The organism is Geobacter psychrophilus, from assembly GCF_056821595.1.
On record NZ_JBXDTU010000004.1, the window covers coordinates 3,785,159 to 3,842,829 of the forward strand.

At 54.6% G+C, this 57,671-nt stretch carries 50 protein-coding genes and 1 tRNA gene (2 of these 51 running past the window's edge); 33 read left to right on the forward strand and 18 right to left on the reverse strand.

Annotated features, from left to right (window positions below; translation table 11 throughout):
* From ACOCF6_RS20150 to ACOCF6_RS20220, 15 genes are all read left to right on the forward strand, one after another.
* Nucleotides 1–386, forward strand: the 3' portion of a protein-coding gene (locus ACOCF6_RS20150; RefSeq protein WP_482462114.1) for a hypothetical protein. Its footprint begins 151 nt before the window's first position; the window shows 386 of its 537 coding nt (coding positions 152–537); the start codon falls outside the window, past its left edge; the stop codon is at nucleotides 384–386.
* 100 nt (nucleotides 387–486) lie between these two features.
* Entirely contained in the window at nucleotides 487–4,068 is a 3,582-nt protein-coding gene (locus tag ACOCF6_RS20155) for a S10 family serine carboxypeptidase-like protein (protein WP_482462115.1), read from the forward strand.
* Between the two features lie 73 nt (nucleotides 4,069–4,141).
* On the forward strand, nucleotides 4,142–4,759 hold the full coding sequence (locus tag ACOCF6_RS20160) for a hypothetical protein (RefSeq protein WP_482462116.1): 618 nt from the start codon (nucleotides 4,142–4,144) through the stop codon (nucleotides 4,757–4,759).
* Nucleotides 4,760–4,804: 45 nt separating this feature from the next.
* Nucleotides 4,805–5,275, forward strand: a complete 471-nt coding sequence (locus tag ACOCF6_RS20165; protein ID WP_482462117.1) for a hypothetical protein — start codon at nucleotides 4,805–4,807, stop codon at nucleotides 5,273–5,275.
* Complete coding sequence (locus tag ACOCF6_RS20170) at nucleotides 5,272–5,511, forward strand: hypothetical protein (RefSeq protein ID WP_482462118.1); 240 nt, start codon at nucleotides 5,272–5,274, stop codon at nucleotides 5,509–5,511. The genes ACOCF6_RS20165 and ACOCF6_RS20170 overlap by 4 nt, the downstream gene beginning before the upstream one ends.
* Nucleotides 5,512–6,021: 510 nt before the next feature.
* Nucleotides 6,022–7,278 carry a hypothetical protein gene (locus ACOCF6_RS20175; RefSeq protein WP_482462119.1) on the forward strand — a complete coding sequence of 419 codons (1,257 nt, stop codon included), beginning with the start codon at nucleotides 6,022–6,024 and terminating at the stop codon, nucleotides 7,276–7,278.
* 1,081 nt (nucleotides 7,279–8,359) lie between these two features.
* Nucleotides 8,360–9,400, forward strand: coding sequence for an Ig-like domain-containing protein (locus ACOCF6_RS20180; protein ID WP_482462120.1), 1,041 nt, complete (start codon nucleotides 8,360–8,362; stop codon nucleotides 9,398–9,400).
* An 85-nt stretch (nucleotides 9,401–9,485) separates the two neighbouring features.
* The gene (locus ACOCF6_RS20185; protein WP_482462121.1) at nucleotides 9,486–10,001 is read left to right on the forward strand and encodes a hypothetical protein; all 516 of its coding nucleotides are present in this window, start codon (nucleotides 9,486–9,488) and stop codon (nucleotides 9,999–10,001) included.
* Between the two features lie 191 nt (nucleotides 10,002–10,192).
* Nucleotides 10,193–11,572, forward strand: coding sequence for an FAD-dependent oxidoreductase (locus ACOCF6_RS20190; protein WP_482462122.1), 1,380 nt, complete (start codon nucleotides 10,193–10,195; stop codon nucleotides 11,570–11,572).
* 73 nt (nucleotides 11,573–11,645) lie between these two features.
* Nucleotides 11,646–12,233 (forward strand): PAAR domain-containing protein, encoded by a 588-nt coding sequence (locus ACOCF6_RS20195; protein WP_482462123.1) that lies wholly within the window; start codon nucleotides 11,646–11,648, stop codon nucleotides 12,231–12,233.
* On the forward strand, nucleotides 12,233–13,654 hold the full coding sequence (locus ACOCF6_RS20200) for a LysM peptidoglycan-binding domain-containing protein (RefSeq protein ID WP_482462124.1): 1,422 nt from the start codon (nucleotides 12,233–12,235) through the stop codon (nucleotides 13,652–13,654). The genes ACOCF6_RS20195 and ACOCF6_RS20200 overlap by 1 nt, the downstream gene beginning before the upstream one ends.
* Nucleotides 13,651–14,349 (forward strand): hypothetical protein, encoded by a 699-nt coding sequence (locus ACOCF6_RS20205; protein WP_482462125.1) that lies wholly within the window; start codon nucleotides 13,651–13,653, stop codon nucleotides 14,347–14,349. The genes ACOCF6_RS20200 and ACOCF6_RS20205 overlap by 4 nt, the downstream gene beginning before the upstream one ends.
* A gap of 95 nt (nucleotides 14,350–14,444) precedes the next feature.
* The gene (locus ACOCF6_RS20210; protein ID WP_482462126.1) at nucleotides 14,445–14,834 is read left to right on the forward strand and encodes a lysozyme inhibitor LprI family protein; all 390 of its coding nucleotides are present in this window, start codon (nucleotides 14,445–14,447) and stop codon (nucleotides 14,832–14,834) included.
* 11 nt (nucleotides 14,835–14,845) lie between these two features.
* The gene (locus ACOCF6_RS20215) at nucleotides 14,846–15,625 is read left to right on the forward strand and encodes an N-acetylmuramoyl-L-alanine amidase family protein (RefSeq protein WP_482462127.1); all 780 of its coding nucleotides are present in this window, start codon (nucleotides 14,846–14,848) and stop codon (nucleotides 15,623–15,625) included.
* 48 nt (nucleotides 15,626–15,673) lie between these two features.
* A complete protein-coding gene (locus tag ACOCF6_RS20220; protein ID WP_482462128.1) occupies nucleotides 15,674–16,246 on the forward strand; it encodes a L,D-transpeptidase in 573 nt (190 codons plus the stop codon).
* A 48-nt stretch (nucleotides 16,247–16,294) separates the two neighbouring features.
* Here ACOCF6_RS20220 and ACOCF6_RS20225 read toward each other — a convergent pair whose 3' ends face one another.
* Nucleotides 16,295–16,468, reverse strand: coding sequence for a hypothetical protein (locus tag ACOCF6_RS20225; protein WP_482462129.1), 174 nt, complete (start codon nucleotides 16,466–16,468; stop codon nucleotides 16,295–16,297).
* 124 nt (nucleotides 16,469–16,592) lie between these two features.
* Between ACOCF6_RS20225 and ACOCF6_RS20230 the strand changes: the two genes are divergently transcribed.
* Both ACOCF6_RS20230 and ACOCF6_RS20235 read left to right on the forward strand, forming a co-directional pair.
* The gene (locus ACOCF6_RS20230) at nucleotides 16,593–16,748 is read left to right on the forward strand and encodes a hypothetical protein (RefSeq protein WP_482462130.1); all 156 of its coding nucleotides are present in this window, start codon (nucleotides 16,593–16,595) and stop codon (nucleotides 16,746–16,748) included.
* A gap of 56 nt (nucleotides 16,749–16,804) precedes the next feature.
* Nucleotides 16,805–18,220, forward strand: a complete 1,416-nt coding sequence (locus tag ACOCF6_RS20235) for a sigma 54-interacting transcriptional regulator (RefSeq protein ID WP_482462131.1) — start codon at nucleotides 16,805–16,807, stop codon at nucleotides 18,218–18,220.
* Here ACOCF6_RS20235 and ACOCF6_RS20240 read toward each other — a convergent pair.
* The 7 genes from ACOCF6_RS20240 to ACOCF6_RS20270 form a co-directional block, all read right to left on the reverse strand.
* On the reverse strand, nucleotides 18,213–19,052 hold the full coding sequence (locus ACOCF6_RS20240) for an amidohydrolase family protein (protein WP_482462132.1): 840 nt from the start codon (nucleotides 19,050–19,052) through the stop codon (nucleotides 18,213–18,215). The two genes, ACOCF6_RS20235 and ACOCF6_RS20240, sit on opposite strands and share 8 nt — an antisense overlap.
* Nucleotides 19,049–20,218, reverse strand: a complete 1,170-nt coding sequence (locus tag ACOCF6_RS20245; protein ID WP_482462133.1) for an aminotransferase class I/II-fold pyridoxal phosphate-dependent enzyme — start codon at nucleotides 20,216–20,218, stop codon at nucleotides 19,049–19,051. The genes ACOCF6_RS20240 and ACOCF6_RS20245 overlap by 4 nt, the downstream gene beginning before the upstream one ends.
* Complete coding sequence (locus ACOCF6_RS20250) at nucleotides 20,215–21,687, reverse strand: hypothetical protein (protein ID WP_482462134.1); 1,473 nt, start codon at nucleotides 21,685–21,687, stop codon at nucleotides 20,215–20,217. The genes ACOCF6_RS20245 and ACOCF6_RS20250 overlap by 4 nt, the downstream gene beginning before the upstream one ends.
* Nucleotides 21,688–21,703: 16 nt before the next feature.
* A complete protein-coding gene (locus ACOCF6_RS20255; protein WP_482462135.1) occupies nucleotides 21,704–22,096 on the reverse strand; it encodes a hypothetical protein in 393 nt (130 codons plus the stop codon).
* Between the two features lie 17 nt (nucleotides 22,097–22,113).
* Nucleotides 22,114–23,457, reverse strand: coding sequence for a hypothetical protein (locus ACOCF6_RS20260; protein ID WP_482462136.1), 1,344 nt, complete (start codon nucleotides 23,455–23,457; stop codon nucleotides 22,114–22,116).
* A 2-nt stretch (nucleotides 23,458–23,459) separates the two neighbouring features.
* On the reverse strand, nucleotides 23,460–24,368 hold the full coding sequence (locus ACOCF6_RS20265; protein ID WP_482462137.1) for a hypothetical protein: 909 nt from the start codon (nucleotides 24,366–24,368) through the stop codon (nucleotides 23,460–23,462).
* A 61-nt stretch (nucleotides 24,369–24,429) separates the two neighbouring features.
* Nucleotides 24,430–25,104: a hypothetical protein gene (locus ACOCF6_RS20270; protein WP_482462138.1), complete on the reverse strand. Its 675-nt coding sequence runs from the start codon at nucleotides 25,102–25,104 to the stop codon at nucleotides 24,430–24,432.
* Between the two features lie 552 nt (nucleotides 25,105–25,656).
* Here ACOCF6_RS20270 and ACOCF6_RS20275 point away from each other — a divergent pair.
* Nucleotides 25,657–26,733 carry an IS110 family RNA-guided transposase gene (locus tag ACOCF6_RS20275; RefSeq protein WP_482460223.1) on the forward strand — a complete coding sequence of 359 codons (1,077 nt, stop codon included), beginning with the start codon at nucleotides 25,657–25,659 and terminating at the stop codon, nucleotides 26,731–26,733.
* A gap of 237 nt (nucleotides 26,734–26,970) precedes the next feature.
* On the opposite strand, the gene ACOCF6_RS20280 is transcribed toward ACOCF6_RS20275, so the two are convergent.
* The 3 genes from ACOCF6_RS20280 to ACOCF6_RS20290 all read right to left on the reverse strand — a co-directional run bounded on the left by ACOCF6_RS20280 (nucleotide 26,971) and on the right by ACOCF6_RS20290 (nucleotide 29,379).
* Nucleotides 26,971–27,046, reverse strand: a tRNA-Ala gene (locus ACOCF6_RS20280).
* A gap of 90 nt (nucleotides 27,047–27,136) precedes the next feature.
* The gene (locus ACOCF6_RS20285) at nucleotides 27,137–28,519 is read right to left on the reverse strand and encodes a TatD family hydrolase (RefSeq protein WP_482462139.1); all 1,383 of its coding nucleotides are present in this window, start codon (nucleotides 28,517–28,519) and stop codon (nucleotides 27,137–27,139) included.
* Between the two features lie 53 nt (nucleotides 28,520–28,572).
* A complete protein-coding gene (locus tag ACOCF6_RS20290; protein ID WP_482462140.1) occupies nucleotides 28,573–29,379 on the reverse strand; it encodes a tetratricopeptide repeat protein in 807 nt (268 codons plus the stop codon).
* A 157-nt stretch (nucleotides 29,380–29,536) separates the two neighbouring features.
* On the opposite strand from ACOCF6_RS20290, the gene ptsP reads away from it, so the two are divergent.
* Nucleotides 29,537–31,918, forward strand: a complete 2,382-nt coding sequence (ptsP, locus tag ACOCF6_RS20295) for a phosphoenolpyruvate--protein phosphotransferase (RefSeq protein WP_482462141.1) — start codon at nucleotides 29,537–29,539, stop codon at nucleotides 31,916–31,918.
* 58 nt (nucleotides 31,919–31,976) lie between these two features.
* Here ptsP and ACOCF6_RS20300 read toward each other — a convergent pair whose 3' ends face one another.
* Nucleotides 31,977–32,282 carry a hypothetical protein gene (locus tag ACOCF6_RS20300; RefSeq protein WP_482462142.1) on the reverse strand — a complete coding sequence of 102 codons (306 nt, stop codon included), beginning with the start codon at nucleotides 32,280–32,282 and terminating at the stop codon, nucleotides 31,977–31,979.
* A 125-nt stretch (nucleotides 32,283–32,407) separates the two neighbouring features.
* On the reverse strand, nucleotides 32,408–33,697 hold the full coding sequence (locus ACOCF6_RS20305; protein ID WP_482462143.1) for an OmpP1/FadL family transporter: 1,290 nt from the start codon (nucleotides 33,695–33,697) through the stop codon (nucleotides 32,408–32,410).
* A gap of 457 nt (nucleotides 33,698–34,154) precedes the next feature.
* Between ACOCF6_RS20305 and ACOCF6_RS20310 the strand changes: the two genes are divergently transcribed.
* The 10 genes from ACOCF6_RS20310 to ACOCF6_RS20355 all read left to right on the forward strand — a co-directional run bounded on the left by ACOCF6_RS20310 (nucleotide 34,155) and on the right by ACOCF6_RS20355 (nucleotide 47,878).
* A complete protein-coding gene (locus ACOCF6_RS20310) occupies nucleotides 34,155–35,969 on the forward strand; it encodes an AMP-dependent synthetase/ligase (protein ID WP_482462144.1) in 1,815 nt (604 codons plus the stop codon).
* Between the two features lie 46 nt (nucleotides 35,970–36,015).
* Nucleotides 36,016–38,403: a 3-hydroxyacyl-CoA dehydrogenase/enoyl-CoA hydratase family protein gene (locus ACOCF6_RS20315; RefSeq protein ID WP_482462145.1), complete on the forward strand. Its 2,388-nt coding sequence runs from the start codon at nucleotides 36,016–36,018 to the stop codon at nucleotides 38,401–38,403.
* Between the two features lie 145 nt (nucleotides 38,404–38,548).
* Nucleotides 38,549–39,721, forward strand: coding sequence for a thiolase family protein (locus tag ACOCF6_RS20320; protein ID WP_482462146.1), 1,173 nt, complete (start codon nucleotides 38,549–38,551; stop codon nucleotides 39,719–39,721).
* Nucleotides 39,722–39,794: 73 nt separating this feature from the next.
* Nucleotides 39,795–41,573, forward strand: coding sequence for an acyl-CoA dehydrogenase family protein (locus ACOCF6_RS20325; RefSeq protein ID WP_482462147.1), 1,779 nt, complete (start codon nucleotides 39,795–39,797; stop codon nucleotides 41,571–41,573).
* A gap of 146 nt (nucleotides 41,574–41,719) precedes the next feature.
* Nucleotides 41,720–42,682 (forward strand): MBL fold metallo-hydrolase, encoded by a 963-nt coding sequence (locus tag ACOCF6_RS20330; RefSeq protein WP_482462148.1) that lies wholly within the window; start codon nucleotides 41,720–41,722, stop codon nucleotides 42,680–42,682.
* A 130-nt stretch (nucleotides 42,683–42,812) separates the two neighbouring features.
* Nucleotides 42,813–44,816 carry an oxidoreductase gene (locus ACOCF6_RS20335; RefSeq protein ID WP_482462149.1) on the forward strand — a complete coding sequence of 668 codons (2,004 nt, stop codon included), beginning with the start codon at nucleotides 42,813–42,815 and terminating at the stop codon, nucleotides 44,814–44,816.
* 21 nt (nucleotides 44,817–44,837) lie between these two features.
* Nucleotides 44,838–45,395, forward strand: coding sequence for a chalcone isomerase family protein (locus tag ACOCF6_RS20340; RefSeq protein WP_482462150.1), 558 nt, complete (start codon nucleotides 44,838–44,840; stop codon nucleotides 45,393–45,395).
* A gap of 90 nt (nucleotides 45,396–45,485) precedes the next feature.
* Nucleotides 45,486–45,872 (forward strand): acyl-CoA thioesterase, encoded by a 387-nt coding sequence (locus ACOCF6_RS20345; protein WP_482462151.1) that lies wholly within the window; start codon nucleotides 45,486–45,488, stop codon nucleotides 45,870–45,872.
* Nucleotides 45,873–45,888: 16 nt separating this feature from the next.
* Nucleotides 45,889–46,653 (forward strand): enoyl-CoA hydratase, encoded by a 765-nt coding sequence (locus tag ACOCF6_RS20350; protein WP_482462152.1) that lies wholly within the window; start codon nucleotides 45,889–45,891, stop codon nucleotides 46,651–46,653.
* A gap of 16 nt (nucleotides 46,654–46,669) precedes the next feature.
* Entirely contained in the window at nucleotides 46,670–47,878 is a 1,209-nt protein-coding gene (locus tag ACOCF6_RS20355) for an ATP-binding protein (RefSeq protein ID WP_482462153.1), read from the forward strand.
* An 86-nt stretch (nucleotides 47,879–47,964) separates the two neighbouring features.
* Here the strand turns inward: ACOCF6_RS20355 and ACOCF6_RS20360 are convergent, their stop codons facing one another.
* On the reverse strand, nucleotides 47,965–48,363 hold the full coding sequence (locus ACOCF6_RS20360) for a MerR family transcriptional regulator (RefSeq protein ID WP_482462154.1): 399 nt from the start codon (nucleotides 48,361–48,363) through the stop codon (nucleotides 47,965–47,967).
* Between the two features lie 190 nt (nucleotides 48,364–48,553).
* Between ACOCF6_RS20360 and ACOCF6_RS20365 the strand changes: the two genes are divergently transcribed.
* A complete protein-coding gene (locus tag ACOCF6_RS20365) occupies nucleotides 48,554–49,339 on the forward strand; it encodes a glycerophosphodiester phosphodiesterase family protein (RefSeq protein ID WP_482462155.1) in 786 nt (261 codons plus the stop codon).
* Entirely contained in the window at nucleotides 49,336–51,498 is a 2,163-nt protein-coding gene (locus tag ACOCF6_RS20370; protein ID WP_482462156.1) for an alpha/beta fold hydrolase, read from the forward strand. Before ACOCF6_RS20365 ends, ACOCF6_RS20370 begins: the two co-directional genes overlap by 4 nt.
* Nucleotides 51,499–51,530: 32 nt before the next feature.
* Here the strand turns inward: ACOCF6_RS20370 and ACOCF6_RS20375 are convergent, their stop codons facing one another.
* The 4 genes from ACOCF6_RS20375 to ACOCF6_RS20390 form a co-directional block, all read right to left on the reverse strand.
* A complete protein-coding gene (locus ACOCF6_RS20375; protein ID WP_482462157.1) occupies nucleotides 51,531–52,223 on the reverse strand; it encodes an HAD family hydrolase in 693 nt (230 codons plus the stop codon).
* Nucleotides 52,217–53,029, reverse strand: a complete 813-nt coding sequence (locus ACOCF6_RS20380) for a phosphatase PAP2 family protein (protein ID WP_482462158.1) — start codon at nucleotides 53,027–53,029, stop codon at nucleotides 52,217–52,219. Before ACOCF6_RS20380 ends, ACOCF6_RS20375 begins: the two co-directional genes overlap by 7 nt.
* Nucleotides 53,030–53,241: 212 nt before the next feature.
* Nucleotides 53,242–53,649 carry a hypothetical protein gene (locus ACOCF6_RS20385; RefSeq protein ID WP_482462159.1) on the reverse strand — a complete coding sequence of 136 codons (408 nt, stop codon included), beginning with the start codon at nucleotides 53,647–53,649 and terminating at the stop codon, nucleotides 53,242–53,244.
* A 57-nt stretch (nucleotides 53,650–53,706) separates the two neighbouring features.
* Nucleotides 53,707–55,773 carry an ATP-binding protein gene (locus ACOCF6_RS20390; RefSeq protein ID WP_482462160.1) on the reverse strand — a complete coding sequence of 689 codons (2,067 nt, stop codon included), beginning with the start codon at nucleotides 55,771–55,773 and terminating at the stop codon, nucleotides 53,707–53,709.
* A gap of 230 nt (nucleotides 55,774–56,003) precedes the next feature.
* On the opposite strand from ACOCF6_RS20390, the gene gap reads away from it, so the two are divergent.
* Together gap and ACOCF6_RS20400 are read left to right on the forward strand one after the other, a co-directional pair.
* On the forward strand, nucleotides 56,004–57,008 hold the full coding sequence (gene gap, locus ACOCF6_RS20395; RefSeq protein WP_482462161.1) for a type I glyceraldehyde-3-phosphate dehydrogenase: 1,005 nt from the start codon (nucleotides 56,004–56,006) through the stop codon (nucleotides 57,006–57,008).
* An 84-nt stretch (nucleotides 57,009–57,092) separates the two neighbouring features.
* On the forward strand, nucleotides 57,093–57,671 hold the start of the coding sequence (locus tag ACOCF6_RS20400) for a phosphoglycerate kinase (RefSeq protein WP_482462162.1). Its footprint extends 621 nt past the window's final position; the window shows 579 of its 1,200 coding nt (coding positions 1–579); its start codon is at nucleotides 57,093–57,095; its stop codon lies off the right edge, out of view.

Genomic DNA, 57,671 nt, shown 5'->3' on the forward strand with positions numbered 1-57,671 from the left:
TCGGTGCAGCGACGGCCGGACCGGCGATTCTCCTGATCGAATGCAGTCCCTTAACCAGGATCGATTTTAGTGAACGAGCCCAGGGGATCGTCTTTCTGAGTTCCAGCGACCGGGACCGTCTGCCGGGGCAGGGGGGCGTTGTCGACCCGAACCTGATCTGCGGGCGGGTTGCCGACCATGCCCGGTTGACGGAGGTGAAAGCGGGGGCGCTGGCTGTTGCGATCCTCTGCGAGCCGATCCCGAATGATTTCGCCGTGGAGCCGCGCAATTACCCTGCTGCCCGTGCACAGCCCTATGTTTTCCCGATTGTCGAGAAGGTCAGGCGATGGAGGGTGCTTGGGGAGACTCTGGAAGGGCCTCCGGTTCCGGTGTGTCGGAGTCGTTAGATGTGTTGCATGGATTGGGGGGGAGAGGGCTGCTCAATAGGGGCAGCAGGGAACTCATCGACATCAAAGTTATAATCCTATCTGCAAGGAGAAAACGAAGATGACAGAAGAAAACAACAAACGGCACTCCATGTTTTCTATGGTGCACAATCAGACAAGCGAGACAGCCCGGGAAAGCTACAAGCGTGTTGGCGCCTGGTTTTTGGGGGCCTGCGGCGAAAATGCCGGACTGATGGAAACGTTGGTGAACGCCAGCCTCAGTGAACATGCCGAATTCCGGAAGAGCTACTATAACGATCCCCCCTATATCGATACGGAGATAACATCTTCGCCGGAGTACCAGGCAGCCTGCACAAACCTCGAAATGGCCCGCCGGGAGCTGTCGCTGAAGCTGCATGACAGCGTACCGTTCTTCAGCGAACGCTACCAGGCCCACATGAACTGGGATACGGTTCTGCCGGCCAATGTCGGCTACATTACCGCCATGATGTACAACCAGAATAATGTCGCCACCGAAGGCGGCCCCCAGACGTGTGCACTGGAAAAAGAGGTCGGCGAACAGCTCTGCAGCCTGATGGGATTTGCCGATGAGTTCGTGGTGGATACCAACAGCAATCCGGTCAGGGTCAATCCCTGGGGGCATATCACCGCTGACGGCACCATCGCCAATCTGGAATCCATGTGGATGGCCAGAAACCTGAAGTTCTACCCTTTGGCCGTAAAAGAGGCCCTGTACTGCTACCGGAAGAACGAGCTTGCCGAAGCCTATCAGAAACTGACCGTGACCGTGTATGAAGCGGAAGGTAATCCGGCGATGATGGTACTGAAAACCAAGCCCCTCGTTGAGTGTACGACCTGGCAGCTGCTGAATCTGTTGCCCGATGAAGTTTCCTGTCTGGCTGAAAATATCATTCACTACTGTCCCCAGTATAAAGAGACCGGCATCGATACATTTCTGACACCGTTTCTGATTCAGAACAAGGGACTGATGTACTACACCCAGAGGTACCCAGAAATACAGGGGATGCGGGTCTTCGTGCCGGCCACCAACCACTATTCATGGCCGAAATCGGGAACTGTTCTGGGGCTGGGACAGGACAGCGTGGTGGGTATCCCGGTAGACAACAACTGCCGCATGGATATCGGCATCTTGCGCGACCAGCTCCTGGCATGCGCCCAGAACAGGATCCCGGTGCTGATGGTGGTCGGTGTCATCGGCAGTACCGAAGAGGGGGTGGTGGATAACCTTGAGGGTATCCTTTCCCTGCGCCAGGAGACCATCAGCGGCAGCTACCAATTTAACGGCCTGAATTTCCTGGTCCACTGCGATGCAGCCTGGGGCGGCTACCTGCGCACCATGATGATCAAGCCTCAATGCGATACCGCAGCAGCGGTACCGTCCGAGTACGTGGCCACGGTGCCGCTGTCGGCACACGCCCAGAAACAGTATGCCCTGCTGCAGCTGGCCGACACGCTGACGGTTGATCCGCACAAGGCCGGTTTCATCCCGTACCCGGCCGGCTCGCTCTGCTATCGCAACGGCTTGATGCGCTACTTCATCACCTTCAACGCCGCCTACATCCATTCGGATAAGAACCTCAACATGGGTATATTCGGCCTGGAAGGCTCCAAGCCGGGTGCTGCCGCTGCTGCGGTCTGGATGGCCCATCGCACGATTCCACTGGACAACAGCGGCTACGGCTTGATCCTGGGCGAGTGCGCCTTCAGCGCCAAACTGTACTACTGCTACTGGCTGACCTTGGCCGGAGACAGCGATGTTTTCAGGATAGAATCACTGGTGCCGCTGCCGGAGAAGATTACCGGCTCCCAGGGGCAAACCCTGGCCAGCGGCAAGGCCGACATCATCCGCTACATCAGAAGCAATATCATCGGCAAGACCAACGAGCAGTTGTCCCAGAATTTGGACCTGATTGCCGTGCTGCAGCAGATCGGTTCGGATGTGCTGATCAACTCCTTCGTCGTCAACTTCAAGAACAAGGATGGCAGATGGAATACGGACCTTGCCCGGTTGAATACGCTCAACAACAATCTGCTGCAGAAATTTTCCATTACCACGCCTGAACAGGCCCATCAGAGAAATACCCCCTTTATCATTACCAGCTCCAATCTGACCAATCAAAACTACCGGGTACCCTTGACACGGATCGGCAAAGAGCTGGGCATCGCCATACCCGACGAACAGTCCATGACCTTTATCATCAACACGATTCTGCATCCCTGGCCGACAACCAACGGCTTTATCACTACGATCATGGACCTGTTCAAACAGGAGGTCCTGCATCAGATCCAAACCCTGCAGACAGCAGAACCCCTGCAGGCGCAAGTTATGGCAGCCGCCGCAGCTGACCGTGTTGCGGCGATCCCGAGCGACGCCACCGCCAGGCCCGCCCGCTGGTACAAGCTCAACAACTCCTATGCCGGCTATGCCAAAGCCGATAAAAACGGCAATGAGTTGTTCTACTGGTTCTTTGAAAGCCAGACAAAACCGAGCGAACAGACACCACTGGTACTGTGGCTCAATGGTGGGCCGGGCGCATCCTCCCTGGCCGGTCTGTTCCTGGAAAACGGACCATTTGCCCTGGGCAGTGACGGCATGCTGACACCGAACAGTTACAGCTGGAACAGTAAAACCCATCTGATCTACTGGGACCAGCCGGTCGGCACCGGTTTCAGCACCAAAAAGCCAAACACCTACGTGAAAACCGAGGCGGAACTGGCCGGGCAGTTTGTCAATGCCCTGCAGGATTTCTATGCCAAGCATCCGGAATACCGCACCAATCCGCTTTATCTGACGGGGGAAAGTTATGCCGGTAAATATCTGCCGTACATCGCCACAGAGATCACCACACGCAATAAAACCGGCAATGAGCTGAAGATCCAGCTGCAGGGCATAGCGATTGGTGACGGCTGGATGTACCCGGAAAAACAGACGTTTGATCAGATTCAGTATGCCTACATGCTTGGTCTGGTTGATACCAACCAAAAAAAAGTGGCCTTTAACCAATTTGAGCAGTTCACCGTGGATTTGAGAAAAGGGGACATGAAACAGGCCTTCACGGATGGAACAAAGGTCAGCTCCACGCTGACAGCCTGCGGCGGTGGTGAAAATATCTATGATGTCCGCAGTTGGTCGGATGCTTCATTGCAGCCCTTGCGCGACTACCTGGGCAGCCCGTTGGTAAAACAGGCTCTGCATGTACCGCCAGAGGTTGTCTGGAGTTTTGAAGATGCCGCGGGACCGGTTTCCGACAACCTGATCAATGACATGATGGCCTCGGTAACTCAGGTTCTCCCGCCCTTGGTTGACAAACAGATCAACGGACAGCCTGCCTACCAGCTGCTCTTTTATACCGGCAACTTTGACATGTCCTGCGGTTTTTCCGGCACGGAACAGATTCTGAGAAACATGGATTGGTCAGGCAAGGAATGCTGGGCCAAGCTGAAGCGCCAGGTCTGGTACACAATCGACAGCAACAACAAGAGAGTTACCCAGGGCTGCATGAAACGATATGCCAATCTGATGCAGATCGAGATCCCCATGTCCGGCCATCAGGTACCGTTGTATCAGCCGAAGATCTCCCTGGACATGCTGCATGCCTGGATTTTCAGCGAAGTGTTCAAGACCTATGATCCGTTATCTGAAAAGACAGAAACCAGATAGGTCCCGATTGATGGGGCAGTGCCGGAACTCGGGGCGGATTGATTGTCATTTATTTCAGCAACAGGGGAGTACCATGGATATTCGATTAAACTTCATCAACAGATCAAACGACGCAAACAACTCGGAGGTCGTGATCTTTCAAAAGAATGTGGCAACCGGTTTCGACGAACCGGCCGTGGCCTGGCTGGTCATCCGCTACTGCGGGCAGGGCGATAACCATCCCTTCACTCTCCCGATGTCCATGCAGGTGTGTGCCAGCGACAGCTATGGCAACTACACCCCCCAACTGGAAGCGCACTGCGGACAGCTGTTCCACATGGTCCTGACCCCCTCGGGGGACCAGCTGGTGCATGCGGGCAGCGGATCCAGTCCCAAAGAGGTGCAGGTGCGCAACGACCTGAACAGAGGTGCCATCAATGCCGGCATCTACAAGGTGGGCAAGCTGCTGGCAATCAAGACCTCGATCGCCCCGCAGCAGATGGGCGTGTTCGAGTTCAAGCCGACCCTCTGGATCGGTGTAACTTCGCACATCATCCAGGGCGAGATCATGAATTCGGCCATCCTCTCCACCATCGATACCGAGCTGAACTTGCTGGGCATTGCAAGTGCGGACATCGTCATGACCGGCGGCGGTCCGGGTGCCGACGCCACGCCTTTTGAGTTTTGTCTTGAAAATGTTGTGATGTGCTGAGGGGGGGACGCTCAGATGCCAATGAATGCAGAAGGAGGGCCGCTCATGAAAAAGGGGATAATCACGGAAGCAGAATATCTGGAACAACTGGGGGGGCTGTTTGAGAAGCTGAAGCTTGAGATGCCTCAGGCCTCGGATCAGGTAATTTATTCCATTTACCGGGAACGGGAATTTGATCTGATGATCGATTACCGTCTGGGCGATGATTTCCCGGATGTACGGCGTCAGATGCTGAAAAAGCTGCAGAGTCAGCTTATGTGCAGGATGGAGGAGCTAAAGTCCAAGTTGCTAGCGGGCGAGATGTCGGCAATTGATTATGCCGAAGTCATACAGGAGCTCATTAAGCTGAAGTTGACAGATCTGGCGGTACTACTTGATACGGAAGAGTTTGAGGTCTTTTGTGGTGATGGTTTTCCTGGGATTCCACTCGATCCGAGGTCTAAGTATGGTGTTCTTACAAATATTGCCGGTTACGATAAAGGAATCACAACGACAGCATCCGTGGAGAGAGAATGAGTGCGCGTGATCGACGTGCCAGCAAGGAAAAACGGCTGATGGCCACGCCCGGTGGCAACGCACCGTTGGTGATAATTGCCATGGTCGGGCTCCTGGCAGCTATTGTGATCCCCCGCTTCGAACAGAATCGCCACAAGGCGGACAAGCTGGCGTCCGATACGGTATCAAAAGAGATCCCGAGCACTACAGGCGGCTTTTACGACAGGAATGGCCGCTGGCAACGCACAGCTGCATAATTGAGCGACCCCAAGGCATTGTCGCTCAGCAATCATATGGAGACCAGTGGCAGCGACCTGGGCATTTTCGTTCTCTTTAATGAGCTGGGAAAGGAGAGTTTTCGTATGGTCAGCTTTCAAGACGGGGAGATCCAGGAAGGGGCGGGGAAATAGGGATTTGAACTGAGGTGAATTATGTATGGTGGCCCCGGTACTCTCGGGATTCATGTGCATGTTTCACTCTCGGTGTGGAAGGGTGGCTGTTGCCTGTGATCTTCTGCGAATCGATCCCGAATGATTGATGGCGCCACCGGAGGCGAAGAAGAAGCGGGTGATTGGGTTTGGGAGAGGAGAGGTTTCTTAGGTTTTTAGTTGTATGGGAGTTAAATATACTGTCACTGAAATTCGCTGTTTTGGAGGTTAATTGTTAAATAACAGTTAGTTAGGTTGTAAATTATGCCGGCAGAAGTGGAGGGCAGAGTTCTGAGCTGTTCAATAGACATCAACTAATTAAATATCTAGGAGGTCGTTATGAAAGGGCAGAAAATTACATTAGTTACGGTTTGTTTATGTGTAGTATTTTTAACTTTATTTTCAACTTGTGTTGCATTTGCATGGGGTGGAGATAAAGATGTTAGTACAAGCATAACTTTTAAAAACTCAACTGAATATCCTGTAACGGCAATTGTTCACGTTACAGACAAAGATGAAGCATCGGTATTTCATCAAGAATTTTCAGTGCCAGCAGGGACACCACTAGCTGATAAAGATGGCAAACAATTAAAAAACCCTGATGGCTCACCAAAACTCCAATTTGGAACATTTACCTTAGAAAAAGTCTTGACAGCAAAAAATAAAATAAAAAATAGCTATAAAGCTGGTGGTTCTAGCGCATTAGTCCCGGTGTTACAAGATACAGTGCCAGAAACGAAAGATAAATTTATAATAATGCCTGAAGTTACGAACATACAACAATACAATGAAGATTATTCATCCAGTCAACTCTCGCAATTAGCAACTCAAATTGGTGCAAACGGCGCAAAAAAGAAAAAACTAGTTGATGTTATTCCATTATTGGGTACACTATTCGTTGCATCAAAAGACGATAAATGTGAAATAAAAAATATTTATGATTATATTAAGCTTGCTGATATTAAATTAGAGGCAAGAGAAGCCGACGTTATAAAAAATACAATTGCAACAACTCAGGATGCTACTGCTAAATTTTCTGTAAGTGTTCCTATTTATGGTGGTATTTCTTCAAACATGATAACTGGAACAATGTATAACTTGATATGGGATATTAAGCACTACCTATACACAAATTCAACTTTTAGTCCAACAACATCTCTATATAAAGCCACCAATGAACAACTTAAAACATTAAAGGCTGCACTTGATAATAATAAAGATGCAGACATCTATTATATTCATGAAATGCATGTGATTCCTTCTGCAATTTTTTCTATAGCAAAAGGAACTAAAATAACAGGTGAAGTTAATGCAGCTATAGCATCTGTTTTTACAGCATCAGGTACTTACGCATTTAATCAAAAAGACGAAAGTTATTATTTTATGTCAGATGATGTTCTAGACATGAAACTTGCACCATATAGCGATAAAACTACGTTAATAAGCTTCTTAAATACAAAATTATATCCATCTGCTAAGCTAACAGACCAAGTTGCCCTCCCTTCTATTATTGACAAACCAACCTTTGTTTTTAGGGGAAATAGAGCAATTGATTCTCAATTAAGTAATTCTCAAAGAAGTACTTATGTCCAATAATATCGATTCGTAAACTTAAAATCAGGTTCATTCCCTTGATATAGAGCGCCATTCGGGTCAGGTCTCAACGATAAACAATATTCAAAATGTCTGCAGTTGAGACTTGACCCCACATGTTGCCCCAGCCGATTCTCTGGAAGTCAAAGGGGATTATGCAATCTGGAACCAGGATACTCTGCTAATCATACGTAATTTAGTTGACGGGTTAAATACGACCGTGGCGACCGCTGCCGGAAACTGGATGAATGACGTTGCCACCAACGGAGAGGTTGTGCACTGGACAGTCTCGCCATACCAGATTTATAGATACAATGGCGGAGTTACGACGCAACTGACTAATGATAGCGAGCTGAGTAATACCTATCCGTTGACTGATGGGGTAAATGTCATCTATCGGAAAAGTTCTCCATACGGTTCGCCACAGACATATCAACTGGCGATTTTTACGTCATCGGGTGAAAGGATACTATCCCCCTCAGTGTCCCAAGAACCAAATCCCAATTCAGACTATCAGTTGAGTGGCGGTTGGGCGGCATTTACAAAACCCGGGACAGATGGGGTCCTACAGGTCTGGCTCAGATCGCCGGTTGGTGCCTTGACTCAATTAAGCTTCTTCGGCACATCCAGTAGAATCAATACGTTGGCTTCAAACGGCGAGGTGACTTGGGTTTCGGGTAACCGTCTCTATATGAGTAAGCTAGGTGGGAATCCTGTTGATGTTGGGAGTTCTCTCGGTAAGAGCTATTTTCTGGGAGGGCAATGGTATGTAACCATAGGTCGGTCTCTTTTTAGCATTGCCCCGTAGATTACACTTACTTATATCACTGGTGAGAACGCCACCGGAGAGTTCTGGGGACACCATTTTAACTCAAAGGCAAGAGTATAATGGCACAGCGTTTCATATTAAAAGTTGGCGCGCTTAAGAAGATGCCTACAAAAAATCAGAACCCACAAGGAGATTCACACGGGCGTACTCATGAAGGCATTCTATTGGGATTGTCCGCGTTCTGGCTGACGCCCGCCGGCTGAGAAACACGAGGTCGAGCTTCCACGATGAAATGAACAATTGAAGGGGAATTAAATGACAATACGCATTCTCTACAGACTGGTTGCGCTGCTCTTGTTGCTCATCATGTCTGCGTGCGGTGGAGACGGAAGTACTTCATCGCAGACTGAGCCGAGCGCCTCTGTTACGCTTACGGCCGATAAGACCCAGATTATCGCCGATGGAACAGACGGTGTCACCCTGACAGCCACAGTCAAGGATGCCTCCGGTGCACCACTGGTATTTCAGGCAGTTTCTTTTGCCGTACCTCAGCCTTTCCTTTACCCACCAATCGTCCGACGTACCAATGAAAACGGCCAGCTTGTTTTGTTCCTGCGCCCGTCACTATTCCCGCAACTCGGGGTTCCAGCAGCAATTACACAGGCAGACATAACGGCAACAAGCCTGGGGATAACATCAACCCCGGTTACCATAACAATCACTCCGAAACCCGTTCCAGCAACAGCATTGGTAACACTTGTCGCGGATAAGGCGCAAGCCATCGCGGACGGCAGGGACACGATAACCTTTACCGCAGCAGTCCAGGATGCGACGGGTACGCCAATTCCATGGCAGGCCATCAGATTCCAGGTCCCACCTGGGCCCAACTCATTCTTATCGCCAACGCGAACAGATGGTAGTGGCAAAGCAGTGTTCCATTTGACCATGCCGCCAAACGCGCCCGGTCCGGATAATGTGCTCGACGTAACGGCAACCAGTGGAACTGTAATCTCCAATACGGTGACAGTTACATTTTCAAACCCGCCTCAGGTCCCTCCGGCGCTGGTGATTCTTACGTCGGACAAAACTTCACTCATAGCAGGTGGCTCTGACCATGTTGTTTTCACCATAACCGCTACTGATTCAAACGGCGATCCCTTGGCAGGACAGCTGTATTACCTGAATGTTCCGTCGCCCTACATGTGGTCAACCCAGATAATAACGGACTCAGCGGGTACTGCAACGGCCTCTCTATCCTATCGAACAGGGGGCGTTGTGCCCGCCGTTATTTTCGTCACAGCTACAATCAATGGGGTGATTTCGAATACGATTGATATTACGGTCAGTTCGCCATGAGAGAGGAACACGGACTTGTTTTCGAATAATGAAACCCCAAAGCCTTTTTGCCTCATGATTACTTTTAGATTGTCAGGAGATCACGATGCATCAGACCGATGAACTCACTCACTGCCGCTGTTACGAGATTTTCTCCCAATCCACCGGTGTCGAGATCCGCGAGGCGGTCAAGAGCCATGAGGACAACGGCCGGGTGGTGGAGCGGGCCGGGCGCATTCAACTGCGCTTTTTCAAGCTGACGCCCAAGACCAGGCCGGATGAGGTCACCCAGATCCGCTTTATCTGCGAACCGGATGAGGCCTTTGCCCTGGCGCTGATGATCGGCCAGGTGGCCGGTTCTTCCGTGCCGTGCAAGGAAAAGCTCTCGCCCCACAAGTTTGCTGGTGGTGAGCAGGGCGGTGAAACCGTCACCACCGTCTCGGTGGAAAAGTGGGAGCGGGGCGGCAAGAGCGGCTATGCCCTGACAATCGGGCGCGGCAAGGAATTCATCAGTGTCGCCATGCCGCTGACAAAGTTTCTCTTTGCCGGAGAATTCCTGCGGGTGTTTGCCACCGAGCAATGCTGGGTGGAGCGGGTCTCCAGAAAGGGACAACCGGCATAAAGCGGGCTGAGCTCTCATCCCGATCGGTTTTGTTGAGTGAATACCAATTCCATATCAAGGCCCTATCTTCGTTGGCTCGTCTTCGGCTGCTCAACGTACTGCCATGTACGCCTCGCAGCCTCAATCCTCGCCGCCTTGATATCATCCTTGATCTGGAATTTGAATATCATCCTGAGCTCAAGGAGGCAGCCATGGAGAATAACAACTTATTCGATGTTGTCGTGGTGGGCGGCGGTCCGGCCGGTCTGGCTATCGCCGCGGAACTCTCACGCCGGTTCCGGGTGCTGGTGCTGGAAAAGGGTTTTGCCGGGAAATCGGATCGCTTCTGGTTTGTACCCCCAGACGTACTGGACTCAAAGACCCGCCCCTTTGCCTACGGTGGGGTGACCCGTTTCCTGACCAAAACCTACAGCATGCGGGGCGATGACCTGGCCTGGCGAGCCAAGCTGTTCAACAGCTACCCCTACATCCGGGACCACCAGATCCTGGCCCACTGGAAGCAGGAAATCCTGGACAACGACTCGATGGTCCTGGATCTCTGCCGCTATCTGGACCACGAGACCGATGCCACCGGTGTCAGCATCAGCACCGATGGTACCGCGTTCCGGGCCCGGCTGCTGATTGATTGCTCCGGTTATGATTCGGCCATCGTGCAAAAATACGGCATCGACCGCAGCGATTTCTACTGGTGGTCGGTCTACGGCGCCATCGGGACCCACCCAGACGGCATGGGCGCGATGCAGGTGGGGGACTACATGATGTGGCAGACCTTTGCCGATGCCGACCCCGGTTCGCTGGCCGACGGCAAACCGGTCTTCGAATACGAGATCCTGGACAGGGAGAACTCCTTCTCGCTGGTCCTGTATCTGCGCAAGGTGCGGATGGATAAGGAGGCCATGCGGGCCGAGTATTACCGCATCATCAGGGATGAAGAGACCACCGGTGATTTCCACGATCTGCAGGTGACCAGCGAGCGCTGGGGCTGGTACCCCTCGGGCGGGCTCTCCCAGCAGATCGCCGAGGAGCGGGTGGCCTTTGCCGGCGACGCGGCCTGCTGGACGACCCCCTGCGGCTGGGGCATGACCTTTATCCTGGAAAACTACCGTTTCTTCTCCGCCAAGATCGCCGACTGCCTGGACAATGACACCCTGGACCGGGAGAGCCTGCTGGGCGCCAGCAGCTTCCGCCTGCACGACAAATACGAGATCACCACCAACATGCTGGCAACCCACTTTCTGGCCAATGCCTCGACCGACCAGCTGGATCGTTTCATTCGGCTGTTCAAGGACGCAATCGACCCGCTGTTGTGTGAAAAGGTCTTTACCCTCAAGATCAGCCAGACAGAACTGCTGGAGATGCTGGAGGCGGTCCTGAAGGAGTTCAGCATACTGGAGCTCTGCCGCCTGGTCCCGGCGCTGGGGTTGACCAACCTGCTCAACGAGCTGCGCTACTTTGCCGGGGATGTCATCCTGGATGTCCTCCGTAATCTCTTCGAGGCCCATCCCGACACGGACGGCGGATTTGCGTTCGACGACGAGGAGCGGGTTGAGGGGACGCTATCTGTTGAGTAAGTGTTGTCGAGACTGCGACAATAGCTGCACCGTTGACGTGAAATTCAGGAGATGTTTTGCCAGAGGAGTAAATATGGCTGTTTATTTGAATTGTAATGCGGATAACGGCAGGCCGGCTGCCAGGGTTGGAGATAGTGTTGAATGTTCAAAACATGGCACAGTTTCCATAGTATCCGGATCGCCTAATACACGACATAACGGCATATCAGCCGCACGTTTGGGAGACAAAACCTCGTGCGGTGCTACGATTATCGAGGGGAGCAACTCGGTTCGTATTAATGGGAAACCGGCTGCTTTTGTTGGTTGCGCCACAACACACGGTGGTAAGATTACCAGCGGATCGCCGACTGTTTTTGTCGGCAAGACTGATGTGGGAACTGGCCTTGACAAAGATATTAAGCCGTTCAGCATGAGTGTGGATTTAAACCTGATGCATGAGGCTGGCAACCATAATGATATTTCGTATGACCTGATAGCCGTAGAAATTACAAAACCGGACGGGACATATCTAACCACAACCAGCACAGATGAGCATGGTATCACCCACCGCTTTTACACACAAGAGCAGGAAGAGGTGATTGCTTGGGCAGATTTTGGGCATTGGGAGGTTAGCGAAGAATTTGAGGTGATTGATTTTGATGAAGGGGAGGAAACCGAGTAATGTCTACAATGTTTTATACCGTAAAAAGAGGGGACACGTTAAGTGGAATTGCCCGGCGTCATGGTACCTCCAGCCAGCAGCTGCAAAAGATCAATGGGATACAGAGCCCTGACAGAATAGAAGAAGGCCAGGTCATTGCATTGAATGCAAAGGCGGTCTGCAAGGTGGATGTTCAGTTGCTGGATCATGAACGCAACCCGATAAAAAATGCCAAAATGCGCCTGGATTACTGCGACAAAATCAAACAGTTCTCCAGCGGCATTAACGGCAGATTGCCAAGCATACTTACCAACTCCCCCGATGATGTGGTGAAAATTTTTATAGCGCGGCTGGATGGCACCTGGAAGCAGATCACCGAAATTACCTCGGATTGGGGCAACAAACTTGTCACGCTGGTTAGTCCCAAGGTCAAGATCGAAACCAGAACAATGCCGCATCCCAGAGAAGCAGATGGAAGCCTTAAACCCGATCCGGGAAGAGCTGATAAAGCGCCTGTCTCTCCACGTGACAAACCAGAAACCACCGAATCCAGGGGCAAACCGCTTGGGGACTATGGAGATGGCAAAGGGCCAAAATCGGAGCATCAACAAGACAAAAACGGTATGCCTGTTACAAAGGTTACAAACGATCAGGTGGAATTGGATTGTTTTGACTCATATACCGGAGAAGCAATTACCAATGAGGACTTTAAGTGGGCGGCAAAAGAACTTGGTGTCGAGGAGTCTGTTATGAGGGCAATTAACGAGATTGAGGCATCTGGTAAGGGTTTTGTCACATTCAATGGACGAAAGCTGCCAAAGTTTTGTTATGAGCGTCATTATTTCCACAGGATAACAGGAGGTAAATTTACTGCGGCAAACCCAGATATTTCATGGAAACAGGGTTATTATCAAAATGGCGTTAAGTATCTTCCAGCCACATTTACATGTGCTGACAAAGATGGCAATGCTCAAACATTTAATACTTGGCGTAAATATACAACAAAGGATAAAAAGGATAAACAACTATTAAAACAAGTCAAGACAGGCAAAGAACTTTTCAAGAACGGAAAAATCACAACTGAAAAAGATGCCTATAGTCTACTGTCAGAGAGTTACAAACGATTAGTAAAAGCATATGCACTTAATAAAGAAGCAGCTCTAAAAAGTTGTTCATGGGGTGCGTTCCAGATTATGGGCACTCATTACAAAAAAATGAAGTACGCAAGTGCAACGGAATTTGTAAAAACTATGTCTCGTTCTGAACGAGAGCATATTCGAGCATTTGTATTGTTTTGTAAATATGTTAATCCAGAAGTAATCGAAGCAATGAAAGTAAAAGACTTCGCTAAATTAGCTGCAGGCTATAATGGTCCTTCATACAAAGACAATAATTACGACGAAAAATTACTTAATTCTTACAATAAATGGAGAAATAAATGAAATCATCTGTTTTTGTGCCTTTTGCATTAAGTTTGTTTTTAATAACATCTGTTGGATATGCACAATCACCACAGAATCAATTAAGAACTGGGGCCTATGGTTATTCGCTACTTATTGCTGTTAATTCCAATGAACAGAATGTTACTGGCAAATTTGGCTCTTCTGGTGGTTATCTTACCTCTGAAGGATGGGACTGTAATTTTTATTTTTCTGGAAAAATACAACCAGATGGAAGTGCGAAGATTGTTGCTGTATCTGTTGGATTAAATGAAAACACAATTAGAACGTCAAGCAATGGAACTCTTATTTCTACTAAACAGAATGATGCAGTGATTATGAAATTATTCGATGAAGTATCCGGTTGTGTGCGTGGTGAAGATTTTATGGAAGAAGAACCTGCACCGAGGCAACTTGAAGAATTAAGTGCTTCGCTGGTGCCTCAAGAGATAAAAGAACAGAGAGATGGGGTTGAGTATCGAATCGTATCAGCCAATCGAAGTTATTTTTATGACACACCAATCAGCAAAGATCATAAAAAGGCATATTTAATCTGTGGCGATATTGTTATGGTTACAGCGAAAGATAAAGTAACAGATCGAGTCAAGGCGAAATTTGTTCGCAAGAAAAAAAACACGATAGGATGGTTGTCACAAAAAGATCTTCTGGGTATTGGTGAGGAGTTAAAGTGCCGTTAAGATATTCACCTGCTCATTGACGTAGGTGGCGTTCGGATAAGACAGACTAATTGATGGGGAACCATCAGCACCACTATAACTGAAAGGAGAAATGTATGAAAAAACAACTGGCAATTATGATTGGATTATTTCTGATGTCGTCTGGAGCAGCATTTGCGGAGGGAGAATGTGATAAATACACGACCTCGTATGACAAGACATACTGCTTTAGCAAATTATTTGTGGAATCTGACAAGGAATTAAATGTTGTCTATAATGATTTGAAGAACATGCTTAAACCCGACATGATGAAGAAACTTACCGAGACGCAAAGAAGCTGGATCGCCTTTCGCGATAATGTGTGCCAAGAACAACCGGGAACTATCAGTGTTGATTGTAACTTCAGTGTCAATAAAGAACGAACAGAATTTCTTCGCGACCGTCTCCGCGAATGTAAAACCGGCAATTTCCGTGGCGATATGATCGCTAAAAAGAGTTGGAAGTAGTAGTTCATAACATGAACCGATCAAATAAAAAGAGTTTACTGTACGTGGTAACTGGTGTTGTATTCATATGGTCAGGGTTGTCATCGTTTGACCATGCGATGGCAGATGCCACTTCAGCTGTAAAGCCTATTGTAATTATTGATCCTGGCCATACGAAAAAGATGCCAGGAGCCATAAGTATTACCGGTAAACATGAAGTTGAATATAACGACCACTTGGTTTCGAAACTATCACGTGCTCTTATAAAGGCCGACTTTGTTCCGATTCTGACGCGTAAGCCATGCCAGGAAATATCGCTTGCCGATAGAGCCGCTAGAGCCAATTCGCAAAAGGCACTAGTTATGCTCTCAATTCATCATGATTCTGCCCAGTTGGTACATCTGGAATCAAGTAACAAAAATAGAATCAGGACGTATAGGACACGTGAACCAATTTCGGGTTATTCACTATTTGTTTCCACAAAGAATCCTCAATTTGACAAATCCCTCGTTTTTGCCATGTTCCTGGGTGAGGAATTGATAAAACTTGGTCGGAAACCCACTCTGCATCATGCGGAAGCAATCCCTGGAGAAGGGCGAAAGTTGCTGGATGCCAATCTAGGCATTTATCAATTTAATGATTTGGTAGTGCTTAAAAAATCAAATATCCCTGTTGTATTGCTTGAGGTTGGCGTGATTGTTGACCAGGATGATGAAGCGTATGTGACAAAGGTTGAACATCAGGATTCCATTGTCAACGCTCTCGTGGAATCCCTTCGTAAATTCAATGCACTGAGAACAAGAGAAAAATGATGGTAACCACGTGTATTGATGACAATAAATGTCTGATATACTTCTCCTATGAATATCACTATCGCTCTCACCGTTATGATTGTTTGTTGCCTGCTGCCGCTGTGCGCCTGGTGTGCGGAATCCCTGCCAAATCAGTCGGCAACCCCGGAGACCGTCACTGCCGACGCTGCGCTCTCGTATTACGTGGAGATCAGCGTCAGTCGCAACCTGTTGACGCTGTACGAGAAAAAGGGGGAAGGGCTCACGCCTGTCGGCGAATATCCGGTGGGGACCGCGGTCAGGGGGCTTAAAACCTATCCGCTTGGGCTCGGCCGGGTGACCGGCATCTCATTCAACCCCTGGTGGTATCCCACTCCCTACTCGCGGCAGGTGTTCCGTGCACGGGGGATTGTGCTTCCCGCTGCCGTACCGCCCGGTCACCGGCTGAACTACATGGGACCGTTCAAGATCTCCCTGTCGCACCGGACGAGCAAGGGGGCCATTTACCGGATTCACGGCAACAACGATCCGAAGCGGGTCGGCCGGCGCGTGACGGGCGGCTGCTTTGTCATGAATAACCCGGAAGGGCTGGACCTGGCACGCAGGATCAGGGTCGGCACACAAGTGATGATCCTGCCGTAAGACAGCAACCTCTTTCCGCTAAAATAGTGATCCCTTCCCGACCATGTATTACAGCCCTGCAGCAGCAGACTCCCCCACCGCACATAATCCTGGAAAAAATCCTTCATTCTGGAAAGCTTCTTTACACATTTTGCAAATCACTTCTCCGCCTGCTTTTGCAGGCATAAAAACAGGGAGTGGAAAGATACCTTCACCTGGCGCATCCCGTTGCACCAGCCGCATGCAGGTGACTCCGTATCAAACAGGGCTGTAAGCGGCTTTAATACCTCAGAAATTAACAGATCGTTCCAGGGGGATGATTTTTGGCACTATCCATGTAACAGTATTCGATCGAAAGGATACATACATGGCGATCACCAAAGTCTTTACGGATATTTCTGACAGCAAGCTGGCCAGGCTGGTAATGGGATTCAGGGAGTATGGCTGCACCGTTACCAAAGAAAAGCAGGCGGATGGCAACTGGACTGTCAGGGTGAGTTTTTCCGAGGACAAAATCGAGTAGATCCGCTGCCTACGTAGAACTTTGTACACATAACAACCTTCCCAGGTGGTACTCCTATGAAACGAGTGTGGAGTCATTTTCACGGACGCAGTAATAGTGCGTCCTCGCGCGGTATTATCGATGCGCTCAGCTGTGCCGGCGTGAATATCGGCACGCTGGGTTCTGATCCGCCGCTGGGTCCGGGTGTGCTGATTTTTGAGGATTCAACACCCGCTCTCTGCAATTTCATCCGTGAAGCAAGCTGCAACGGTCGAGAACGGATTCTGGCTGTATCCCTTTCCACTGCTGCCTCAAACTCCGGCGTGTGGAACCTGCTGGAAGCCGGGGCCTCAGAGGTATTCGGCTGGAGCGGGTCGGACAAATGCGCCGGCTATATCGCCAAGCGCCTCGCCCGTTGGGAGGCCGTGGATCAACTGCTGGAATCGTCGCTCGTAACGGAGAATCTGATCGGGCAGAGTGCCGGCTGGCGGTCGATTCTCCGCCAGATTATCGAAGTCGCCTGGTTTACCGATGCCTCCATCCTGATCACCGGGGAAAGCGGTACCGGCAAGGAGCTGGTGGCCCGCCTGATCCACAGCCTTGACCAGCGGCCGCGCAAGCGGGACCTGGTGGTGCTGGACTGCACGACGGTAACGCCGACATTATCGGGCAGCGAATTTTTCGGCCATGAGCGCGGCGCGTTCACCGGTGCGGTCAACTCCCGCGATGGCGCCTTTGCCCTGGCCGATAACGGCACACTCTTCCTGGATGAGATTGGCGAGCTGCCCCTGGAGTTACAGGCCCAGCTGTTACGGGTCGTTCAGGAAAAAACGTTCAAGCGGGTAGGGGGAAACAACTGGCAGAAAACGGATTTCCGGCTGGTCTGCGCAACCAACCGGGAGCTGCTGAAAGATGTGAAAGAGGGGCGCTTCCGCAATGATCTCTATTACCGGATCGCGGCCTGGAAATGCCGGCTTCCGCCGCTGAGCGAGCGCCGGGAGGATATCCTGCCGCTGGCCCGTCATTTCATCCAGAACCACACTTGCAACCGGCATGAAACAGCGGAACTCAGCCAGGCGGTGGAACAGTATCTCCTCATGCGCGAATATCCGGGCAACATCCGCGACCTGAAACAGCTTGTGACGCGCATCATGTATCGACACATAGGTGACGGTCCGATTACGGTCGGGAACATTCCCGAAGAAGAGCGGCCGTCTGTGGACAGCAGCCCGGTAATCTGGTGCGATGACTCGTTTGAGCAGGCCATACGGAGTGCAATCCTCCTGGGGGTCGGACTCAAAGAGGTGGGGCGGACGGCCGAGGATACGGCTATCCGCATGACATTGAACATCGAGGATAACAATCTGCAGCGGGCGGCGAAACGGCTGGGTGTCACCGATCGGGCGCTGCAGCTGCGCCGGGCAAATAAACGGCAAAACGGTCCGGGAAGTGACGGCTATGAAAACGCTGAACCCCCTGCGCTGTTCAACTGACCAGAGGAAACTGTTCCCCCTGCCATGGATCGGGCACATCCCGCTGACCCGGCATCGCTGCCGGTATGGGTGTCACAATACCCGGGGGCATGCCGACATGCTTTCTGACCCGGGCGATCAGCCGCAGCAGATTGCTGCCGAGAATCTGTCGGCAATCGTCCGCTGATATCCGGAGTGCAAACACCTTGGCCAGTTCCACGCCCGGATGGAGCCAGGGACCGTCCGAACCGAACAGCACCTTCTGCGCACCGGCCCGTTCCACAGCCTCCTGCAGCAGATCAAACCTCCGCACCCCCGACGTGTCCGTAAAGACATTGGCATGCCGGACGAGCAGGTCGATCAGCCTGCGTTGCGCCTGCCAGTCATCGGAAAAACTGCCCAGATGAGGTATGATGAAGGCCACATCCGGGTACTCCCTGGCAAGCAGTTCCACCTGGGAGACCTCTCCCATCACATCGTAGATCACCGGCAATGCATAGCGCTGCAAAACATCGCAAATCTCCCGGGTAATCCGGCCGTCATGGCGGTGCACCTTGACGCCGCAGAAACCGTACCTGTTGACGGCTTCCCCCAGTACGGCCTGAACCCGTCCCCGGTCGCGTTCGGGATGGACACAGGCAAAGCCGAACAGCCGCGCCCGGTTGGTGTCCACGACCGCGGCCACGGCCCGGTTGGCTGCAGCATAATCGGAATGGAACAGGGAAAAGAGCACTGTTCGATTGATTCCGGCCTGTGCGGCCCGTTGAAAGTAATCACCGAGACGGGCAGCGGTGTCCCACGGACCGGTTAAGCCGTCCCCCTTGCCGACGTGGCAGTGGCAGTCAATAATCATGGGTGCAGTACCTCCTGAAGCGCTGCATGGCTGTGCAGCGGAACATACCGGGTGTTGCGCAGGCTGTCCGGGGCGCTGGTGTGTCTCCTCAGCCCCATGCACCCGACTGCCCTGAGAATGGTCTCGGCAGCGGCCTGTATGTCCTGCAGCCGGTGTGTTGCCGTGAGTATCAGGCTGACAAGCGGCTGTTTGCTCCGCCGGTGCAGCACGGTGTCGAGCCCGGCCTGGGTTAGCCTCTGATGCAGACCAGGGGAGTCGCAACCTGGCGGCAGGAGGAGTGTTTGAACCGGAAAATCGCCTCCGGCAGTACGGCAGCACTCTTTGGCAAGGAGCCGGCGGAAATGTCGCACATTGCCCAGGAGCCTGTTACGGCGTTCATCGCCGCTGCAGCGGTTCTCTTCCAGTGCCAGCAGGGCGGCACTGACAGCGGCTGCGGATGGAGGGCTGCAGTGGGTCCTCGTCTCACTGCCAGCCTCGAATCCGGCCAGCATGGACCTGCTTCCGCTCAGGGCGGCGATCGGGACGCCGAAGCCCTTGGCCAGGGAACTGACGACCATGAGTTCGGGTGCGCTTGCACCGCACCAGCGCGCCAGCCCGCCGCCGCCGCTCCCGTAGGGTGAGGTAGCCCCCGGTTCACTACCCAGGATGCCGAGGGACTGGGTGTCGTCGATCACGAGCAGGCCGCCGTACGATCTGGCGCAGGCCAGGTACTTACCGAGCGGAGCCGCTCTGCCGGAGGCCGGACAGAATCCATCACTGACAATGATCGGCCTTCTGCCGCGCTGCTGGTCCTGCTGCAATTGAGCGCGGAGCGCGCTGTTGTCATAGTGCCGGAACACCCGCACCGGTATGCCCCGGGCTGCTGCCCGTTCCACCCCCCAGCAGGCGATGGGGTAGGTGCCGGCATCCAGGTAGACCGCCACCGGTTCCTGACTGAGAACACCAAACAGGTCCCAGAACATGTGGAGCGTGGAGGGTGCCAGGATGCACTTTTCGAATCCCTGCAGTGCGGCCAGCGTCCGGGCAGCCTGGATGTTCATGAACGGCTCGGCCAGCGCCGCCGGTTTTCCCTGGGTCAGATGCTCCCATGGGGCCAGCAAGCGATGGGGGTGCCGAAAACCCAGGTAGAGTGATGAGGTGAAGTCGAGTGTCGGCGCCCCGCTCATACCTGCTTCGCTTGTCTTCTCTCTTCCTGGCGTTTGAAATGGACCCACGGAGGGGTTGCATCCACCGGATCGGTGGTCAGGTCTGCACCGGTAGCGGCCCGATAACCATGGATATAGCCCTGGATCTCCGGTTTCCAGTAGCGCGCCCAGTTTTTGGCCTGGGTTTCGTCATTGACAACGATCCAGTCACCGTAGCGGATCGAAAGCAGAATCTGTTCGCCGTAAATGGCCAGTTCATGAAAATGGGTGATGGTCGTATCGGTCCATCCCTGAAGCTTTTTCATGGCGTCGACCCGCCCCATCCAATCCTCCCGATAGGGAACCATCGGGCGGCCACGGAGGAATTCCTGCGTTTGCGGCCGGGCCAGCAGCCATTGTTCGATCAGCATCTCCACCCTGGCGGTCCAGGGCAGGTCACCAAACTGGTTGTGGGCGCCTTCTGCCAGGATCAGGTGAACCTCCCGGATGGCTTTCAGGAGCGGGAAGGCATCGGCGATGACCGTGGTATCGGCATCTTCACGGTAAAATATCGAGGTGAGATACAGCAGGTTATGGAAACCCTCCAGGAACTTCGAGCGGCTGTCGGCCGAGCGCAGTTTGGGGACCGCTTTGCCGAAGAGGGCCAGGCCATAGTGATGATCGTATTCATAGGTCCGCCGCGGGACCGTCAAGCGGTTGTGTTCATTCTGGATATAGCCCCACAGCAGGTTGTTGAGCGGCCGCAGGGGATCTATCTCCAGTTCCGCCAGCGGGTCCCTGTCGCTATGGCCGCGCCGGTTTTGAAACCTGAGGGCAATGGTGTTCATGGTCTGAACCAGCATGCCCTCTTCGTGCCAATAGGACCAGATCAGCTCCAGCATGCTCGGACAGCTGAAGCGGTATTGCAGGACGCCGTCGCAGTAGGGAAGACGCTCCTGCCACTTGTCCCTGTCCGGTCCCAGCAGGGCACTCAGAACCCGCTCCAGATAGGGAAGTTTGTGGTCAATGCCCAAGTATTGTGAAAGGCGGTTGTTGAGCCCGGTCAGGTTGACTTCCAATGGATCGAGACGGGAGCTTTCCGTGTCAAGGTTTAACAGCATATCATCCAGGGCAATGGACCTGTTGTTGTCGCTGATAACCACACCGCATTCCAGCAGCAGGAAGATTTCCGTCGCCAGCTTGAGAACATTGTAGGCATCGACGGCACTGATGCTGAGCCGTGCATCCAAGCCCTTCAGATCTTTGTTGAACCGGTCCTGCAATACCGTAGCAACTCCGGCCATGTTCTTGTCCTGCTCGATATCGCAGAAGATCTTCTCGATGAATTCGTTGTAGCGCCGAAAACTGATGGCTTCTGTCCGGTTGCGGATCGCTACCCATAATGCCTGGTCATCCGTGGATATGGCTGCTGTCCGGCGCATGGTCACAGGTAGGATGTCACCATGTGCAACCTGACGTGGTTTGATCTTGATCTTGATCGTTTCTGACATGGTCTGCCTCCTTTGTTTATGGCCTTGTTATTTTCTTTGCTTTCGCCAGATGCTTTTCTGTCGGACAGATATGAATTTCTTCCGGACCGGTAATCACAGCTTCGGCATCATATGCGCCCGGCCGTACTCCTGTGGTATTCCAGGTCCAGCGAACGGTGATATCGTTGTCTTCAAAACTTATTTCCGGCCCGCTCAGGCTGCACGACAGAGGATGTGAGCCACATGATATGTTCAAGTCGTAGCGGAAGTTTTCGGGGTCCGTAAAAAATGCAGGCGGTTCTTCGCCGTAACTGTTTTTGAATTTTGATTCAAAGATCAGGTCATCTCCTTCGGTAAATTCTTCGACCAGTTGTCGTTCCGATTGATTCAGAACGTCGAAAAAAGTTATGTCTATTTCTTTTGGCGGCATGACGGTTCCCTCCTTGGTTACAATGTCAGAGCTGGTTGTACGCTCAGCTCCTGTCCGATGTGCGGTGAATACGTTCTCTGCAGCGATGCGCAAATTGTCGACGTATCCAGTGTTATCTTTAAAGCCCAATATTTGAGAAGGTCTGCCAGCAGCCCGCTTTCATTATCCGGCGAAAGCTCCCCGTCCATCCTGGCTTGTCCGATAACTGCCATCGCCAGAGTTGGTGGTGCCTGCCGGATCAAATCCGGTGAACTGCGCCAGGCCTGGTACAGAGCGCTCAGTTGATCCGGTTGCCGGTCCGGCGAAGCAACGGCGGCGGCAATGGAATTTCCCCCGAGTGCCGCAGGGCGGTGGTCAAGCAGCAGCCGGATCAGGTGCGGTACATGGCTTTCCAACAGGGTGAAGATGTCCTGGCGCTCACGATCCAGACCCGCCAGGGGGTAATACTGATCCCAGATCCCGGACAGAGTCCTCCACTGGGGGTGCGGATACAGCGTGGCCCCCAGGGCGCAGGATAATTTCACCCGGATCCAGGGAGCCGGGTGGGGGTCCTCCAGGTTGATGCGAAACATAAAAGGGCGCGGCAGGCTGACCACTGATATCAGGCCTACGGTTGCCGTCACACCCAGCCGGGCGATTGACCAGAAATCGGCGACAATCTCGGAAATCCACCGGTTCCAGCAGATCCAGGCCTGTTTGTCAGCGCCGGAATTATTGATCCTGTGCTGCAGTACAGGTCGCAGTGATTCTATCAATTTGAGGAGCGCTGCCCCCTGATGGCCGACTTCATGTACCAGGGACGAGGCAATGCCGCTGCCGATCATCCTCTCACGCGGGATCTGGATTACGGCGACCGGGTTTTCATCCCCACCTGGCAGGCGGGTGCGGGCACGCCGGATGGCTGCCCCGGCGCCACGATCCAGGAAGCAGATTACCGGGGGAAGCTCATAGTAATTTCCCGGCAGGCGCAGGGCATCGGCGGCAAGCACATCGAGTCCTGAAAGCCAGATGCCGATTTCATGTTCACTGCGCTGGTTGAGGACATGAGCGAAGACATCCAGCTGGCTCAGGATGGCAATAAAGCGCAGCCGGATAAATGCAAGCCGGCGCTGTGCCTGATCCGGTGGAGTGCTGCTTCCTTGCGGAGAATCAAACCAGCGGAGATATCCTGTAACCATGGCCCGAAGTTTCCGTTGCCCCGCCATCAGGTGGCGTTCGATTGCCACCTGGGCGTGCAAGGGGATGGCTGCTGCAGGAACCATGGGGATACGGAGGGCAAACGGCTCCATTCGGTCGATCCGGGTGAGGAGCGCCTGGGCCTCACTTCTGAGCAGATTGTATGCACCACCGATTGCCGGCATGATCAGGCACCAATGATAATGATCTGCCGCCCGCGGCGGACCCAGCGGCCGCTGCTCTGGAGCGGAGACATCCCCGGTTCTACCGGTACGTTCCAGGCCGGCTCGTCTGTCCAGGCTGCCTGAGGTTGCGGGGTGGCGGGCAGGGGCGCATCGTTCCAGATGGTTTGAGGCTGCACCGTTGCCAGAGGAACTGCTACTGTCGGGGCTGCCCAGATATCGCCGCCCCAGACCGATTGGGTCGGGATATATGTTCTTCTCGGCATGAGATGGGTATGTCGCGGGGCATACCTGAATGGATGTGCCTGACGCTGTTGAGGGGCAACCCTGATGCGCTGGGGTGGCTGTGCCATTCTGGCCGCAAGCCCGGGGGCATGTCGACGTGCCGAAGCGAGCACGGATTTTCTGGCCACCTGCAGCGGGTGGATATTGGCCGGTGCTTTTGCGGCGTGCCGTGCGGCTGTTGCCCCCAGGCGTACCACCCGCCGGGCAACCTCGAATTCCCGGTCTTCATTGCTGAGCCCTTCCATTTCCATTTCGAACAGATTGCTGGCCGCTGCGCCGAGCGAAGAACCTATCGACGTGCCGATACCCGGGGCAACAAAGCTTCCGAGGGCGCCACCGACGATGGGCAGGGCCTTTTTGGCAACCCCTTTGAGAACCCCGCCGAGCGCGCGGCCGACCGGGCTCTTGATGAAGCCGGCCGCCTTTTTGACGAGGCTGCCCAGAAATTGCTCCAGTTCCGCTTCATTGGTTACCGACAGCAGTTCGGAAGCCAGTTCCATCTCCATGGCCTCATTGAGGGTCGCTTCCCCTTCGAACTCGCCGCTCATCTCACCGAACAGCTCCTGGCCAAACTCGAAATTTTCACCTTCGTATTCGTTCATCTCGGCTTCGTATTCCGTATTCCACATGGCACATTTCCTCCTTTGTTTTTTTGTATGAATGTAGGCAGGCTGCAATCAGCCGGATAATCTAGATACCAACCAGTACTATTTTTCTGCCGCGCCGGTACCAGCGGCCGCTCCTGCCGCTCCCGCAGTTGCAGGCGGGTGAAGGTTGGTTAACTGCAGCAATGCCGGCCAGTATCGGCAGGTATTGCTGTGCCGCAACAGCCGCCGCACGCCTGACTGCGGCCGAAGGATGGATATGGGGCGGTGTCAGGGCAGATCTCCTGACCGTTGACCCGGCAAATTTCACAAAGCGGCGCGCCACTTCAAATTCCCGGTCTTCCTGGTTCATGGCTTCCATTTCCAGGCCCAGCAGATCGCCGGCTGCACTGCCGACCTTGTTGCCGAAATTGGCCCCGCCCGAACCGCCGAAATAGCCGCCGATCGCTCCGCCCACAACCGGCAGGGCCTGCTTGGCAGCCTGCTTGAGTATCCCGCCCAGTGCCTGTCCCGTTGGCGATGAGACAAAGGTGCGGGCCGCAGAGGCAGCTTTGCCGATCAGGCTGCCAAGGAACTGGTTTAACTCCGCTTCATTGCTCAGGCTGAGCAATTCGGAAGCAAGTTCCATTTCCTGGATTTCGTTGAATGGACTGGCAACTTCCTGCCCTGACTCGAATTCCGATTCGAATTCGAACTCCATTTCGCCAGATTCCATCTCGCCACTGCCAAACTCGTTTAACGTCCTGTCGATGTCATGCATAAAACCCTCCTCATGTTTTTCTCGCGAGAACCAGATGATTGACTGTAGGAGCAAGCCCTGTGCCAATGTAAGTAGCTGTAATTGCGTAGGGGTGTGCGAAATTGGTTTCGCTGGAAGGAAAAGATGTGGGAATCAGGCGAAATGTTTTTCGCAGAACGCAGAATGGAGGGGGGAGGAGTCTAGCCGTATAATTAGAATTGAGATTGTCGGGTTGTTACAGCTGTATAATCATAAAATAGGCTTTTGGGTCCACGAAAAGACACGAAAAATTAAACCATTACAGAAAAACAGTACTTCACCAAACAAGTTACGCCGTGTAGTTGCATATCTTTTATGATTTTGTTCGAGTATTTCGTGCTTTTCGTGGATAACGGTTTTTTCTAGAATATTGCGGAGTATTAAGGGGATATGCGGGAGATGCCTGTAGCAAGGTCGAGGGAGATCGCAGGATAAACGCGAAGATATGAAGAAGACAAAAAATACCATGCTGGCTATCTAAGTTTTGTATGATTGGAAGTGTCAAAGCACCAATCAAAAAACAAGGAGGCCAACATGGCAAGGAACAGTTTATCAGGTTTGCAATGTTTTGTTACCGGTTTTGAACAAGACCTGTTCTATGTCGGTATAGATGTGCACAAGCGCAGCTATCATGCTGCTCTTCGCCGGTCTGACGGTCGCGCTCAATCTATGGTGATTCCCGCCTCACCCCAGTCTGTAGTTGACCTGCTTACCGGTTTGGGCATTCAGATCGGCGCTGTTGCATATGAATCCGGTCCTACTGGTTTTTCCCTCGCCAGAGCACTCAATGATGCCAGTATTCCGGTGATCGTTGCCGCACCGAGCAAGATTCCCCGTTCGGTAACTCCTAGTGCCAAGTGTGATCGACTCGATTGCCTGAAACTGGCTGAATATGCTGCCAAGGGAATGTTGAGGTCGATCGCCATACCAACACCTGAGGAAGAAGCCCGTCGGACACTGTTGCGCCGCCGCCATATGGTAGTCGATACCGTAAGACGCTGCAAGCAGAGGATTAAAGGATTACTTCTCTTCATTGGCATCAACGAACCGAAAGAATTGGAGCATTGGCAGCAGGGCGCAGAGACTGCACTGCGTGCTCTGCCAACCGAACCATCTGCACAGGAAACACTGGAAAGCTACCTGCGCGAGTTGATATTTAACCAGGAAGAACTGCGCAGGGTCGAACACCAGCTGAAATCACTGCCGAAACCGCAAGAAGTGGCCATCAGCATAGCATGCCTACAGTCAGTTCCCGGTGTAGGTCCGACAGTCGCAACCACTTTTGCACTTGAGTTGTTCAGGCCTGATCGGTTTAAGAGACCTGAAGAAGTAACCAGTTATCTCGGACTAGCTCCTGTCGTACGGCATAGCGGGAACAAGACACCCTCCGGACGGTTGGTTCCGGTCGGCCAAACCAGGTTGCGCAGCTTGTTGATTGAAGCCGCATGGATGTGGAGGGCAAGAGATGACTATGCCGACAGTATATACCGGCGTCTGTTAGGCAAAACCGGAATTGCCCAGAAAGCCATCGCAGCTTTAGCGCGACGCCTGGCAATTATCCTCTGGCGTCTTTGTATCGAACATCGCCGTTATCGGCAGGCTACGGCCTGAATCAGTAAAGTCGCGACGGCCCTTTTGCCATACCAGTGGCGGACAAAAAATGGCGAACCTTCTCTTGGTACCGGATCGGTACTTGGCGTGAAATCGGCGCGAATAAGAAAAGGCATCCACATATGTAGATGCCCAGGGAGAAGGTAAGACTAAACCAAAACACGCTCTTTGAAATAAGCTTGACAGATAGCCACATAAGAAAAGGGCCAGCTTGTCGCTGACCCCTTTGTTGTTTTTTGGTGGAGATGAACGGGATCGAACCGTTGACCTCTTGGCTGCCAGCCAAGCGCTCTCCCAGCTGAGCTACACCCCCAAAAAATGAATATTTTAAATACCAAATAGCTTATGGAATGTCAACACTAAATTATCGCATGCTTCGGATTATTGATTTTTATCGATGTTCTTAACCAACCTCTGCGTATTCCCTGACGCGAAATTCTGCACCCAGAGATTCCGCCAGCTGCCGGCAGGCAGCGATGTTGATCCCTGGTACGGTGACAGCGCTTGCGACAACCTGCGGGATGCGCAGCTGTGCCTCGCGGATGAAGCTGCAGACCGCCGCGAACCCGGCTTCACCGAACGGCGTATTGCAGATCTGTTCGTAGGTAGCTGCATCGGGTGCGTTCAGGCTGATCGATATGCTGTCTATCAGTCCGGCCAGTTCGGGCAGGATGTTGCGGCCATGAACCACGTTGGCCTGGCCATCGGTGTTGATGCGGATGCGATAGCCGCGCCCCTTCAGTTCCCGGGCCACCTGTATGACCAGGTCCAGCCTGATCAGCGGTTCTCCGTAGCCGCAGAAAACGATTTCGTTTATGCCTGCCGGCTGTCCTACGGCCTCCATGATCTCGGCGAAGGTCGGTTCGCCGTCCAGCAGCAGGTTGTGCCCCTTGACCGTGAAGTTGTCGAACTTCGCACAGAAGCTGCAGCGGTTTGAACAGTGGTTGGTGATGTTGAGATACAGGGAATTGCGAATCTTGTAGGCAATCTTCGTGGATTGGTCCCACAGGCGGATTCCGAACAGGTCACGCACATTCTTGGTCGTGATACGGGCCACATCCTCCAGGGACAGGCCTTTGACCTCGGCAACCCGTTCGGCGGCCAGGCGGACGTAGGCCGGTTCATTGCGTTTGCCGCGATGCGGGACCGGCGTCAGGTAGGGGCAATCGGTCTCCACCAGCATGCGGTCGATGCTGGTGGCGCGTACCACCTCCCGCAGCGCCTCGTTGGCCGGGTAGGTGACGGTCCCGGGTATGGAGATGTAGAAGCCCAGGGCCAGCGCCTCGGCCGCCATGGCGCTGTCACCGGAAAAGCAGTGCAGAACGCCGTGCCGTGCCTGTTCTTCACGCAGGCAGGCTAGCACCTGTTGATGGGCGTCACGATCATGGACGATTACCGGTTTGTCCAGCTCCTGTGCCATGCGCAGAAAGCTGCGAAAGACCTGTTCCTGGTCAGCGCGGGGTGACCGGTCGCGGTAGAAATCCAGGCCGATCTCGCCGATGGCAACGACTTTGCTGCTGGATAGTGCCAGGTCGCGGATTACGTCGTAGCAGGCAGCGGTAACACGGCCGGCATCATGGGGATGGATACCGACGGCCGCGTAGAGCTGCGGATATTTTTCAGCCAGTTCGACTGATTCCCTGCTGGATTCGAGGTCCGTGCCGACCACCAGTATGGCGGCTATCCCGGCATCGTTTGCCCGCTGCAGCATCTCATCAAAGTCGCCGGCATAATCGCGGTAATAGATATGGGCATGAGAGTCGATCAGGGTCAGGTTGGTGCTCATCGGGTTCCTTGTCAGTGTCGTGCGTAGAACGTTAAAACCTTAAAAATACAGATCTATGCAGCCGAAGACTTCAACTCCTCCTTGAGTCCTTCAATGACCGCTTTTACTTCGGCGATCATGTCGCCGGCCTGGGGGGATGTTTCATGTTTAAGGTACAGTTCAAAATAGTTGACAGCATCCTGCGTACGGTCCTGGTCCATGCAGATGCCGCCCAGTGTCAGGTAGGCCATTCCGAAGGTCGGGTCAAGGCGGATCGCTTCGCAACAATGTTCCTCGGCTTCTTCGAGCTCTTCCATGTCATACAGCAGTTCACCCAGGTTGAAATGTGCCGCCGGGTCATTGGGATCAATTTCGACCCCTTTCTGGAAGGCATCGATGGCGCCCTGGGCATCACCCTGTCCGTAGAGTGCGTCTCCCAGTGCATTCAGGGCAAAGATATTTTCCGGTTCCAGGGCCAGCGCCTCACGGTAGGAACTGATGGCGTCGTCAGTGCGATCCTGGCTGTTGTAGACCAGGCCGATGCTGACCAGGGCGTCAGCGTCGCTGGGGTCGAGTTCCCGAACCCGGCTGTAGCTGGCAATGGCCTCCTTGTGCTTACCATTTTCGAACAACAGATCCCCGAGGCTCGTCAAGGCATCCAGGTCTGTTGGTGAAAGTTTGAGCCCTGCGCGGTAGTGCTCAATCGCCTCATCGATATTGCCGTCCTCGGCCAGGGCATCGCCCAGATAAAACCAGCTGTCGGCATCGTCCTGGTGTGACTGGCAATACTCTTTCAGGGTTGCGATTGCCGCCTTCGTGTTGCCTGCATCCAGTTGTTCAATACCCGTGCGCAGTTTTTCATCCAGCAGTTTGTCCGTCATGTGATATATCCTCCCAATCGATCAGGTGCGTAAATTATTTTGTAAAGATAGCAGACCTGCTGCCACTTTTCCATAACATATCCAAAAATGAATGGTTTTTACTTTAGTACGAAATTGTTTTATACTCCCCCGGATTCTACCTATCGGGGCGTACAACATGAAAGAAAGTCATCATTCCATAGGGCTGCGAACGCTGGAGGATATAAGTTCCATCATCCTGCATTCCCATGATCTGCAGGAAACCCTTGATAATATTGTCACCATCGTAGCCAAGCGCATGAAGACCGACGTCTGCTCGATCTACCTGCTGGAGAAGGATGGTGAAACCCTGATGCTGAAAGCCACCAAAGGTCTTTCAAAGGCATCGGTCAACCGCATATCCATGAAGGTCCACGAAGGTCTTTCGGGCATGGTTGTGGAAAGCCGCGGCATGGTCATGACCGACAATGCCCCGTCGCATCCGCGCTACAAGTATTTCAAGGAAACCCGGGAAGAAAAATTCCTCTCCTTTCTGGGTTTGCCGCTGTTTGAGCACAAGGCCCCCATCGGCGTGATCGTTATCCAGACCCGCGAGGCACGGCGCTTCAGCGAGGACGAGATCAGCGCCCTGCGCACGATCACCTTTCAGATCGGCAGCATTGTCCATAACGCCCGCTTGCTGGATTCCATCCAGCATAAGGAACAGGAGCGCGCCTGGTTTGAACGGGAATTGGCCAAGGTCAAAAACGGCAGCGGAAAAGATGCCGCCACGTCAAAGAAAGCCGTCAAGCGGGCCGGTATCTCGAATGTCCTGGCCGGTACGGCGGTGTCAGCCGGTTTCAGCAAAGGCAAGATCTACATTCTTGACCGCTTCAGCGACAAGGTCATCAAGGTGGCTAAAGTCGGTGCGCGCTCCGATGAACACCGGAAGTTCACCCTCGCCCTGGAAAAGGCCAAGATCCAGACGCTCTACATGGAGAAGCGTGTCAGTGAAACGCTTTCCGAGGACGATGCCGCCATCTTCCACACCCACCTGATGATCCTCGAAGACCGTGGCTTCTCTGCCAAGGTGTATGATCTGGTTGAGCAGGATATCGGAGCGACCCGGGCGGTGCATGAGGTTGTGCAGCATTACGTCCAGGCCTTTTCCGCCATGGCGGACCCCTATCTCCGCGAGCGCTCGGCTGATATGGAGGACATTGGACGCCGGATCATCGATGCCATGGAGGGCAATGGCACGACATCCGTCAAGCTGAAGGAAAAGCGGGTCATTGTTGCCGAAGAGATTTTCCCTTCTGACCTGGCCATGCTGGACCACGACAAGATCCTGGGCATCGTCACAGAGAAGGGCAATGTCTATTCACATGCCGCCATCATGGCCAAATCACTGGGCATCCCGGCAGTACTGGGCATCAGCGGGCTGATCAAGGCGGCCAATGTCAAGGACGAGATTATCGTGGACGGTACTTCGGGCCATGTGTATATCAACCCGGATAGTGCCGTCATAAAAGAGTATGCCAGGCTCGAACAGGACCATGCCGGCCGCATGAAGGAACTGGAGGGGCTGCGGGACCTGCCGGCGATAACCAGCGATGGGGTGTCTATCGTTCTGAGCGCCAATATCGGCCTGATTTCCGATGTCAGGGTGGCCAACATGCACGGTGCCGACGGGGTCGGACTTTATCGCACGGAATTCCCCTATATGGCCCGATCCGCTTTCCCCAGCCGCAGTGAGCAGGCCTCTATCTACAGCAAGATCCTGGAGGGATTTCCTGGTCAGACGGTCAATATCCGTACCCTGGATATCGGCGGCGACAAGGGGCTGTCGTACTTTACCCATCCCCATGAAGACAACCCGTTTCTGGGGTGGCGCTCAATCCGCGTGTCGCTGGAGCGGCAGGACATCTTCCGTGAGCAGCTGGCCGGGATTCTGCTGTCAACCGGTGCGGGTGTGCCGACGATCATGTTTCCGCTGATCACAGGTCTGGATGAAATCCGTCAGATCAAGGAGATTCTGGCTTCGGTCCGGGATGAGCTCGTCAGGGAAGGGCACGCGGTGCGTGGAAACATACCGCTGGGGATTATGATTGAGGTGCCGGCGGCTGTCCAGATTATCGAGTTCCTGATACGCGAGGTGGATTATGTCAGTATCGGCACCAATGACCTGATTCAGTACACACTGGCGGCGGACCGCAATAACTCGCGCGTCAAACAGTATTACGACCCGCACCATCCGGCGGTGCTGCATTCCATCAAGCGGGTGGCGGATGCTGCCGTCAAGGCCGGAAAAAAGGCCTCGGTGTGCGGTGAGATGGCCGCAGATCCGCTGAACGCGCTGCTGCTGATCGGTATGGGCATCCGCGAATTCAGTCTGTCAGCCCCCAGCATCCCGATTGTCAAGCAGGCCATCCGGGCGCATGGCCTGGAAGCCTGTCGCAAGCTGGCACGAAAGGTCCTGGCCTGCCGCAGCGGAGTGGATGTCAGGCGCTGTCTGGCGGATGCCAGGGCACAATTGTTTTCGGAGACGGAGCGGCGCATATCAGCACGGGATGCAGACTGAGTCAGAATATCCGGCGGGTGTGTATGCGTGGGGATTGTGATGCCCGGCCTGCACCAGGTTACTTGCCGAAGGCGGACAGGAACTGCTGCAGGAGCATGGGGGCATTCGACTTGATGCTGCCGGTCATGAAATCCATTACCCCGGGACGATAGCCTTCATTCCAGATTCTGTTGAACATGCTGCTGCTGGTTTTGCATACGCAATCTGCGACTTCAACGGTCTTTCCATCCTGGATGGTACATCCGTCGCTGTCCAGGGTCAGGGTCTTTCTGATGTCGTCAACAGAGAAGTAGAAGGTTGTAGGTACAGTGAATACCCCCTTTTGATACAACTCCTGCAAACTGCTGAACATATCTTCCTGCATTACGCGCTCCTTTTCTGCCTGCCCATAGTGAATATACGTATACTTCCCTTGCTGCACTTTGCACGTGCTCATACGAACGTGGGGGCAGTTGCGCCCCCACGAGAAATCCTGCATTACATCTGCGATTAGAACTTGTATGTAACCGATGCTGCGAACAGATGGGCATCGCTTTTAAATGTGCCCGCCTCTTTGGCGTTTGCGACGGTACGGTCGACCCAGTGTACCCACATGTAGGCCAGGTCGATGGAACCGAACTCGTTATGCAGACCTGATCCGATACTGAAGTTGTGACGGTCGGCGTCCGGCAGTTCGGGACTGAGGGTTGAGTCGGGGATAGGGCTGTTATCGTAGGCATAGCCGGCGCGCAGATCCATCTTGGGCGTCACGGCATACTGTACGCCGAAACGGTAGGCCCAGACATCCTCCCAGTTTTTGGGGTCCGGCTTGTTGTTAAAGGTCGCTGCCATCGGTGCGCTGAATTTGAGTTCCAGTTTGTTGTAGCTGCTCCAGCCGGTGCGCTCGGCATCAAACTCCAGTGTCAGTTTGTCGATCGGTTTCCAGGCTACGCCGAGTGTAATGGCATCCGGGAGCGTAATGTCGGTTGAAGCGGATGCCTTAAGCTTGTTGGCCAGGCCCAGGGCTGGGTTTCTGCCGATGGCGGTGGTTGCCAGGTAGGTGGCATCGCCTTCCAGTTCCAGTTTGATCTCACTCCGGTACGCGGCACCGAAGGAAAGGTTTGTCAGCGGTTTCCACTGGAGTCCAAAGTTATAGCCATAGCCAACAGCGGTCGCATCCGCACCCAGACTGCCCAGTTCAGCATAGGCACCGCCAAGCGCCGGCGGTAACTGGGTATATGCCATTTTCTGCAAGGATACCTGGGCATAGGTGATATCCACTCCGCCGGCTACCGCCAGCTTCAGGTCGTCAAAGCGATAGGCAACGGTCGGCTGGAAATTGATCGGTTTGATGGATATCTCCTGAATACTGTCGCGAAATTCGCTGCTGGCGTCCCAGCGTTTTGCCAATGGATGGAATGAGTTGATGCCCAGGCCGAACGAGAGCGGCATAGATTCCAGTGACGTGGTTACATACACGGTCGGTGCAATGAAAATGTCGCGGTTTGCTTTTTCAGATACGGGCGTAGGGTAACTCAGTCTCGTCGTACCGCTGAACTCTGTCTGCGGCACTAGTATGGTCGTGGAGCCGAGCTGTACCTGTGGTCCTTTCAGGAATGCAATGCCGGCCGGGTTATAGGCCAATGCCGATGGATCGTCCGCCTGCGCGGCAAAGGCATTGCTCATGGCCATTGCCTTGGCGCCCTGTTCTGCGATCTTGAATCCCGCACCGAACGACATGGTTGTCATTCCTGTCACTAGTGCCGCTGCACACCCCAGTACTATCAGTTGCTTTCTCATACGAATCCCCCTTTCCTGATGAAGTGGAAACTTCTTACCTGACCCTGTTACTCATAAAACGATATTTTACAAAAATATAAATGACCTTAACGCGCATGTCAAGTACATATTTTATGGTCTGTAACTGTAGAAGGTGTGATGTTTTGATCTCTAGTTGATGGGCAGGTGACAGTGTGATTTTATAGCGGCAAACAGAAGCATATCAACTGGTTATGGTGTGGCGATTTCTGCCTTTATTGATAGTCTGTCACCAGTGTGTGGTTCATGGGGGGTAGGCTGGTATGCGCGTAGTTCGGTAGATAGTCCGGAACAATGGTGGGATACTATAGTTGTGTTCTGTCTGATGGAGATTTGAAGCAGGTGCATACTAAGCGATTAAATAAAATGACTTTATACTTGACATGCGTGTTAAGGTTATGTAGCGTTGGATAAAATACATCTGATCAGGTGGTGGCGTATGGACGAGCTTACCTTTACAACAATTCCCGCCATGCTTCGAACAAATGCCCGGCGATTCCAGGGCCGGCTGGCTTTGAAATACCGCAAGCAGGGTACGTTTGTCACCTTGAGTTATGCCGCATACTATGAACGCGCACTGATGGTTGCGCGTGGCTTGAAAAAACTTGATGTCAGGCCCGGCGACAGGGTCGCCATTCTTTCGGAAAACCGGGCCGGCTGGGTGATTGCCGATATGGGTATTTTGTGCGCCGGTGCTGTTACCGTTCCCATCTATCCTACCAACACACCCGAGCAGATCGAGTACGTGCTCAATCATTCAGGTGCCAGGATCCTCTTTGTTTCAGGAAGATTCCAGTATTCCAAGCTGCTCAAGATCAGGGATGCGATACCGGGTGTGGAGTTGGTCGTTTCATTCGAACGGTTTCTCGGTGAACAGACCTTGCCGGTCACCACCTTTTATCAGATGTCGGAGATTGACACGCCCATCAGCAGCGAGGAACGGGCCGCATTGGAGGCCGGAATCGATCGCATCGCCCCGGAAGACATGTTGACACTGATCTATACATCCGGTACCACCGGAGTGCCGAAAGGGGTCATGCTTTCTCACAACAACATCCTGTCCAATATCCAATTTCTGGCCGAACAGGCCGGGGGGGTAGTAACCCAGGATGATGTCATGCTGAGCTTTCTCCCCTTGAGCCACATCCTGGAAAGGACCGCCGGTTACTACCTGCCGATTCACTGCGGAGCCCTGATGGCGTTTGCAGACAGTATCGAAAAAGTCCCGGAAAACATGATGGAGGTGAAGCCGACCTTTATGGTGAGTGTTCCCCGGCTGTTTGAAAAGATATATCACCGGGTGTATGAAAATGCCCATCAGATGCCGGCCTTCAAAAAAAATATGTTTCACTGGGCGGTTGATATCGGCAAAAAATATATAGAGGCACGATATCTTCACAAGTACACCCCCAGCGCGCTCGGGTTGGAATACGCCCTGGCCGATCGCTTGGTATTCAGCAAGATCAGGGAGCGTTTTGGTGGTAATATGAAACTGTTCTGCTGCGGCGGCGCTCCCCTGGACAAAACGATCAATGAATTTTTCTGGGTGATCGGCATCCCGATCTTTGAAGGATATGGTTTGACGGAAACAAGCCCGGCCATTTCCTTCAACAATTTTGAACATATCCGGTTCGGTACGGTCGGCTACGCCCTCAAACAGACCGAGATCAGGATTGCGGAAGACGGAGAGATACTGGTCAAGGGACCCCAGATCATGCTCGGCTATTACAAAGATCCGGCCGCCACGGCCGAGGCGATCCAGGATGGCTGGTTCAAGACTGGTGATGTAGGTTTTGTGGAAGACGGTTTTTTGACCATAACCGACCGCAAGAAAGAGTTGATCGTTACCTCAGGCGGGAAAAATATCGCTCCCCAGCCGATAGAGAACGCACTGAAGATGGATAAATATGTTTCGTCGGCCTTTGTGTACGGTGACCGCAAGCCGTACCTGACCGCCCTGATTGTGCCAAATCTGGAGCGATTGCTTGAATTTGCCAAGGCCGAACATATCAACTATTACGATCTGAGTGACCTGGTCATGAACGAAGCGGTTCAGGAGTTGTTTAAAAAGAGGATTTTCGAGATCAACAGTCGTCTGGCACCCTATGAAACCATCAAGCAGTTTGTCCTGCTGCCCCAGGATTTTACGATCGAGAGCGGCGAGTTGACACCGACGCTGAAGCTCAGGCGGAAGGTCATTTATGAAAAATACAGGCACAGGATCGAAGATCTGTACGCTGATCACAGCAATTAGTTCCCCCGCCCCTTGCGGGAGGGGAAGCAAAACGGAGGAAATACAAATGAAACAGATCAATAAAGTGGCGGTACTGGGGGCAGGGGTTATGGGGGCGACCATCGCCGCCCACCTGGCCAATGCGGGCATCCAGGTGCTCCTGCTCGATATCGTGCCGCGGGAACCCAGTGACAGCGAGAAAGCGTCCGGTCTTTCACTCAGTGATCCTGCGGTGCGCAATCGCATTGCGACTGCCGGACTGGAAGGGCTGAAGAGGATGAAGCCGGCTCCTTTCTTTCTGCCGGCCTATGCTGCCAATATCGAGGTGGGCAATTTCGACGACGACATGCCCCGACTGCGCGATTGCGACTGGGTGGTGGAGGTCGTCATCGAGAACATGGCGATCAAGAAGCAGCTCTTTACGGAAAAGGTCGTGCCGAACCTGAAGCAGGGGGCGATCCTCTCCACCAATACCAGCGGCCTGTCGATCAACGAGATGGCAGCCTGCCTGCCGGAGGCGGTTCGCAGGAACTTCCTGGTGACCCATTTCTTTAATCCGCCGCGCTACATGCGCCTGCTGGAGATCGTCCCCTGTGACGCGACGGACCCGGCGGTGGTCGCCCACCTGGCGGATTTCATCGCCAAGCGGCTCGGCAAGGGCATCGTTTACGCCAAGGATACCCCCAACTTTATCGCCAACCGCATCGGCGTCTACGCCATCTGCAACTGTGTGCGCACCATGCAGGAGATGGGCATGACCGTGGAAGAGGTCGATGCCGTGGCCGGTCCGGCAACGGCCCGCCCCAAGAGCGCCGCCTTCCGTACCGCGGACCTGGTGGGCATCGATACACTCCTGCATGTGGCCGATAATTCCTACGAGCTGCTTGTCAATGACGAGCAGCGGGAGATCTTCCGTTTTCCCGACTTCCTCAAGGAGATGGTGGCCAAGGGACTCCTGGGCAACAAGAGCAAGCAGGGCTTTTTCAAGAAGGTCAAGTGGGAACAGGGGCAGGAGTTCTTCTACTACGACTACACCAGCGGTGAGTATGCCCCTTCGCAGCGCCCCAAATTCGCCTCGATTGAGGCGGCCAAGTCCATCGACGACCCGGCCAAACGGCTCCAGGCCCTGATCAGCGCCAACGACAAGGCGGCCACATTCGCCTGGATCAACCTGCGCGACACCCTGATCTATACCTTCAAGCGGATTCCGGAGATCGCCGACGATATCGTCAACATCGACAAAGCCATGAAGTGGGGCTTCAACTGGGAGCTCGGCCCCTTCGAGATGCTGGATGCGATCGGTGTGGCCTACTTCGTGAAGCGTGCCGAGGGTGACGGCGTGGCTGTGCCGGCCGGGCTCAAGGCTGTTGAGAGTTTCTATCGTTTCGAGAACGGCACGAATCACTATTTCAGCGTCCTTGACAACAGCTACCGGGCGGTGCCGCAGAAGTCAACCCATATCAGCCTCGCGATCCTCAAGCGCAACAACCGGGAGCTGGAAAAGAACAGCGGCGCCTCGCTGATCGATCTGGGTGACGGAATCTTCTGCCTGGAATTCCATACCAAGATGAATGCCATCGGCAACGAGATCCTCTCCATGACTCACAAGGCTATCAGGCGTACGGAGGAGGAGGGCATCGGTCTGGTGATTGCCAACGAGGGGGGCATGTTTTCGGCCGGCGCCAACCTGATGCTGCTGGTGATGGCTATCGCCGAAGGTGCCTACGATGAGATCGCCATGACGGTCAAGGCCTTCCAGAAGGCCATGATGGCGATCAAGTACTCCCGAATACCGGTGGTCGCTGCCCCGCATAACCTGGTCATGGGGGGCGGCTGTGAAACCTGTCTGCACGCCGACGCCATGGTGCCCCATGCCGAAACCTATATGGGGCTGGTGGAGATCGGCGTCGGCCTGCTCCCGGCCGGCGGCGGCACCAAGGAGATGGCGGTTCGCGCCATCCGGCTGGCCGAGGAGTATGAGACCGATGCCACCCCGTTCATCTTCAAAAACTATATGAACATCGCCCTGGCCAAGGTCAGCATGTCCGCCGCAGAGCTGGCCCCGATGGGCTTCATGCGCTACGGTGATGCCATTACCATGGATATGGACAAGCGCATCCATGACGCCAAGCTCAAGGCGATTGCCCTGGCTGGCAACTACCGCCCCGGTCGGCCGCTGATTGACCTGAAGGCGCCCGGTCGCAGTGTGGCTGCCAGCATCAAGACCCAGCTCTGGAACATGCGGCAGGGGGGCTTCATCTCCGAATACGATCAGTTCCTGGCGAGTGCCATCGCCGACGTCATCACCGGCGGGGATTGCCCGGCCGGCACCCTGATCACCGAAGAGTACCTGCTGGAGCTGGAGCGCGAGGCCTTCCTGCGATTGTGCGGTCAGAAAAAGACCCTGGAGCGCATCCAGCATATGCTCAAGAAGGGCAAGCCGCTGCGGAATTAACACCACCTTACTCACCACGAAGTCACGAAGGACACGAAGGACACGAAGTAAAATAGTATGTAAATGCTTGTCGTCTTCTTCGTGCTCTTCGTGCCTTCGTGGTACATGGTTTTTTAGTCAAACATTCCTGTTTCGGAGGATACCGATGAGAAACGCATATATTCTGGCTGCCTACCGCACACCCGGCTGCAAGGCCAAAAAAGGCAAACTGAAGGATGTCCGCCCGGACGATCTGGCCGCCGCTGCCATCAAGGGGCTGCTGGAAAGGACCGGCATAGATCCGCACGATGTGGAAGACGTCATCATCGGCTGCGCCTTTCCCGAAGGGGAGCAGGGCATGAACTTTGCCCGGGTGGCGGCGATGAAGGCCGGACTGCCGGTCGAGGTCCCGGCCCAGACCGTCAACCGTTTCTGCTCCTCCGGCCTGCAGACCATAGCCACGGCAGCGGAGCGGATCATGGCCGGCTTTGCCGACTGCATCATTGCCGGTGGTGCCGAGAGCATGACCATGATCCCCATGGGTGGTGCCAAGTACAGCGCCAATCCTGCACTGGTGGCCAGTTGGCCGGAGTCCTACGCCTCCATGGGGATCACTGCCGAACTGGTAGCGGACAAGTACGATATCAGCCGCGCAGAGCAGGATGCCTTTGCCGCAGCCAGCCATGTCAAGGCCGCCGCTGCCATCGCTGCGGGCAGGTTTCGGGATGAGATCATCCCGGTTGAGGTGGAGATCTGCTCACTGGTGAACAACAAGATGCAGCGCAGCAGGGAACTGGTCGATGGCGATGACGGCGTGCGTGCCGATACGACCCCTGATGGACTTGCCAAGCTCAAGCCGGCCTTCAAGGCCGATGGTACGGTTACGGCCGGCAACTCCTCCCAGATGACCGATGGCGCTGCGGCGGTGCTGGTGGTCTCGGAAGCATATCTCAAGAAGATCGGGAAAAAGGCCCTGGCGCGTTTCGTCGCCTTTGCCGTCAAGGGGGTCGCGCCCGAGCTGATGGGCATCGGCCCGGTGGCAGCCATTCCGGCGGCGCTGAAGCTGGCCGGCCTGAACCTGGCGGACATCGGCCTGATTGAACTGAATGAGGCCTTTGCGGCCCAGTCCCTGGCCTGCGTCAAGGAGTTGGGTATCAACCCCGCCCGGGTCAACGTCAACGGCGGTGCGATTGCCCTGGGCCACCCCCTGGGGTGTACCGGGGCCAAGCTGACCGCCACCCTGCTCCAGGAGATGCAGCGCACGGATACCCGCTACGGCATGGTATCCATGTGTATCGGCGGCGGCATGGGGGCGGCCGGAATTTTCGAGAAGGTGTAAAGGACGTTAAGTCCCCCGCCCCTTGCGGGAGGGGAGGCAGATACTAAACAAATAATTTTCACGAGGTGACACCATGGCAGCGAACATTTTTAAAGGTGCCGAATACCTGATCAGCGAGACCTCCTGCAGCGATGTCTTTACGCCGGAGGATTTTACCGATGAGCAGCGGCAGATCGGCGACACAACCGAGCAGTTTGTGCTGAACGAGGTCGTCCCACGGCGCGAGGAGATCGAACACCACAATCTGCCCCTGACGGTTGAGCTGATGCGGAAATGTGGTGAACTGGGGCTGCTGATGATCGATGCCCCCGAGGAGTACGGCGGGTTGGAGCTGGACAAGGGCACCAGCATGCTGGCGGCTGAAAAACTGGCCCTGGCCGGCTCGTTTTCCGTTACCTATTCGGCCCATACCGGAATCGGCACGCTGCCCCTGGTGTACTACGGGACCAAGGACCAGAAAGACAGATACCTGGGCAGGATCATATCGGGCGAGTGGATCGCCGCCTACTGCCTGACCGAGCCCGGCTCCGGCAGTGATGCCCTGGGCGCCTCAGCGAGTGCTACTCTCTCCGACGACGGGAAACACTATATCCTCAACGGCACCAAACAGTTCATCACCAACGGCGGCATCGCCAACCTCTATACGATCTTTGCCAAGATCGACAAGCAGCACTTCACCGCCTTCCTGGTGGAGCGGAACACCGAGGGGCTGATTGTCGGGCCTGAGGAAAACAAGATGGGGGTCAGGGGCTCGTCCACCACCCAGATCATCCTGGACAATGCCATGGTTCCGGTAGAAAACCTGCTGGGTGAGATCGGCAAGGGTCACAAGATCGCTTTCAATGTCCTCAATGTCGGGCGCTTCAAACTGGGTGCCGCGGTCACCGGTGCTGCCAAGATCTCACTCACCACCGGGGTCAAATATGCCAACGAGCGCAAGGCCTTCGGCGTAACCATCGGCACCTTCGGCGCCATCCAGGAAAAGATCGCCGACATGACCGCCGCCATCTTCGCCTCGGAATCGGCTGTCTACCGCCTGGCCGGCCTGATCGACGACCGTCTGGCCACCATCCCGAAGGACACGCCCGACTATTACGAGACCTACCAGCAGGGCATCGAGGAGTATTCCATCGAGTGCGCCATCATCAAGGTCCTGTGCAGCGAGATGCTGGCTGACGTCGTGGATGCGGTTGTCCAGATTCACGGCGGCTACGGTTTTATCCAGGAGTACGCCGCCGAGGGGTATTACCGTGATGAACGCATCAACCGGATCTGGGAGGGGAGCAACGAGATCAACCGTTTGCTGATCCCCGGCATCATCCTGAAACGCGCCATGAAGGGTGACATCCCGTTGCAGAAAGAGGCCATGAAGGCCTTCGAGGCGCTCATGTCCCCCTCCTTTGACGAACTGGACGATGCTATCCCCTTTGCTGCTGAAAAGGCGCTGATCGCCAACCTGAAGCAGGCCTTCCTGGTGATCGCCGGCAGCGGGGCGCAGAAGTTCATAAACACCATCAAGGATGAGCAGGAGATCCTGCTGGCCGTGGCCGACGTGGCCATCAACATCTTTGCCATCGAGAGTGCGGTTCTACGGGCCGAGAAGATGCTGCCGAATCTGAGCGAGGCCAAAAAGGCCTCTGTCAGCGCCGCCGTTAAGGTCTTTACCTTCAATGCCTCGGAAACGGCCGCATCCGCCGCGCGCCGGGCAGCCTATTACATCGAGGAGGGGGACAACCTGACCATGCTGCTGGCCGGCATCCGCAGGTTCACCAAATACGATGCCAGCGGCCTGCTCAAGGCAAAACGCCACCTGGCAACTGCGGCCCTCGAAGCGGAGAAATATATTTTTTGACAGTGACTTCCGGTTAGGTTTTTGTATTTAGCTTCCCCTCCCTCGACGGGAGGGGATTGAGGGGTGGGTGAAGCTGCCGGCAGCATCAAATATGGCAATTACCCCACCCCCTAACCCCCTCCCGCAGGGGGAGGGGGGAAACTTCATTGGGCCACTCTCTTATGCAGCAGGACACCGTACAAACCCCTTACATGGTGGGCGAAGTCCACTTCTACAGCGTTGAACTCGACGGCGGCCTGGTGCTGTTCGACACCGGACCGCCCACACCCGAGGGGGAGGCCTGCCTGCGGGAAAACGTCGATCTCAAGCGCCTCAGGTACCTGTTCATCACCCATTGCCATGTAGATCATTACGGTCTGGCCAACTATATTATTCAGCATAGTGACGCAGAGGTGTTTATCCCGCAACGTGATGCCGTTAAATTCCGGCGTCACGGCGAGCGCATGGAGCGCATGGGCGAAATCCTGGGAGGCTACGGTTTCGGAGGCGATTTCCCGGTTCAATTGCGGGAATCCTTTGAGCGGAACAAGGTCTTCCCGGCAATCCCGGAGCGCTTCCGGATTGTCGAGGATTCTGACAGTCTGCTGCAGGAACTGGGCATCAGTTACCTGCCCTGTCCGGGGCACTCCCAGAGTGATCTGGTCTACCTGGTCGGAGATGCGGCCGTAACCGGTGACTGCCTGCTCAGGAACATCTTCCAGGCACCCTTGCTGGATATTGATCTGGAAAGCTTTGCGGGGCGTTTCAAAAACTACCGCGCCTACTGCGCCTCCCTGCTCAACCTGGCACAGCTGCAGGGCAGACGCATCATGCCGGGGCACCGCCAGTATGTCACCGGGGCTGACGCGGCTATACTCTTCTACGTGACAACGCTCCTGGAGCGTGTCGAGCAGCTGCTCCCTTTTCGGGAAATGGCTATGAGCGACATTATCGAGCAGCTCTTCAAGGGTCGCCTGGTCGAGCCGTTCTTCATCTATCTGAAGATTTCGGAGATCGTCTTCATGCTGGATTTTCTGGAACATCCGGCGCTGCTCAAGGCATCACTGGAGCAGGTCGGGCTGTTCGATCAGGTCCGGGAACGTTATGCGGCCATCGTGAATCAGCTTTAAATTTTAAAGTCTAATTGCCACAGAGGACACAGAGGTAAATAAAATACGGTAAAAACCACTTTAAGAGATAATTTCTCTGTGCTCTCTGTGACCTCTGTGGCTACGACTTTTAAGTTAACTGGAGAAACCCATGCCTGATCCGCTGTTCCAACCGATCCAGATCAACCGCCTGCAGGTCAAAAACCGCATCTTCATGCCGGCCATGCATCTGAACATGGCCGGCAACTATGCGGTCAACGACCGGCTGGTGGATTTCTATGCCGAGCGCGCCCGCGGCGGGGCCGGGATGATCACGGTCGGCTATGCCACGATCGATGAGCTCTCCGGCAATCCCGGCAATATCGGTGCCCACAAGGATAGCTACCTCCCGGGCCTGACCCGCCTGGCCAACGCCATCCGTGACAACGGTGCCCGGGCCTCGGTCCAGTTGAACCATGCCGGTCGTTACAACCACTCCCTGATGACCGGGGGCAGGCAGCCGGTGGCGCCCTCGGCAATCCCGTCCCGGCTGACCCGCGAAATACCCCGCGAATTGTCGCTTCAGGAAATCGAAGAAATCATCGTCCGTTTTGCCCAGGCGGCCGGGCGGGTGCAGTCAGCCGGTTTCGATGCCGTCGAGATCCTTGCCGGCACCGGCTACCTGATCAGCGAATTTCTCTCGCCCCTGACCAACAAGCGTGAGGACCGCTACGGCGGCGCATTTGAGGGACGCAGCCGCTTCGGCCTGGAGGTCATCGCGGCGGTCCGGGCTGTCGTCGGCGCCGAATTCCCGCTGCTGGTCAGGATGAACGGCAATGAATTCATGAAGGGCGGCTCAACCCGCCAGGAGCTCCAGGAATACGCCGTCCTGCTGGAGACAGCCGGAGTAGATGCCCTCTGCATCAACGTCGGCTGGCATGAGGCCCAGGTGCCGCAGATCGTGACAAAGGTGCCGCGCGGGGTCTTCGGCTATCTGGCCCGCGGAATTAAAGAGCGAGTCAGCATTCCGGTCATCGCCAGCCACCGTATCAACGATCCTGAGCTGGCTCGTGAAATGATCTCCGACGGCATCTGCGACATGGTAGCACTCGGACGGGCGCTGATCGCCGATCCCTTTTTTCCGGAGAAGGCCCGTAGCGGCCATGAGTCCGACATCGTCCACTGCGTGGCCTGCGGCCAGGGGTGTTTCGACAACCTGTTCAAAATGAAGGCGGTGGAGTGTCTCTGTAATCCACGCGCCGGGTACGAGCGGTCGCGGTCGCTGACGAAAGTCGAGACACCGCTCGCCATTACGGTCGTCGGCGGCGGGGCGGCCGGAATGAGCGCCGCAATTGCCGCCGCCGCACGGGGACACCGCGTGACGCTCCATGAAGCGGGAAATCATTATGGCGGCCAGTTGCTGCTTGCAGGAGCCCCTCCCGGTCGGGAGGAGTTTTTGGAGTTTGCCGCCGACCTGGAGAGGCAGGTGGAGCTGTCGGGCACCACGGTCGTATTCAATTCCACAGTTGATGGACAATTTCTGAAGGAGAGCAGACCAGGCGCTGTTATTCTTGCCACCGGCGGCAAGCCGATCACCCCCCCCATTCCGGGCGTTGATATGCCCCACGTGGTCCAGGCGTGGGATGTGTTGACAGAACATGTCGCGATCGGACGGCGTGTCGTAATAATCGGCGGTGGGGCGGTCGGCATCGAAACGGCGCTGCTGCTGGCGGAGAAAGGCACCCTTTCCGGCGAAGCGCTCAAGTTTCTGCTGGTACATGGCGCCGAGAACGTCGAGGATCTCTACGGTCTGGCAACAGATGGCAGCAAAGATGTAACAGTCATCGAGATGCTGCCTGAGCTGGGGAAAAACTTCGGCAAGAGCACCCGCTGGGGGATGATGCAGGATGTGGAGCGGTATGGCGTCAAGACCCGGGCCACGGCCAAAGTCATCGAGATCACTGCCGACTTCGTCAGGATCGTGTGTGATGACAGGGTGGAGGAAATCCCCGCCGATTCGGTTGTGCTGGCAGTCGGCACGCGGACCCACAATCCGCTTCAGGAGGTACTTGCAGCACACGGCATCCCGTTTCTGGTTGTTGGCGACGCACGAAGCCCCGCCATGGTTTATGATGCGGTACATCAAGGTTTTAACGCCGGCCGCGAGATCGGCTGAATCAGGAAAAAGGGAGCTCTTATGAATAAATTGTATGTGGCGGTCATGTTGGTGCTGCTCTGCGCGGTCCGGTCACCGGCGGTTGAGGTCGCCGGGGTGCAGTTGGATCAGGTGGTGACGGTGCATGGTCAGCAGCTGAAATTGAATGGTTATGGCATCAGGAAAAAGTTTTTTGTCAAGGTGTATATCGGGTCGCTTTATGCGGTCAAACATCTTGCCACCGCCACCGATTCATTGAAGGACAACGGAGATAAATTGATCCGGATGAATTTCCTGCACTCAAAGGTGGATAAGGAGAAGATTATCGAGGCCTTCAGCGAAGGCTTCGCCAACAATTCACCCGATCTGTCCGGCACACCCGAGGTTAAAAAGTTCCTCGCTCTCTTTAACTCCGATTTTAATCGGGGCGATGTCGTCGATTTGGCGCTCGGCGCGGATGGCAGCGTTTCGGCCAGCCACAACGGCAAAGCATTGGGAACCATTGCATCGGCTAAACTGGCACGTGGTGTTCTTGCCATCTACCTGGGTGCAAAACCGGCAGACGACTCGTTGAAGAAGGGCATGCTCGGCAAGGAATGACAGGCATACAACAGCACCGGATAACAGTGTCATTGGTCTCTGGTGATGTTGTCTACCAGCTGGAATTACTGCGGCACAAAGGAGCAGAACATGGCACAGACCTACACAACCGGCATTGAAGTCAGGTTTTCCGACCTGGATGCCTACGGCCATGTAAATAACGCAATCTTTCTCACCTATCTTGAAACGGCGCGGGTCAAGCTGTTCCGGGAACCGTTCGAGGCATTGATGCGTCAGGGCGTGTATCTGCTGGTCGTCAGGGCCGAATGCGACTTCAAGCTCCCGATTACGCTGGGTGACGAAGTCGTTGTGACGCTCTGGCTGGCTAAGTCCGGGCGTGCGAGTTTCGACCTGGAGTATCGGCTCCATGACGGCATGGAGAAGACCTACGCTACTGCCCGCACCACCATGGTCAGTTTCGATAGTGTCAGTAAGTCCACACTGCCGCTGCCGGAGAGCATCCGGGCAATGGCATGACAAAGGGGTAATGAAGATGAATATCCAGAGCGAATTGAGCGAAGGGATCCGCACTCTGCGTATCAACCGGCCGGACAAGAAAAATGCCCTCAACCTGGCCATGTACCAGGCCCTGGCCGATGGTCTCCGGGAGGCGGACGGTGATGCCGGGGTGCGGGTTATTCTGATCTGCGGCTCTGACGACTGCTTTACCAGCGGCAATGACCTGGCGGATTTCCTCACCGCCCCGCCAACCGGACCGGAAAGCCCCGTCATGCAGTTCCTGACCGCTGTCAGTGAAGCGCGCAAGCCGATTGTCGCTGCGGTTAACGGTCTGGCGGTCGGGATCGGAGTCACGATGCTGCTGCACTGCGACCTGGTCTATGCCGGGAAGAGTGCCACCTTCCAGATGCCGTTCGTCAACCTGGGGCTCTGCCCGGAGGCCGGTTCCACGCTGCTGCTGCCCCGCATCATGGGGCACCAGCGGGCAGCGGAACTGATCCTGCTGGGAGAGGTGTTCGGTGCCGACAAGGCCTGCAGCTATGGTATCGTTACCGCCGTGTGTCCTGACAGCGATGTTCTGAAAACAGCGCGTACAAGGGCCTTACAGCTGGCGGCCCAGCCGGCGGCGGCGCTGCGCCTGGCCAAGAGTCTGCTCAAGCGTGAGTATGCCATCCCGCTGCAGGAGACCATTGCAGAAGAGGGACGGCAGTTCATGGCGCGCCTGGAATCACCGGAAGCGGCCGAAGCCCTGCAGGCCTTCATGCAGCGCCGCAAACCGGATTTTTCACGATTCAGCTGATGGAGAGGGCATAACCATGGGACACCATCTGGGCTCAAAAAGCAGTATCGTGCCGCTGATCGACCGGCTGAACAAATACCCGATCGGTCTTGTAGATACGGAAAAACTGCGCCAGATCCTGGCGCTGCTCTTTGACGAACGGGAAGCCTTTGTGGCCTCGCGCTTTCCGCTGGAGGAGGCCACCCTGCCGGAACTGGTGCGGCTGACGCGGATACCGTCGGGAGAGCTGCTGCCGCTGCTGGAGCGGATGGCCGACAAGGGGCTGCTGATGGACATGCCCTACGGCGGGGAGGTCTATTACCTGCTGCTGCCGGGACTGATCGGTTTCTTCGAGCTGACCTTCATGAAGAACCGGACGGACCTGCCGTTGGAGCGCCTGGCGCTGCTGATGCGGGAGTATCTGGAGGAGAGCCAGGCAGCGGAATTCTTCGGCAGCCGGACACCGCTGACCCGTTCGCTGCTCTATGAGGAGCATATCCCGGTGACCTCGGAGGTCACCAGCTATGACCGGGCCCGGGAGATCATCCGCGAGGCCGGATTCGGTGCGGTCGGCATGTGCTACTGCCGTCACAAGAAAGAGCATCTTCACCAGGCCTGCAGCAAGGGGGCGCCGACGAAGGGGATCTGCATCTCGCTGGGGAGCGCGGCCCGCTTCATGGCCCGGCGCGGCTTCGCCCGGGAGCGCAGCGTGGATGAACTGCTGGCGGTCCTCGACAGCGCCCGGGCGTTGAACCTGACCCACATCACCGACAACATCCGCCACAAACCGTCCTTTATCTGCAATTGCTGCAGCTGCTGCTGCGAATTGCTGGCCGGGGTGCAGATGGGCTACCACCACGGGGTCGGCAAGACCGGCTTCCGCGCTGTTGTCGACCGTGAGCGCTGCAGCGGCTGCGGGGTCTGTGTCCGCGCCTGCAACGTCATGGCGATAGGTCTGTTGCACGGGGAGCAGATCGGGGAGAAGGGCGGCCGCTCAGCCTTGGTCGACGATGACCTGTGTCTCGGCTGCGGTGCCTGTGTCTCGGCCTGCAGGCCGGGGGCGCTCTCCATGGTCCCCACAGCCAGGCGGGAGCTGCCGCCGTTGAAACGCAAGGACCTGTTCATGCGCATTCTCACGGAAAAGCGCCGCCTGACACCGTTTGTTGTCAGCGGGGTCAAAAAGAGCCTGCGGAACCTGTTGCAGGGGAAATCCGGAAACAACGTCGTGCCGGTTATCAAGGAGTAGTCGCTTCCTGTCTGATCCACATTGATGGTGGTTCGTGCTGCGGGAGGGGTGCTGCGGGCTGTCTGCTGCAGGGTGGGGAGGGTGGTCTACTTGCGCAGATGGTATTGGTCAACGATCCTCTGCTTATAGGCAGTGATATCCTGATCGAGAGATTGCAGGGTCGAGATCTTCTGTTTGATGCTGATCAGATGTGAATCCAGCAGTTCGAGCAGGCGCGGCATGATCTTGTCCGGCGTCTTTTGTTCCTTGTCGTACAGATCGGCCAGCTCGGTCATCTCTTCCAGTGTCAAACCGAGTGTCTTCAGTTTCAGTACGAATTTGAACCTCGTGATGTCCGCCTTTTCATAGTATCGTACGCGACCTTCCGTTCTTTTCGGCGGTTCTACCAATCGTTTCTTCTCATACAGGCGAATGGTCCGGGTTGTGATCCCCAACTGTTCCGCCAGGTCGCTGATCTGCATGTGATCTTCGTTGCTCAGTCTCATACTTCACCTCTGCGTCAATTATTAATTATATAAAACCATGCCGGTTTTTTTGTCAAGCTGTTTCCCGCAGCGGTAAATATCAATAAGCAATTTGCGCTCACAGTCGACATCAGTTAGAATGGATCACCATCCGTGAGTGAATCCTGTCGATGGTATTGCGACTCAATCTGAACAAGCGGGGTCCAACGTTATGCTGACTGGAACGCCGCACAATCTCCCCCGTATCATCGGCCATCGCGGCGCATCGCGGGAAGCGCCCGAAAACACGCTGGAGGCATTCCGTCTGGCCTGGAAACAGGGGGCCGACGGCATCGAGGCCGATTTTCGCCTCTGCACCGATGGCCGGATCGTCTGCATGCACGACGCGACAACCGCCCGGACAACCGGTGTTGATCTGAGCATCGCCCACACCCCCCTGGCGGAATTGCAGCGCCTTGATGCGGGGGGCTGGAAGGGGGCGGCCTGGTCCGGGGCGCTGATACCGACGCTTGACGAGGTGCTGGCCGCGCTGCCGCACGCAAGCTGGTTCTATATCGAGATCAAGAGCGGCCCGGAGATCATCCCCCGGCTGGAACGGGTGCTGCGGGCATCGGGCATCTCCCCGCAGCGCATCAGGCTGTTGGCGTTCAGCGCCACGCTGATTGCGGAACTCAAGCAGCGGCTCCCCGACTGGCATGCCTGCTGGCTGTGCGATTACCGCCTGTCCCGGCAGAACAACCTCTGGCTCCCCTCCCGGGCCGATGTCATCGCTACACTTATCCGCTGCGGTGCGGATGGTCTGGCCAGCGCCAACCGCGCGTTCCTGGATCAGGACCTGGTAATGAAGCTTAAGGAGCTCCGTAAGGAAATCCATGTCTGGACCGTTGACCGCTTGCCGGATGCTGATCGTTTGTGCGGGCTGGGTGTCGACTCGATCATGACCAATCGGCCCGGCTGGCTGCGTCAGCAACTCATGTCCGACAGGAAGCGACCATGAAATATTCCGCCTACCTTGCTACCGGCCAGATGATTGCGCTCATGCAGGGTTTTTCAAAGATCAAGGTCAGGACCCATGGTCAGGAAACGATTCCCGAAGGTTCGATAATCTTTGTCGTCAACCATTTCACCCGCATCGAAACCCTCCTGCTGCCCTATCACATCTATTCCCACACCCATGTGCCGGTCTGGTCGCTGGCCGATCATTCGCTTTTTGAAGGCCCGCTGAGCAGATTTCTGGCCAAGGTCGGTGCGGTTTCGACCAGGAATCCCGATCGGGACCGCCTGATTGTGAAAAGCCTGCTGACCGGTGAAGCCAACTGGATCATTTTCCCCGAAGGGCGGATGGTCAAGGACAAGGAGGCGGTCAGCAGGCCTTCCTTTTTCGGGCTGCACCGCAGCGCACAGCGGACCGCCCATACCGGGGCGGCAAATCTGGCGCTGCGCACCGAATTCTATCGCAAGCGGCTGAATTACCTGCTGACAGAAAACCCTTCCGAAGCCGAGCGTTTGATGAACATGTTTCAGATAGAAAACATGATGCCGATTCTGACCGAAACGACCTGGATCGTCCCGATCAATCTGACCTATTATCCCCTCAGGTCACGGGAGAATATCCTGAGCACGCTGGCTGACCGTTTTGCCCGCAGCATCTCCGACCGGCTGCGGGAGGAGCTGTTGACCGAGGGCACCATGTTTTTTGAAGGGGTGGATATCGACATCCGCTTTGGCACGGCCATCCCGGTTTCCGAGTCGCTGACCTCCTCGCGGATTACACGGGACATGTACTCCCTGCAGCCGATCAATTTTGACGACCAGCTGCCGTCCCTGCCGGCGATGCGCCAGGAAGCGACGGACCTGATGCACCGCTTCATGTTCGACATCTACAACATGACCACGGTCAACCACGATCATCTCTTTGCCTCGCTGCTCAAGGCGCTCCCCTTCAACAAGATATCCGAGACGGATTTCCGGAGGCGTGTCTTTCTGCTGACCGGTCTGGTGCCGGACAAGTCACTGGTCTATTGCCACCTTAGTCTTGAGGTCGGCCAGGTTGCCCTGCTGACAGACGACCGCTATCACAAATTCCGTGACTTCCTGGAGCTGGCCCGGGAATCGGGGGTTGTCCGTTACGAGAATGGGGAGCTGCTCAGGAATTCAATCAACTTTTCCACCAGCAGTAAATTCCACCGGATTCGAATCGAAAATCCGCTGGGGGTGGCGGCAAATGAAGTGCGGCCGTTGTCAGCCCTTAAACGCCATGTGCGCTGGCTGGCGTGGCTGCCGGAAATGATGGTCCGGCACCGGGTTGTCAATGTTCTGCTGCGACAGGCCGATAATCAGTTCAAGGCGGATTATTCACGCTTCCATCACCCGGGAGAATCCAAGGAACGCGCAGTAGGTGCGCCCGTACTGCTGAAGGGGACGTCACGGCGACTGGGTGTGGTGCTCGTGCACGGTTTTCTGGCCGCGCCGCGCGAGATGCGCGAGCTGGCCGACTATCTGCACAACAGGGGCTACTGGGTGTATTGTGTCCGTCTGCGCGGGCACGGGACCTCACCCGAAGACCTTGCCGCGCGAAACGGGGACGAATGGATTGAATCGGTGGATATCGGCTATGCCCTGATGCATGCGATCTGCAAGCGGGTTGTGATCGGCGGTTTTTCTTTCGGCGGCGGCCTGGCACTGGACGCTGCCGCCCGTATCGGTGCTATGGCCGGCGTGTTTGCGGTCTCACCCCCGTTCCGTCTGCAGGACATATCGTCGCGATTCGCACCGGCCGTCACGACCTGGAACAGGCTCATGGATACGATTCAGTGGCACGGTGCGGCAATGGAATATGTGGAGATCATTCCGGAACGGCCGCTGATCAACTATACGCGGGTACCGGTGGCGGCCCTGTCGGAGATGGCTCGATTCATGAAAAAGCTTGAACCGCGATTGGCAGATGTGACGGTGCCGACCCTGATTGTGCAGGGGCACGGCGACCCGGTGGTCGATTCCGAGGGAACGGCGCTGCTGTTTAATCGCATTGGGGCGGTCAACAAGCAGTACCTGTCCTTTGATTTTGATCGACATGGAATTCTTTCCGGAGAGGGTTCTGAAAACGTACATGCGGCCATCGGCAGTTTCATAGAAAAGCTGACCGCTGATGCCTGATGAAGATGGTATTGCAGTGAAAAGGGAGTGGACTACTGTTCAGGCACAATTCCCGGAAATTCCAGTGTTTGTGCGATGACAGTGGCCTGTTCGAGGTGATCGGCGGGATAACTGTTGGTAACTGCCAGGACCTGCAGCCCGGCACCTTTTGCTGCGGTGATGCCGGCGGGGGTGTCCTCGATTGCGAGAACCAGCTCTGCCGGCAGGTTGAGAGAATGGAACGTATTGAGTCTGGCATGGGCCATGCGATAGCATTCCGGGTCCGGCTTGCTCCTGGCAACATCTTCTGCCGTTACAATGACGTCGAAGCAGTCTGCAATACCGAGTGTTTCGAGAATCGGTTCAATATCCGAGCGCAGGGCGCCACTGCAGATCGCAAGGGGGGTCCGGCTGTCATGGATCTGCCTGATCAGGTTGACGACTCCGGGATAGGCGCAGATGCCGTCGCGAATTATATCCTGGAAAAGGGACGCTTTCCGCATGATCAGCGTCTGAAGCTCTGCTGCCGATAATCCCTCCTCAGATCCTTTAAAAGCCTCGATAAAGGCGTCCCGATCATCAAATCCCATGTAGGTTTCAACATACTGCTCCCACGAAAAACCGAGCCCGAGCGGTTCGAGCAGGCGTTGAAACGCAGCGTAGTGCAGCGGTTCCGTGTCAACGATCACCCCGTCGAAATCAAATATGACCGCCTGGGCCTGTAATCCATCCGGAAACGTTACCATCTGCCCACCATTGCCAGCCCGGCGCCACCCTCAAATGCCTGGGGAGCCAGGGCCAGTTTATTTCTTCCGGCATGAAAGCCGGTTACGACCCTGCCGCACAGTTCACCGATTACAGCCCCTAACAGAACGTCACTGGCCCAGTGCTTGTTCTGGTACATGCGGGAAAAGCCGACAAATGTTGCCGCAGTATAGTAGGCTGTTTTCATGGCAATACTGTCCGTGGTTGCAGCCAACACCGATGCCAGGGCAAACGAGCTGGAGGTGTGCATGGATGGCAACGAATCATAGTCTTTGCGGAAGCCGAAGGGCCTGAAATCATCCTTGGCCGCTGTAACGCCCGGTCGGCCGCGACCGCTGGACTCCTTGATGAGTAACGTGGCCGCGTCCGCAAGAATCAATGCCTCGCCCATCATTTCACCGGTTTCTTTCCATTTGGCCGAATCGGCCACAATGGCGCCTCCGTAGACCAGCGCTGCCAGACCCAGGTGAAGGAATGGATCACCAGCCAGGGAACCGGCGTCGGTTGCTTTGTTTAGTGAACTGTTTGATCGGGCCGGCAGTTTTTCCTGGATCTGCTTGTCAAAGGTGTAGGTAAGGGCGAGAGCACCAGCGACCCCCAGTGTGATGAATACATTGCCGTTCTCAACCTGCAGCGGCGTTGTGATCAACTCAACGGCTTCGCCCCCCAGGCGTTGGATGCCGCCAGCGACCTCTCCGCCTATGCTGATGTTGCTGATTTCAGTCGCACACGCAGGTGCTGCCAGAAGAAACAGGATTGCGATAACACGCAGGATGGATGTTTTCAAAGGGGTTCCTTGTTCAATGCGATCGCTAAATTGCTGGAAACAGCAGGTTGTTATGGGGTGAAGTAGCAATCCCTGCACGTGTTGATGACGAAATCAACTGAGTTGCTTACTCGTGATCATTTCCGTTGAATATATACCTTATGCCCGCTTCTCTTTCAATAAAAAAGCCTTCCTTGACGGGAAGGCTCCGGTTGAGTCGGACTGTACTGCTGCTAGCGACGCGGCAGGGGGGAGGCAATGGATGCAGCAATGTCGATGGCCTTGCTTGGGTCACAGGTGCCATCCGTGCCGGAGGCTATTTTTCGACGGATGCGGCCGTTGACGCCGGCCAGGTTTATGCCGTTGTCAGCGATCAGCTCCGCCAGCAGCTGCTCTGTGGCAATGATATGGTAGGCCATGCTTTCAGCTTTCTGCGTCAACAGCTCCAATGTCTCTCCCAGCGCTTCCACCAGTCGTGTCATGGCAGCGAAGTTTTCAATAACCAGCTCCTCCCCGGTTATTTCCCGGACAGCAGATTCACCGGCTGCTCTGGTTTTAGCCGTCACTTTCCTGTTTGGTGACTGACGTGGTGCTGTTGCAGTCGATGCTGCCGATACGACGGATTTCTTTGACTTGGCCATGGTAATTGCTCCTTTTCGGTGATTAGACAGGTTGGTGTTTGTATCTGTGTCGCACATCTATGGCTGCTGCAGGCCTTCACCATCAGACAGCGGGTCAAGGGGCAGGAGAATATAAAAAGAAGAGCCGGGGCACGTCTGGGGATCATACCCTGGAGATGTAGCCCATACCCGACCTCCGTGCATTTCGACAATTCCCTTGGCAATGGATAAGCCCAGGCCGGCTCCCCGTGATTTGAACGCTACCTTTCCTGAGCTGTGCTCTTCGATATTGCCTGCTTCAAAGAACTTGTCAAAAATGCGCTTCTGGTCTTCTTCATTGATGCCTATGCCGTTGTCTGAAATGACGATTTCAATCGCCTGTTCCTGCCCGTTTGCGATTAAAAGCGAACTGATTCCATCATATTCGGGCAGCGGACCTTTCCTGTTGAACTTTTTCAGTGTGGTCGTAACAGACACAGAGCCGCCATCAGGTGTAAACTTGATGGCATTTCCCAGGATATTTGACAGCAGCTGCAGCAGTCTGGTCTGGTCACCGTGTATCAGGGGGAGTGTCTGGTGCAGGTGGGTAATGATTTCCTGTTTTCGCAGGGCAAAGAAGAATTGCAGTTCCCGTACCGCTGTTTCAACAAGAGAATTGATATCGACCTGGCCAAAATTCAGTTCCAACTGTTTCTGGTCGATCATGGAGACATCGGTCATGTCCTTGACGATATTGTCGAGGCGGGATGCTGCTGCGGAGATATTCTGAATCATCTCAGCGGTTGTTTCGGTCAACTGATCCTGCATGTCTGTCAGCAGAAGTTCAGAATATCCCATGATAACGGTGAGTGGCGTCTTCAGCTCGTGAGAAGCCAGACCGAGGAAGGAATCTTTCATGCGGTTGAGCCGCGCCAGTCCGGCAGCACTGTTTTCAAGGTTGGTGAGGATCTCCCGCTCCTTGGTGACATCACGGATTAATATCTGCAGCAGTGCATTGTCACCCAGGACAATGCAGCTTGCATGAATTCTACCGATCAGCTGCTCATTGCGGCGGTTGGTGAAGGTGATTTCGCTGTTGATGTAGGGACTTGCATACGCTTCCTTGAATTTTTTCAGATGATGCGGGATGTTTTCCGCGCTCAGCTTTACCAACAGGGTTGATATGTGCTGGCCGGTGATCTCTGTTGCCGGAAAGCCGAAGAAGGTCTCTGCCATCCTGTTGGCAATAATGATCGTTTCGGTGTTATCAAGAATTACAATGGCATCGCCTGCTTCTTCCTGCAGCTTTTTATACAGGGCCTCCGAGTTTTCCAGGTCCGCACTCATTTTTTCCAGTTGAAGGTAGGAATCATGGAGCTGTGCATGTGTTTCCGACAGTTCTTCATAGTTTTTGTGGAGTTCCATGTCGCGGGTTTCAAGGGCTGTGGACATGGCGTTGATCTTGATGCCGAGCTGATCCAGTTCGTGTACCGGCAGTACCTGGATAGATGTTTTGAAATCGCCCCGGGCGATGCGGGTAACCCCTTCCAGCAGATGTGTGACGGGAGCGATGATACTCTTTTTGACGAATATGATCACCAGGGCGAATGAAAGGATGAAGAACACCAGAAAGACAATAATCGACCGCAGGATGATGGCGTAGACCTTCTGGTCGATGGCCTGCCGGGGAAATCCGATGTGCACTGAGGCGGCGATACGGGAGTCGAAGGAGCGAACGGGCACATTGATATCAAAAAAACTGCCGTTGCGGGTGCGCAGGACAGCAACGTTGCGATTGTGGGGGTCTTTGAGGTTTGTCTGCTCCCGGGCTTGTGAAAAATCCTGGGCAGCGAATTCAGGGTCACTCGAATACAGATTTTTTCCTGTCCCATCTGTTATGACACAATAGGCCATTTCCGGATCAAACTGGATGACTTCACGGCATTTTGCTGACAATCCGTTTACATCACGGATATCTATTCCCAGTGCCAGTACTTTCTCTATGGTGTCTTTGAGTGAAGTGCCGAGACTGTGTGAGCGTAATAAAATTTCCTGAACGTATTCCTTGCGAAATACGACTATTTCCATTGCTGTATTGGCAAGGATTGTCATCGAAAGGATGATGAATGAAAATAGGATGATGCGTTTTTCAAGGGATTGTTTCATTTTGTCGCCAGTACTGATTGCAGCGTAGGTGTTTATTCAGTTTATCATAATCAAATTAAAGTAAAATCAATTTTTCAGCAACCAGCCATATAGATTGCTGAATTGCACAAAGATAACTGTAAATTTATGGTTGACGATTTGAATTTATGTTCTATTATTTGAAAACTTTCTGAAAGATCAGCTTCAACAGAAAGCATGGGTTATTACACAATTATACGAGGAGGAATTTCATGGCATTACGGGTTGCAATCAATGGTTTCGGCAGGATCGGCAGGATGGTTTTGCGGGCGGCGAGCAAGGACAAGAATATTGAGTTCGTGGCAATAAATGATCTGACCGATGCCGCTACCCTGGCGCATCTCTTCAAGTATGACTCAGTTCACGGTATCTTTCCCGGCAAGGTAGAGCATACAGCCGACAGCCTGATCATCAACGGCAAGAGTATCAAGATCTACGCCGTCAGAAATCCGGCTGAGTTGCCCTGGAAAAAGGACAAGATCGATGTCGTCCTTGAATCTACCGGACTGTTCACATCCAAAGACAAGGCATCGCTGCACATCCAGGCCGGAGCCAAGAAGGTCGTCATTTCAGCCCCTGCCACGGGTGAGGACATCACGATTGTCATGGGTGTCAATGACCACCTCTATGATGCCAAGAAACACGTCATCATCTCCAACGCATCCTGCACCACCAACTGCCTGGCACCGGTAGCCAAGGTGCTCAATGACAGCTTTGGCATTGAAAAAGGGTTGGTGACAACGGTTCACTCCTATACGAACGATCAGAATATCCTTGACCTGCCCCACAAGGATCTGCGTCGCGCCCGCGCCGCCGCCGTATCCATGATCCCCACCACAACCGGGGCCGCCAAGGCGGTTTCCCTGGTGCTGCCCGAGTTGAAGGGCAAACTGGACGGCATGGCCATCCGGGTGCCGACTCCGAATGTTTCGGTTGTGGACCTGGTCGTCACGCTCAAGAAAAAGACCGATGCCGTCAAGGTTAATGCCGCCCTCAAGAAGGCTTCCAAAGGCGCGCTAAAAGGCATCCTCGGGTTCTGCGAAGAGCCGCTGGTCTCCATCGATTACAACGGCAACCCGCTCTCCTCGATTGTGGATGCCTCCTGCACCAAGGTCATTGGCGACTCGATGGTCAAGGTCCTCTCCTGGTATGACAACGAAGCAGGATTTTCCAACCGGGTTGTTGATCTGTTCAGGCTGATTGCTTCGAAAAAATAGCAGGTCGCTGTTCAGCAGTGGGAGGGGGAATTCAATTCCCCCTCTTTTTTTGCCATTTCATTTAATTTTTGGAAGGAGATTGACATGCCGATTCGTTACATCGACCAGATCAAGGATTTGAAAGACAAAAAGGTCTTTATCAGGGTGGATTTCAATGTTCCCCAGGACGATAAGGGCAACATCACCGAGGATACCCGCATTGCCGGTGCCGTGCCAACCATCAGGTATGCCATGGAGCAGGGGGCCAAGGTTATCCTGGCATCCCACCTGGGGCGCCCCAAGGGGGAGAAAAAGGAAAAATATACCATGGCGCCTGCTTCCAAGCGCCTGGGTGAACTGCTCGGCAAAAAGATCAAGCAGGCCCCGGATTGTTTCGGGCCGGACGTCACCAGGATGATCGACGCCATGAAGCCGGGCGAGGTAGTCATGCTGGAGAATGTCCGCTTCTATCCGGGCGAAGAGAAGAACGATGCCGCCTTTGCCAAACAGCTGGCCAACGGTTGCGAAATCTACGTAAATGACGCCTTTGCCGTCTCACACCGGGCCCATGCCTCGGTGGAGGCCATTACCAAGGTCATTCCTGTCATTGCTGCCGGATTCCTGATGCGTAACGAGATGACCTTTTTCGACAAGGCCATGAGCAACCCGGTGCGTCCGCTGGTA

Excerpts from the sequence above, each read along its gene's own strand:
- ACOCF6_RS20155 (WP_482462115.1), top strand. The coding sequence starts at position 487 with ATGACAGAAGAAAACAACAAACGGCACTCCATGTTTTCTATGGTGCAC.
- ACOCF6_RS20160 (WP_482462116.1), top strand. The coding sequence starts at position 4,142 with ATGGATATTCGATTAAACTTCATCAACAGATCAAACGACGCAAACAAC.
- ACOCF6_RS20165 (WP_482462117.1), top strand. The coding sequence starts at position 4,805 with ATGAAAAAGGGGATAATCACGGAAGCAGAATATCTGGAACAACTGGGG.
- ACOCF6_RS20170 (WP_482462118.1), top strand. The coding sequence starts at position 5,272 with ATGAGTGCGCGTGATCGACGTGCCAGCAAGGAAAAACGGCTGATGGCC.
- ACOCF6_RS20175 (WP_482462119.1), top strand. The coding sequence starts at position 6,022 with ATGAAAGGGCAGAAAATTACATTAGTTACGGTTTGTTTATGTGTAGTA.
- ACOCF6_RS20180 (WP_482462120.1), top strand. The coding sequence starts at position 8,360 with ATGACAATACGCATTCTCTACAGACTGGTTGCGCTGCTCTTGTTGCTC.
- ACOCF6_RS20185 (WP_482462121.1), top strand. The coding sequence starts at position 9,486 with ATGCATCAGACCGATGAACTCACTCACTGCCGCTGTTACGAGATTTTC.
- ACOCF6_RS20190 (WP_482462122.1), top strand. The coding sequence starts at position 10,193 with ATGGAGAATAACAACTTATTCGATGTTGTCGTGGTGGGCGGCGGTCCG.
- ACOCF6_RS20195 (WP_482462123.1), top strand. The coding sequence starts at position 11,646 with ATGGCTGTTTATTTGAATTGTAATGCGGATAACGGCAGGCCGGCTGCC.
- ACOCF6_RS20200 (WP_482462124.1), top strand. The coding sequence starts at position 12,233 with ATGTCTACAATGTTTTATACCGTAAAAAGAGGGGACACGTTAAGTGGA.
- ACOCF6_RS20205 (WP_482462125.1), top strand. The coding sequence starts at position 13,651 with ATGAAATCATCTGTTTTTGTGCCTTTTGCATTAAGTTTGTTTTTAATA.
- ACOCF6_RS20210 (WP_482462126.1), top strand. The coding sequence starts at position 14,445 with ATGAAAAAACAACTGGCAATTATGATTGGATTATTTCTGATGTCGTCT.
- ACOCF6_RS20215 (WP_482462127.1), top strand. The coding sequence starts at position 14,846 with ATGAACCGATCAAATAAAAAGAGTTTACTGTACGTGGTAACTGGTGTT.
- ACOCF6_RS20220 (WP_482462128.1), top strand. The coding sequence starts at position 15,674 with ATGAATATCACTATCGCTCTCACCGTTATGATTGTTTGTTGCCTGCTG.
- ACOCF6_RS20225 (WP_482462129.1), bottom strand. The coding sequence starts at position 16,468 with ATGCGGCTGGTGCAACGGGATGCGCCAGGTGAAGGTATCTTTCCACTC.
- ACOCF6_RS20230 (WP_482462130.1), top strand. The coding sequence starts at position 16,593 with ATGGCGATCACCAAAGTCTTTACGGATATTTCTGACAGCAAGCTGGCC.
- ACOCF6_RS20235 (WP_482462131.1), top strand. The coding sequence starts at position 16,805 with ATGAAACGAGTGTGGAGTCATTTTCACGGACGCAGTAATAGTGCGTCC.
- ACOCF6_RS20240 (WP_482462132.1), bottom strand. The coding sequence starts at position 19,052 with ATGATTATTGACTGCCACTGCCACGTCGGCAAGGGGGACGGCTTAACC.
- ACOCF6_RS20245 (WP_482462133.1), bottom strand. The coding sequence starts at position 20,218 with ATGAGCGGGGCGCCGACACTCGACTTCACCTCATCACTCTACCTGGGT.
- ACOCF6_RS20250 (WP_482462134.1), bottom strand. The coding sequence starts at position 21,687 with ATGTCAGAAACGATCAAGATCAAGATCAAACCACGTCAGGTTGCACAT.
- ACOCF6_RS20255 (WP_482462135.1), bottom strand. The coding sequence starts at position 22,096 with ATGCCGCCAAAAGAAATAGACATAACTTTTTTCGACGTTCTGAATCAA.
- ACOCF6_RS20260 (WP_482462136.1), bottom strand. The coding sequence starts at position 23,457 with ATGCCGGCAATCGGTGGTGCATACAATCTGCTCAGAAGTGAGGCCCAG.
- ACOCF6_RS20265 (WP_482462137.1), bottom strand. The coding sequence starts at position 24,368 with ATGTGGAATACGGAATACGAAGCCGAGATGAACGAATACGAAGGTGAA.
- ACOCF6_RS20270 (WP_482462138.1), bottom strand. The coding sequence starts at position 25,104 with ATGCATGACATCGACAGGACGTTAAACGAGTTTGGCAGTGGCGAGATG.
- ACOCF6_RS20275 (WP_482460223.1), top strand. The coding sequence starts at position 25,657 with ATGGCAAGGAACAGTTTATCAGGTTTGCAATGTTTTGTTACCGGTTTT.
- ACOCF6_RS20285 (WP_482462139.1), bottom strand. The coding sequence starts at position 28,519 with ATGAGCACCAACCTGACCCTGATCGACTCTCATGCCCATATCTATTAC.
- ACOCF6_RS20290 (WP_482462140.1), bottom strand. The coding sequence starts at position 29,379 with ATGACGGACAAACTGCTGGATGAAAAACTGCGCACGGGTATTGAACAA.
- ptsP (WP_482462141.1), top strand. The coding sequence starts at position 29,537 with ATGAAAGAAAGTCATCATTCCATAGGGCTGCGAACGCTGGAGGATATA.
- ACOCF6_RS20300 (WP_482462142.1), bottom strand. The coding sequence starts at position 32,282 with ATGCAGGAAGATATGTTCAGCAGTTTGCAGGAGTTGTATCAAAAGGGG.
- ACOCF6_RS20305 (WP_482462143.1), bottom strand. The coding sequence starts at position 33,697 with ATGAGAAAGCAACTGATAGTACTGGGGTGTGCAGCGGCACTAGTGACA.
- ACOCF6_RS20310 (WP_482462144.1), top strand. The coding sequence starts at position 34,155 with ATGGACGAGCTTACCTTTACAACAATTCCCGCCATGCTTCGAACAAAT.
- ACOCF6_RS20315 (WP_482462145.1), top strand. The coding sequence starts at position 36,016 with ATGAAACAGATCAATAAAGTGGCGGTACTGGGGGCAGGGGTTATGGGG.
- ACOCF6_RS20320 (WP_482462146.1), top strand. The coding sequence starts at position 38,549 with ATGAGAAACGCATATATTCTGGCTGCCTACCGCACACCCGGCTGCAAG.
- ACOCF6_RS20325 (WP_482462147.1), top strand. The coding sequence starts at position 39,795 with ATGGCAGCGAACATTTTTAAAGGTGCCGAATACCTGATCAGCGAGACC.
- ACOCF6_RS20335 (WP_482462149.1), top strand. The coding sequence starts at position 42,813 with ATGCCTGATCCGCTGTTCCAACCGATCCAGATCAACCGCCTGCAGGTC.
- ACOCF6_RS20340 (WP_482462150.1), top strand. The coding sequence starts at position 44,838 with ATGAATAAATTGTATGTGGCGGTCATGTTGGTGCTGCTCTGCGCGGTC.
- ACOCF6_RS20345 (WP_482462151.1), top strand. The coding sequence starts at position 45,486 with ATGGCACAGACCTACACAACCGGCATTGAAGTCAGGTTTTCCGACCTG.
- ACOCF6_RS20350 (WP_482462152.1), top strand. The coding sequence starts at position 45,889 with ATGAATATCCAGAGCGAATTGAGCGAAGGGATCCGCACTCTGCGTATC.
- ACOCF6_RS20355 (WP_482462153.1), top strand. The coding sequence starts at position 46,670 with ATGGGACACCATCTGGGCTCAAAAAGCAGTATCGTGCCGCTGATCGAC.
- ACOCF6_RS20360 (WP_482462154.1), bottom strand. The coding sequence starts at position 48,363 with ATGAGACTGAGCAACGAAGATCACATGCAGATCAGCGACCTGGCGGAA.
- ACOCF6_RS20365 (WP_482462155.1), top strand. The coding sequence starts at position 48,554 with ATGCTGACTGGAACGCCGCACAATCTCCCCCGTATCATCGGCCATCGC.
- ACOCF6_RS20370 (WP_482462156.1), top strand. The coding sequence starts at position 49,336 with ATGAAATATTCCGCCTACCTTGCTACCGGCCAGATGATTGCGCTCATG.
- ACOCF6_RS20375 (WP_482462157.1), bottom strand. The coding sequence starts at position 52,223 with ATGGTAACGTTTCCGGATGGATTACAGGCCCAGGCGGTCATATTTGAT.
- ACOCF6_RS20385 (WP_482462159.1), bottom strand. The coding sequence starts at position 53,649 with ATGGCCAAGTCAAAGAAATCCGTCGTATCGGCAGCATCGACTGCAACA.
- ACOCF6_RS20390 (WP_482462160.1), bottom strand. The coding sequence starts at position 55,773 with ATGAAACAATCCCTTGAAAAACGCATCATCCTATTTTCATTCATCATC.
- gap (WP_482462161.1), top strand. The coding sequence starts at position 56,004 with ATGGCATTACGGGTTGCAATCAATGGTTTCGGCAGGATCGGCAGGATG.